This is a genomic window from Leptospira biflexa serovar Patoc strain 'Patoc 1 (Paris)' (genome assembly GCF_000017685.1).
GTDB lineage: Bacteria > Spirochaetota > Leptospiria > Leptospirales > Leptospiraceae > Leptospira_A > Leptospira_A biflexa.
Map to the genome: position 1 here is coordinate 1 of NC_010844.1, position 57,671 is coordinate 57,671.

Here is a 57,671-nt window from a genome sequence, read left to right on the forward strand (position 1 = left end):
AGAAAGTTTACATCACCCAGTGAAAGGGTTGTGATAACCATAAATTTCATCCAAAATAGTACAAGAATTTTTCTAAGCCAATCTTAGTTTTTTCTCTTTCTTTGGGCGCATCGAATCCTTCCAATTCGTTGGCTGAATTTTAAAACCGACCAGGCTCTCCGCTCCCAATCGAAACCTTTTCGGTTTCGATTTCCGCTTCGATCCTTTGCGCGGAATTCCCTTACTTACAAAACATCTCAAATTCATATCTATCCCCAAGGTACGCTGGCGTACTTTTTAAAAATTAGATCTGAAAATTTAATTTTCATTGCAACCGGAAGCAGGAACAAAAAAAATAAATCTGCAATGAAAATCATTACGGTTGCCAACATTAAAGGTGGAACTTCCAAATCCACCACAGCAATTCACCTCGCACTTGCTCTATCCAAAAAAGGTTCCACTCTCGCAATCGATATGGACCCACAAGCAGACCTTTCCGACTTCTTTTTCCCGGAAGAACCAGTTGAGTTTTTTGACTCAGGGAACACATTATCCGTTTTAAATGCCGAAACCACTCTCGCCGAATCGATCAAAAACTCAAATAATGTAGATGTGCTCCCCTCGATCATTGAACTCTCAGATTTGAGTTACCTTGCCTCCAAAGATTTTTCCATCATCCCAAGACTAAAAAACGTACTCTTAAAAACAAAATATGACTACGTTGTCATCGACACACCTGGATCGGGTTCCTCTGAAAATATCACTTCTTACCTACCTGCATCCGTAATTCTTGTGCCAGTCACTCCATCCAAGTGGGCTGTGCGAACAGTTGCCCAAGTCCTAAAGAAAGTGAGCGAAGCAGAAAGATTCGACGAACAAAGCAAAAAAAAGTCTGTTATGATCCTACCCTCTCAGTGGGGGACATCCCAAAAACAAATGGACCTTTTGGACAAATTAAGGAATATCAAATCGCTTAAAATTCTAGAACCAATTCCAAAAAACGACAGTATTCGGGACCGTACAGAGACTGGCAAACCTCTTCAAGAAGGAAGTGCTCCTTGGAAAGCTTTCGAAAACTTAGCGGAGATACTCAAATAAGGTACGCCGGCGTACCTTTAAAAAAATCATGAAAAACAAAACAAATTTCAATCCTGCAGACATTTTATCAAAAGCCTCAAACAGAACATCCTCCCTAAATCCATTCCTAAGTTCTGAAAACGCGGCACAACACCAGACAATTGATATCCCAATTGATTTAATCATCACAGAAAACAATCCGAGAAAAACTTTTAATGAGACAAGCATACGAGAACTTGCCGACTCGATATCTCAATATGGATTGTTACAACCTATTGTTGTCAGGAAAAAAGCAGGCAAATATGAACTCATCAACGGAGAAAGAAGATACCGTGCCCACAAACTATTAAAATCCAAAACAATTCCTGCGGTGGTCAAAAACGTAGAACAAATTGACATCACAAAATTACCCGAGATCAAACTAGTTGAAAATCTCCAAAGGGAAGACTTATCTGAATCGGACCTTGCCCTCTCACTCCAAGAATTAAAAAACCGTCATAAAGAAACCAACGAACAATTGGCAAAAAGAATTAGTAAATCAGCACAATGGGTAAAAACAAAAATCGCACACGCTGAGATCTTAAAGGAAACTAGCCTTAACTCAAATGTAGATAAATCCCATCCAATTTACCAAATCCCAACAAGCCTATTTACAGAAATTGCACCACTTGATGTTTCAAATCGCAAAAAAGCCATCGATTACCTCATCAAAGGACTCGAGAAAAAAGGTGACTTCCCTTCCAGAAATGACCTTCGCGAATATGTAAGACCTTTAAAACCAACCAAACAAACAAAAGCAAAACCGAAACTAAGCCAATTGGAACTAAAAGACTTAAAATCAAAACTGGCGAAAATCAAAGAAAAAATATCTGTTTTACAAAATGAAAAAGCGATCCTAGAAGAAACAATTCGAAAGTATAAGAAGTAAAGATTGTTCTAACAATGGATTTACCTAAGTGATTTTTTTCGAGTTTTGAATCAAAAAAAACTTGTACTGAATTCCAAGCCAAGTTAGATTGTACTCAATCCTTAACTGGGTTGAACAAAAACCCTGGGAAGTGTGGTAGCAACCCAGGGACTTTTCTCTCCCATCAAATCCCCCATCCAAACTTTCCCGATGTTTCCAAAACCATTCTAGATTCCCACGATGGCTCTAATGAGACCTTCATCGAATTATGTCTCATTTTTTCCATTGACAAAAAGGAGAGATCTGTACATGTAGGGAACGTTCGGGGCACACAACCGGACACGGCACTACCACTTATGCCGTCTTTAGTTCAACCCGGAATTTTACCAAAAGTTCCGATGGACGTTCGTAAGAACTTCCAAAACGTTTCTTCTTTCTATGACCGAAGGTTTGTTTTCAAAAACAAAAAACTTTGGTTAAAGAGAGTAGGGGACAATGCATCGTTTCGATGTATCGGCTAAATACAACCAAACACTCGTAGCCGGAGTTGTGTGGGTTTGGAAAAGGAACCTAAAATGAAAACTAACCGAAAAGGAATATGGATCCCCGTTTGGATTGAAAACCTAAACTTATCCCATAGCCAAACAAAACTCTTTGCCGAAATCGTTTCGCTCTATGAAAACGGTGGTTGTTTTGCATCCAATCGTTATTTCAGTGAAATCCTAGGCCTGAAAGCTGACACCATTTCAAGACTCATCACGTCTCTGAAACAACTAGGTATCCTGGAACAAACTGGATTTGATGGAAGGAGACGTTTTCTAAAACCAATCCTTCAGTTCCAACCAGAAGCCCTGGAAAAAAATCCAAGTCTAACCAATGTGACAATTAGCAACAAAATCCAAACCACCACCGCAAACAATTCCAAACCAGCATTGGATTCTAGTTACGTCCCTAGTATTACAGTACAATTAAAGAATACAGTACATACAAAAACTTCCTTTGAAGAATTTAAAGTTTGGAGTGAAAGTACATTATCCCATTCAACGCATTCCAAAATTTTACATTTCACTTCTCCCGACTCTATGGAAGAAAGTTTACAAAGAATTTGGAACCAGTGGATGGAAAAAACAAAACCGAAATCCAATTCGTTTCAGGTGGGAATTGTATGAAAGTTTATCGCCACAAAAAAACAGGGAACTTGTATTTACAACTAGATGAAATGAAAAATTGTACCAATGCAAATGATGGACAGAAAATGTTTTTCTACACGGAATATGGAAAAGAAAATCCAATGAAGTTTGTCAGAGAAAAATCAGAATTTTTAGAGAAATTTGAGGAAGTGAAGTTCCTATAAATTGGTTTTCATCAATGTTACATTTCAAGTTGCAAAACGAAGCATTGTTTCTGCCAACTCGATTTGAGTTTGGTTCAATCGTTTGCCTTCGGAAATGGGAAAATTGGTTTCTAAACTTAAATTACTAAATCCATGGACAAGTGACCAAGACATGAGTGCAAAACTACGGTGGTTTTCTTTTCTTTTTTTAGCTTTAAGGAAAAAGCGACAACCATGGACGAGTACTGCATACGATTTCAATTTTGACCTTTTCAAATCTTTTGATTCTTTTTCTCGTTTTGTTTGGAACATCAGTTTATAATAATTCGGATTTTTCAAAGCAAATTGGATGTACACAAGTCCAAGTTTTACAAAATATTCGTCGGGATTTTTTTTGTCTTTTGCGACTTTTTTCTGTAAGGAAGCCAATCGATCAAATCCAATTGCAGATAAGATTTCTAACACTTCATCCTTGTGTTGGAAATGCCGGTAGACTGCCGCATGAGAAACTCCAGATAAATGGGCAACCTCCCTCAGTGAAAAATCGGTCATCCCTTTTTTTTGAAGTAGTTTGTGGCAGGATTTGATAATGGAATTTTTTAAATCTCCATGATGGTAGGTATTTTTTCTCACAGAGATATTTTGGAAAATAAGTTACCACTGGCAACATTTTTTCTTGCTTTTATACTGATAAATGTTACTGCTGGTAACATAAGAGGGGATTTATGCAAACACTGAGCACCCAGGAAACACAGGCCATTTTAAAAGAAATGACTGAAAATTTTAATCACGGTGGTAGAAAAATCACAGTTCCACCGCCCATTTTTGTGGCCATGAATGCTGAGATCATTTCCTATACAAAAGGGAAAAGTATCACTGTTTCGTTTCCTGTTACGGAAGAACAAACAAATCCTATGGGAATGATGCAAGGCGGCGTGATTGCGGCTGCATTTGATAATGCATTCGGGCCTCTCAGTTACTTGGTGGCAAAACGACCAACGACAACAATCGACATGAATATCCAATACATCCGGGGAGTGGCAGTTGGCCAAAAAGTAATTGTAAAAGCTGACATCGAAGCAAAAGGATTTTCAACGATTCATATGGTAGGGGAGATGAGAACGGAAAAAGATAAATTGTTAGCAACAGCGACTACCAATTTATTGATTTTAAAAATTCCCGGTGGGTTAGGGGAGTAATCTTTTTCTTATTTAGAATCGTACCGTTCGAGAAGCATTTCGATAATCGTCGGAGTGCACATGGTGGTATCATTAAAATGTTGGCTCATGATCACACCATGCAAAAAGGTTTTAATGAAAATCATTTCTTTATCGGGGTCTTTGATCCCATAAGCTCTAAAACGTTCCCGCATTGCTTCTTTGAAAGGAGCAAACCGCCTTTCCACATTTTCGATCATTTTTTTGGAAAGTGAAACTGCACTTGGTTGGAAAAGGCATACAGTAATCAAAACCATCGTTTTTCTTTCTTCTTTTGCGAACTGAATGGATCGAATGAAAAACTCCCTGACATACTCTTTTGCAGATAAGTTAGGTGGGATATTGTTATAAAATCTTTCCTGTTTTGCTAAATGGGAATCGATGATTTGTTCAAAGATTTGATTTTTACTTTTAAAATAATTATAAGCTAACCCTTTGGAAATTTTTGCATGGTTGGCGATCATTTCCATCGTCGTTTGGGCAAATCCGTGTTTTGAGAAAAGGACAATCGCAGAGGCTAATATTCTCTCGGTTGATCTCTCCCTAGCGAGTTGCTTTTTGTTATCGGATTTATTGGGAATCTTTTGTGGCACTGGCATCACCCTTCCTGTTAATCTGAATTTCGCAAACACTTTTTGGACCAGTTTCCCTGGGAATTGGTTGAGAAATCACTTGGAAGCCTTCCATTGCTTCGAAATCTTGACGGTATGAGTTCATTTACATCCGTAACAGTACTAAAATCTGCAAACATTTATTTCGATGGTAAGGTGACGAGTCGCACCGTTTTATTCCCCAATGGAGAGAAAAAAACCCTTGGGATCATGTTGCCTGGTGAGTATGAATTTGGAGCGGATCAGAAAGAAATTATGGAAATCCAATCTGGTAAATTATCGGTGTTATTACCAGGATCCGAAACATGGCTTCAAATTAACGGTCAAGCTACCTTTGAAGTCCCTGCTGGATCCAAGTTCAAATTGAAAATTGAAACAGTAACGGATTATTGCTGTTCTTACGTTTGATCGTCGATTCCTGCATCTGCGGCATTGGTTTTTACTGATTTGATGCCGTTCTCACATGCTTGTTTCGATGAGTATCCTTCACTAGATGCAATGATTTCACCATTGGCTGCTTTGAGTCGGAATCGGAATTCTCCTGCTTTGTCTTTGTAGATTTCAAATTTTGCTGACATGTACGTATCTCCTTGGAAAAGCAATGTTATCCGAACATGAAAAATTCTGGCAATGAAGTTTTATTTCTATTTTTTGATCGTTTCCAGTTAATTTATTTCATCCAATGAAAAAGGAAAGAGTAAGGGCCATCAAATGATCCAAAGGGATTTGTTATTCAATCTATGGCTACTCATTGTTTTTTTATCAATCACAAGTTGTACTTCCAAATTACCAGAAAGACCAATCATACAATATAGTTTTCAGAATTTAACTTTAGAACAAGTGCTAAGTGAAGATGTGGTTTGGTCCAAACCCGAGGAAATGAAATATAACTTTGGTTATTGGAAACGGTATGTTTGGGTAAAATTCGAACTCATTAATCATTCTGAATCTCCTTCTCAGTATATTTTGGATATTGAGTCACCTTGGGTGGATGAAGTCATTTTGGCCTGGAAGTCTCTTGCAACGGTGAACACGATTGAATACAGGGGTAGCGATTCTCATACACTCAAAGAAATTCCACATCGAAACCCGGTCTTTTCACTCGATTTGTCACCAAACGAAAAAAGGATCGTTTACTTAAAAATAACAAATGTCGGTATCCTATCGGCACCACTTAGGATATGGACTCGAAATTCATTCTTTGATCGAGTGGAAAGAGATTACATTGCCAATGGAATTTATTTCGGAATCATCTTCGCATTATTACTCTATAACCTACTGATATTTGTTAGTGTAAAAGAAAAAGCTTACCTTTTCTATTGCCTGTATCTAACAACTCTTCTCATCAATTATGCACTGCTCGGTGGTTTTTTTAAACAATTGCTAATTCCTGAATCCTATCTAAACATTAAGCCATACTTATATACTTCAGTGAATGCATCCCTCTTGTTTGTAGGACTTTTTTCACTTACCTTCTTAAATTTAAAAAGTTTAAATCCGAAATTGGATCGATTGATTTTGGGAAGTGCAGTGACGATCGGCGTGTTTTCCGTTTTTTCTTTTTTTATCCCTTATCATTGGATGGAAATATCCTTCATATATACTTTTCCTTATTTTCTTCTATTGCTAGTGTCATCTGGAATTTACTCTTATTGGAAGGGCGTCAAGTCTTCGCAATTTTTCGTTTTGGCTTGGGTAACTTTGTTTGTCGGAGTCATTGTGGATTCCTTGACAAAGGCCTCTATTCTACCAACCACAACATTTGGTAGATATGGTGTTCAAATTGGAACTGCATTTGAAGTCATTTTATTTTCTTTGGCTCTCGGGCGGAGACTGCGATTTTTATTAGAGGAAAATATATCTTCTCAAAACCAGCTAACAACGATTCGCAAAGATTTGGAAACTGCTCGTCGAATCCAAATGAGGATTTTGCCTGCAGAAGTTCCGAAATCTCATCAATTTTCGGCGATTGTTTCTTATCTGCCTCTTTATGATATTGGAGGTGATTTTTATGATTACTTCGACTCCAATGAAAACGAATTAGGAATTGTGATCGCAGATGTGACTGGGCATGGAGTGAGTGCAGCACTTGATTCATCTACAGTGAAGATTGCCTTTAGGAATGCAAAAGGTTTCATGCATTCTCCAAAACAATTGATGGCAGAGATGAATCGATTTTTGTGCACAAGTCTAAATGCACGGTTTGTCAGTGCTGCTTATTTCTATTTTGATTTTGATCAAATGAAATTAACATTTAGTTCCGCTGGGAATCCTCCTTTAATTCTCATTCGAGATAGGGAAGTCCAGTCAGTTGAATGCCCTGGATTGTTACTTGGTGTAAAACCTGATTTCTCCTATGAACAAAATGAAATTTTACTCAAAAAAGGAGACAGGTTATTAATTTTTACAGATGGTTTGTATGAAAATTTGAAGCCCAACGAAGATATGTATTCCATCTTATTTCCTGAGATTCGACCCATTGTTGGATTAGCACATCATGATTTTCACCAAAAATTATTAGAACGATTGTCTTCTGTTAGAACAATTCTAAAGGATGACATTACTTTTATTTCACTCGATATAGTATGATTCCCTAGCATTCTAGTTTTCTTTTTTGAAACCTATTTTTTAAAACTTGAATTTACGCTGACATTCTGTTAGTATACTCACCTAAAACATGCGAATTCAAAGCTCTTTCGTCGATTTGAAACAAATCCAGTTTTTTGGGATGATACTGCTTTTCTGTATCATTCCTATGGCATGTATCTTGTTTTTTCCTGAAGTTTTCTACAAAGAATTTCCTATTGAGTCTTTTGTTGTATTTCATAATATCACAGAAATCTTTAGTATCATTGTTTCATTTTCCATTTTTGGATTAGGGTATTCTTCCTACTCCCAGAGTCGAAATACACAAACTTACTTTTTAAGTATTGGGTTTTTGGTGATAGGGCTCATTGATTTTATGCATACATTGGGTTATAAGGGTATGCCTGATTTTGTTACACCCAACTCGGGCAATAAATCCACTCAGTTTTGGCTCATAGCAAGGTTCATAACGGCTCTAGTTTTCATTGTAGCAGTCTATGTAAAACCTAATAGGCGATATAGTGCCTTTAGGGGAAATTTATATATCTTTGTTGCGTTTTTGTTCGTTGGTTTTGTTTATTCGTTGGTGATTTTTAATTCGCATCTCATTCCAGATACATATATCCATGGTGTTGGTCTAACTCAGTTCAAAAAGAATTCTGAGTTAGTGATCATGTTGATGTTGGTTGTGGCGATCGTATTGTATTCCTTTTCAAAATCTTTACACTCTGATAAACAAAGGCAATATTTTTTAAGTGCATTTATCATTTGTTTCTTTAGTGAGTTAGTATTTGCAGTCTATACAAGTGTTTTTGATGTCTTTAATGTACTCGGTCATGTTTTTAAAGTAGTTGCCTTTCAGTTTATATATAAGGCAGTTTTTGTGTCTGCGATTAACGAACCATATGAAAAGTTAATCCATTCGAATGTAGTACTTTCCAAGGAAATTCAAGAAAACGAAGAGTATGCAAAGGTAATTCAAAAGTCATTAAAAGAAAAAGAAAATTTGATCGGCGAGATATTCCACCGTACAAAAAACTCGATGGAGCTGGTTCGGTCTTTACTGATGATTCAATCCTCAGATTTTCCAGATGATCAAAACATACGTAAAATCGTAGATAATACATCTCTCAAAATTCAAACGATGTCGCTTGTGCATGATCATTTGTATCAAAATAAAGACTTAAGTGAAATCCAAGTATCGGATTATCTTTTATCGCTTACTGAAATGGTGAAGGCAATGTTTCCAAACAAAGGGAAAGGAGTCGAAATCCAGCTAGAAGCGAATCAAGGAGTACTGTTACTCGATACTGCCGTTCCGTTAGGATTAATTTTTACAGAGCTTCTTTCTAATAGTTTAAAATATGCATTCAAAGATTTCGCAAATGGTAAGATTTCGATCAAGTTTATGATTGAGGGAGATAGATCTCATTTTGAATACAAAGATAATGGGATTGGGTTGCCAGTCTCATTTGATATCAATGATCAAAAAAAATTGGGATTGAGTCTATTAAAGATCATCGCTGAGAAACAAATGGGAGGAACCTTGAGTATTGATGGTACTCAAGGATTTTCGTTACAATTTGATTTTCCGAATAATTTATATAAAAGAAGAGTTTAAAATATTTTCCCTTCCAATGGAATCATGGACTAGTTCAAACCAAGTTTTTGATTGAGGAATCCCTGGTTTTCTTTTACCAAACATTTGTAATATGAGATTACCTTCTTTGTCAAATAATTCTATAGAAGTAACCATTCCATCTCTTGTTGGTTTGTTTACAACATAAGAAGTTTGAATTTGATCGGTTCTTAAGTGCAAATTAAAAATTGGATCTAAAACATTGAACCAGGGCCCCATGATTTGTAAATTTTTGATTTTGCCGGTATGGATTTGAATGATACTTGGATTACCAACAAAAATCATAATTTCGAGATCCATTTTACTTACTTTGTTTAATAATTCGATGAATTCATTGACCGATATTCGATAGGAAAATTTCCCTTCTGCGGATTGTAAAGAAAACTCACGAGAATAATCGTATTTTCTAAGTAAGGTGAAAAAATCGTGAGTGTCTTCTAGTCGACTCCATTCTTCTAAAAATTTCGGTATCAGATTTTTATCATTCGTTTCAATCTTTCGCTCTCTACCAACTAAATCATTTGTAAATGGAATGCTTTCATCTACAAAAGTATCCTTCAGTACTTCCCATCCTTCATCAGATGATTTTTCGGTTTTGTAGATTTTGTGTACGGCTTCGCCTGATGGATCAAAAAATTGAAAACTTTTCGTAATCGAATCTCTTTTTAAGTCTTCCACATAAAATCCAAATTTCCAATCTTTCAAAAAGATTCTTAGATCAATGTCTTCTCCAACAGCTAAGGCAGTTTGTCCATTGACTGATAAATTGGAGTAAGTCCCTTTCCTTTCGTGGACACACGATTCGTTGCGAGTTAAAGCCATTACATACCCAAGTTTTGGCGTTTCCAAAAGGAATTCCGCGAAATTAGGTTTTAGCTGTTTGACTCCCTGGCCAATGCATGTTGTAAGGAGTTCTACTTCACTTACGTTTAAATGTTTGGCTGCGTCTCGAATTCGTAGGTTTGGGATTTCGGTTTTGAGTGTTTCCCATTTTTGTTTTAATGTATCGTTCATATTGGACCTCCTATGATCTCAGGTATGATAAAATTGATTTCATTAGTTTTCAGAATCTTTGTTTTGATTCCGAATGCGATTTCTAAATTCTTTGTGGTTAATACTTCTTCTGCAGTACCTGATTGAATGAGTTTTCCTTTGTCGATCAATGTAACTCTATCAGCATACTGAGATGCTAAATTTAAATCATGTAAGATCATGAATACCGCGTAACCTTTGTTTGCCATATGTCGGCAGATATTTAAAGTTTGGTATTGGTTGGGAATGTCTTGGGCAGAAACTGGTTCATCCAGAAATAAATACCTTGGGGGTGTTTCCCAAACCTGTGCTAAGATCCTGCCGAAATTGATCTTTTGTTTTTCACCTCCTGATAAAGTTGGATAGTGTTGGTGTTTTAGTATCGTCGAACTTGTAATGTCTAAGCAAGCCTCCACGATCTCTTTATTTTTGAGTTTATCTGTAATATGTGGGTATCGTCCAAGCGCAATGATCTGTTCTGAGGGAATCGGAAAGTTGATTTGTGTATCTTGCGAAAAGACTGCTCTGAGTTTTGCAAGTTCAGTCTTTGGAATGGATTCGATTTCTTCTTCGTTACAATGTACTTTTCCTGATTGGAGTTTCGTGTCCCCGCATAAAATATGGAATAAAGTAGATTTCCCTGCTCCATTACGACCGATGAGAACATGTAATTCTCCCGGTTTGATTTCGATACTAATATCTTCAAGAATCAGTCTGTTGCCAATCTGATAGGAAATGTTTTTACCGATGAGGCTCATAAGGATTGTTTCCTCTTTAGGATTAAATTAAGAAAGAAAGGTGCACCGAGGAGGGCAGACACGATACCAACTGGAATTTCGGATGGAGCGATGATCACCCTACAAATTCCATCAGCAAAACACAATAGTCCTCCACCCAAAAAATAAGAAGCATACAATAGGTGACGATAATCTTGTCCAATTGCAAGTCTGACAATATGAGGAACGGCAAGTCCAATGAATCCAATATTCCCAACAAGAGAAATACAAGAACCCACACTGATGCCAATCAAAACGATCATCAGTGTTTTTAGGATTTCGACAGAGACTCCCAAGTGACCTGCTTCTCGTTCTCCTAAGATGAGAACATTCAATGGTTTGACAAGGAAGGGGCTTACAAAGATTGGAAGAAGGTAAAAAATAGAAAATGATTGGAGTAGGTTCCAAGATGCCCCTCCCAAACTTCCCATATTCCAAAGTGATAAATTTCTTAATTGTGATTCACTTGCTAAATAACTTAAAATTCCAATAAAAGAAAAACAAAGTGAATTGACTGCAATTCCTGATAACAAGATTGATTCAATGTCTGTTTTTCCTTTTGTATTTGCAAAAATGAATATGATGAAACAGGAGATCATCCCACCAACAAAAGAAAAAATAACCACACTCCAAATTGTATGAAGGAATGGGATGAATCCACCAAGTACAATCGCGATTGATGCAAAGAGAGAACAACCAGCTGTGATCCCAATGAGTCCTGGGTCTACAATGGGATTTCGAAATAAACCTTGTGCGAGAGCTCCCGACCATGCAAGGGAACCACCAACAAGAATTCCGAGTAAGATGCGTGGAATTCTTAACTCGAAAAAAACTTTTGATCCAATTGAATCGGCAAACAAAAGTTCGGTCCAAGTAATCTCCATCGCTCCGAGTTGAGATGAGATGATGGCTGCCAAAATAGCGAATAGAACGCTGAATAAAATAAAATACTTTTCTTTCATTATTCGAATTGTTTCCATTTTTCGTTTAATGTTTTGAGCGCTTGAGGTAGTCGGGGTCCAAAACCTAAAAGCAATAGGTCATCCACTAAGATGATATTTTTTTCTTTTCCCGCGCGAGTGAGTTCGATTCCATTGATGGACCAAATCGCTTTTGTTCCACCAAATCCTTCTGCTGATGATTCTGGCATAAGAATGATATCTGGATTTGCTTTTACTAACGCTTCGCTTGTGAGTGGTTTGTATTCTGAAAACTCAGTGATGGCATTTTTTGCTCCTGATAAAGTAATCATGGCATGAGCAGCAGTACCTGAGCCGGAAATAAAAACAGAACTTGGGTTTCTAGAGTATAGGAACATCACTTTCACATTTGTTTTTTTTAACTGGAGAGCTTGGGTTTGTGTTCGAATTTGATTCACGAGGCTCTCAGCTTCTTTTTTCTTTCCTAATAGGTTTCCAACAGCTAACACGCGATCGATGGGAGTTTCCAGTTTGAATTCATCGGGAAAGAGTGTGACTTGAACCCCAGTCTCTCTAAGATTCTGAAGGGTTTGTATGGGTCCTGCTGTTTCTAAACCAATCACAATGTTTGGTTTAAAACTTAATATGCCTTCGGTAGTTAAGGTTCGTTGGTAACCAACTACTGGTAATGCTGTCGATTCTTTCGGATAACGAGAAGTGGAGTCAATGGCAACAAGAGAAGGATTGGCTTTGAGAGCATACACGATCTCTGTGATGGTTCCGTGAAGGGAAACAATTCGTTCCTTTGTTTCGGGCATGAGAGGCGTGACGAGCCATACAAACAAAAAAGGAATGAGGTAGAGTCGGGATTTGGAAATCTTTGTACGTTGGTTTTGGCTTTGGATCATGGGCCAAGACTGAGAGTGGGTGGATTCTTTGTCAAGATTAATGAGAATGAGACTCAAAATATATATTGACGCAATCGGGCAGGTTTCTTTATTGAGACTAAGAATCAATTAATCAAGGAGTGCATTCATGAACCTACCCAACCGAATCTTCAAAATAGGACTGCTCGTCAGCTTCAGTTTCTTATCCATCCAATGTGATGATGGTGATTCCCAAACGGAGACAACAGTCTTTTTAGGATTGTTAGCTGCCGATGCCAACAAACGTTGCGAAACTAAAATCGATGCTTCGTATACATCAGGAACGTATGCTACATTGTGTACGCCACAAGCGGGTCCTGGTCGTTTCTTTCGTTTTGAAGGAATGAAAGCCTTAGGGGAGAATGGATACTTTTACCTATTCCTAGGATACTCGCAAACACCCACTTCGTCCACTCCCAATGCGTCAGGACAATATTCTTTTGTAGCTGGTAAGTCCGTATCGAGCCCGAATCCTTATGTTTGGTTTCGTAACTTAGAATTTGGGAACTACCAAGGTGGACAAACTGCCAGTGGAGCCAATTCAAACGCCTTTAGTTTATCCACAGAGCAAGAGTTATGTGTATCCTTTTCAGGTAATACTAGTGCTCCTACTACTTATTTATGGGTAACGGGTGTAGGTGGTGCAAATTGTAAGAATACAGCCACTCTTCAAAAAGAAAATGCCATCATCAATTATGTCGGTTGGCCAAATGCAGAGAATGTATTGTCTACAAGTGGTCAGTCATTCTTTCGGTTTAGTAATGTTAGTCTCTTAACCGCATCAAAGATCGTCGTCTCATCGGACAGTGTACTCTAAATCAAACTCTGTCAGATCGGATGATTCGATCTGGCAAAGAAATCTTATGAAGAGAAAAGATATGCCTAGAAAAAAATTCATTTTAAAAACATGTTTCAAATACTCAATTTTACTCATCGTTAGTTCCTTCCAGATTCATTGTTCTATGAAACCAAAATCGGAAGATAACTCACAAGCCTTACTATTCTTATTATCGGATGAAAATAGTACGAGTTTGAATTGTACTAGTGTTCCATCAAATGCTGTTGTCACTTCAGGTTCCTTTACGACTTCAGCAAACGCATCTTCCAATTGTAATTGGGTCTATGTCAGTTTGAAAGGGAATGGGGTATTGGCAGATGTCAATAGCCAATGGGATATTGCGTTCAAACGATTCAATGTCGCAACCAATAGTGGGACGAGCGGACCTGGCACCGGTGGAGCTTGTGATTCTGGTCAGACAAACTTTTCCAATGCATTCAATGGATCAGAATGTACGGCTGTGATTGATGTCAAACTCACAAGTTCAGGTGGAGGGCCTGTTTCTGCTTCCCAAGAAAGTATCAATCCGACTATGGCTGCTCCTTTGGATCTTTCGCCAATGCCATCGGGTTATGGAACTTGGTATTCCTATTCCAATGGAATCTTAACAGCTAAAACAAAAGTATTCATTGTGACTGGAAGCGACGGCGCAAAATATGCTGTCCAGTTTCTGGACTATTATAATGCAGCTGGCACATCAGGTTTTCCGAAGTTTCAATGGAAAAAACTCTGATGAAACAATCGGAATTTTCCAACTTAATGAGAGTTTTATCTTTCATTGTATTTTGGAGTCTAGTTACTTTATTTTCTTTTCAAGGCATTTATCCGGAATCCAAAACTGATTCAATCGAAGATAAGACAAATATCATCACAGTAACTGGTACAAGGCGAAAGAATTTATTAAAAGATTCTACAATCACAACAGAGGTCATCACAAGAAAAGATATCGATGCGATGGGCGCTAGAGATTTATCGCAAACCTTAGGCAATGTGCCGGGGATTGAGGTAAAACCTGCTCAATCAGGTGAAAGGGGGCAGACAGTCCGGTTACAGGGTCTCTCTGCTCAAAATGTTTTGATATTAGTGGATGGCCAAAGGACAACAGGGCGTTTTAGCGGCTCGATTGATTTGACTCGGTTTAAAGCAGAAGATATTGAACGGATCGAAATTGTGAAAGGTGCATCATCTGCCATTTATGGTTCTGATGCCATTGCAGGAGTCATTAATATCATCACAAAAGAAGCACAGGATCCTCTTTTTGCAGAATTTCGTTCGTTAGGTGGTGCTGGTAGTGAACGGTACTTTGGTCCTTACATGGAATACCGAAACTATGCTTCCGTTGGTGCCAAGTCTGATAACGTATCTACTTTATTCACCGTTGGTTGGCATAAAGGGGAAGGATATGATTTGACTCCAGATGCTACGATTGGTCCAAGAAACGGGCGTTATGCATCACTTGCTCCAGGGTATAATCCATATACGTTTGAAACACCACTCGCGAACCAATACATTTTAGCGACACGGTTTCCGATGTACACTCCACCTCTTGAGTCCACATCGGGAAGTGCCTTTAATGATATGAATTTATCAAATAAAACAGTGTATAGGCCAACTGATAATTTGATTTTCACAGGACAATTTTACTACAGGCATTTAGATCAATCAGCAGTTGATGCATCTCCACCCAGAACTATTTTTGATCGAAGGAACAAAACACATGATTTTATGGGGGCATTTAACGTAGATTGGATTGCATCACAAAAAATAAATTTAAATCTAAATGCAAACTATTCCAGATTCCAAGATTTATATGTGACGGACCAACGAAAGGCAGATGATTTAGACTCACAACAAAGAACTGACAATGCAGTCACCGAATTTAGAACAAGGGTAGATTATAAAATTTCAGAAAATCATGTCACATCGGTGGGAGCTGAAAATTTACAAGATCAAATTTCATCGGCAAGGATTGCTCCCGATTGTCGACGAACCTATCCTAATCTCTGTTACGAAGATTTTAATCCATTGTTAACGAAAGGTCAGTCCATCAATGGGAATGCCTATCGATTTAGGAATGCGTTTTATTTGCAAGATGAGTGGAGGGTGTCAGATAAACCTAGAATACAAATTGTACCTGGCATTCGGTATGACCACGATTCGATTTATGGAGGGGAGTGGCTTCCCAAACTTGCCATTCGATATGATGTGACGGATCAATTTAGGATCCGTGTGGCGAATGGACTTGGATACCGAGCACCAAGTTTCCAAGATTTGTATTTTAATTTTTTGAATCCAGGTGTTGGTTATCGTGTAGTAGGGAATTCTGATTTGAAACCAGAATTATCACGAAGTTATAATTTCGGTTGGGAGTGGGACATCACCAAAAGAATTTGGTATAGCTCGAATTTATTTCATAACAATGTAGATAATTTAATTGGATATCGAACAAATCCTGTAAGAGATGCATCAGGACTTATGGTATACCAAACGTCAAATTACCAAAAGGCAATGACCCAAGGGATTGAGTCTTCCATCAATATTCGTTTGACAGACATTGTGACAACGGGCGTTGGGTATACTTATACAGATAGTAAAGATGAATTAACCAATTTGCCATTGGAAGGTAGAGGGCGTCATCGTTGGAATTTGAATCTCAGGGTAGAAGAAAAATCAAGTGGGATCTCTTTATCTGTCTTTGCAGTTGTTTTTGGAAAACAACCATATTATTGTATTAAAAATTCGTTTTGGTGTAATCCAGATTTACCATCAAACTTTGATTCATTAGAAACGATCTTAAACCAAGAATCGCAAAGCTCAATTCAAAACCTATTTGGTACACTGCCTACAGTTCTTTCTGATTACTGCGCTGAAAAGAACATTTCCTATTGCACCACAAGTCCCACATATGGATACCGTATGGTGAATCCCTACTCAAATTTAAACTTAAGACTTTCTCAGAGATTTTTAGGTCATTTCCAATGGTTTGTTGGAGTGGACAATGCATTAGATGCTTGGGATCTGCAATACAATCCGCAACGCCCTAAATTCTATTATTTTGGTTTGGATGGGAAATTTGCTTTTAGTGATGTGAAACTAAAGAATGGTGATTCTTAAGTCTAAGAATTCTTTTCGCTATGGAATGTGAATTCCTGTATACCGCTTGCGAAACGATTGTAATCCAAATTCCCAAGTTTGAAAGTCACCAAGTAAGATCACGCGTTCTTTGGCGCGAGTGATTGCTGTGTACAAAATCCTTCGGTTGAGTATGGAAAGATTGTTCTCTGAATCTACGTCCAAAACATTCATCGGAGGAAGATAGAGTAGGATCGATTTGTATTCGGAACCTTGGCTTTTGTGAATGGTGAGAAAAAAAGCGGGTTCGTGATCAGGGAGTGTGTCTAAGGCAAAGGAATACAATCGATCTTCAATGGGGAAAACTGCTCTTAACTCTGAATGGATCGAAACAACTAAACCAATGTCACCATTAAACAATTTTCTCATTGGGTCATTCGATTGGATGATAATGGGCATCCCTTCAAAGTAAAAAGACTTGGATAACTGTCGGTATTTGAGATGGAATTCGTTTTTTGGATTGGTTAATTGTTTTTTCGCATAACGTAAGATTTGGCCTTGGATGGCTTCGATTCCAAAGTATCCATTTCTTAGAATCGTCAAACATCGATACTCATTCACGATCGACTCAAAAATGAATTTGTTTTTTGGATCTTTCAGTGCATTTGGTTCCCAATGGAATTTTGAGGTCTTATTGGCAGTGTGCAAATAGAATGTTTCCCATAAAAAGGGAACCATACTTTCTATGTTCCAATCGTGTATCTCAGGATGGTTTCCATTGGTTGACTTTGTTTTTTTGTCACCTTGGATCCAAACAAAATCATGTTTCAAATTCAAATCCGATTTTGTGATCATCTTTGGTAGTGGAAATGGTTTTGTATTGCTATTCGTATCAAAGGATTGTTTTACGATCTCAGCAAAAACACTGAATTCAGAATCATTCGAAAAACGATGGTTACTGTTAAGTTCCGATAAAAATTCTTTTTTATTTTTTAACGTGGTGATGAGATCCGTTAATACTTCACCTTGCCCAACGGAAGGAAGTTGGTTTGGGTCACCGAGGAGAATGATATGAGTATCGAAATGGATCGCCGAAAAAAATAAATTCATTAATTTTAAATCAACCATCGAGGTTTCATCCATGATGATGAAATCATAGGGTAGATAACGTTTTTCTCCAAATTTGGCTTGGTTGGTTGTTGGGTTGATTTTTAATAAATTGTGAATGGTTTGTCCACGGAAATTGGAAGTCAGAGAAGGATCCGCTTGAAACTTTTCCAAATTCCTTTGGATGGATTCTGTTAATCTTTGCGAAGCTCTTCCTGTTGGCGCGACGAGGGCAATCCTTTCCATCGAAGGTAGTAACTTCAATCGATCGAATGCCATTAAGATAAAGGATACAACCGTAGTTTTTCCTGTCCCTGGGCCACCAGAGATCACACGGAAATTGGATGTGATCACATCTTGAATCGTTTCCCTTTGTTCTTCTGCCAGTTTGATTTTTGATTCTGTTTCTAAACCACTTATAATCGTTTTGATTTGATCTGCGGTGATCGTTGTATTCTTTGTTTGGTTTGTTTTGTGGTTTAAGAATGTGAAGAGTAGAGATTCGAAATTCCTTTTTTCGGAATGACTTTTTTGCAGATACAATCGGTTTTCTTTTCCTGTTCTTTCAATCACAAACGGGAAATAATCTTTCATTTTATCGATTGTTGTGTCATCTGTTATGGGAAGATACAAATCTCCGCTTTGTGATTGGACAAGTAAACTGGCAATCGTATCTTTTAGCGACGTATCCCAATCTGGGAAAAGTTTGTATAACGAATTTAGAAACGATTGGATTTTTTCATCGATCACTTTCATGAATATACCTTTTCCAATTGGTCAGAGGCACTCCGGATATAGGCCATCACTTCTTTTTTGATTCCTTCAAACTGTTCGATCGTCCATACGGAATCAGAATGTTTTAAATCAGAGTAGATGCCTGTTTGGTTGTCACCTAACATTCCTCTTAAGAATAAATAATACACTCCACCAAACTTCTCTAAGGCTATATCGGGTCCAAAAAGAGACTTTAGGTATTCAAATAAAATAAACGAATACACAGACTTTTGGAAGAGATAACCTTTGTCTCGGACTGCATTTGCGACTGCTTCACTACTATAATCGTTGTTTGGTAACAAATTGGATTTATAATCGACAATATAGAATTTTTGATCTTTTACAAAAACCAAATCGATGGCGCCTTTTAAGTAGTGTTCGAACCCATCTGTTAAGGAGGCACCACTTTCTTTCAGTAAGTTCTGTAAGAACAAATGGAATTTCAATTCTGCGGATTTTTCTTCTTCCTTTAATTCACTGAGAGAGAAGGAGTTGCCTGTCGCAAGCTTGATCTTTGCTGTCATTGCATGTTTCAATAAAGTAGCCACTGTATGCTCTATTTTTGCATCCTTACCTTCGATTTCCAATGGATATCGTAAGAAAGATTTTTGGTACGCCCACTTCCAGGAAGGACTCTCGAGGATGGCATCCACTTCCAATTGGAAGGTAGAAAAATCACATAATTCAAGAATTTTATGTAAAAAGTTTCCGACCTTCGCACTCGAGGGCAATTCGAACGTTGTGCTTACTTCTACATCAGGAGTTTCTTCTAATTCTTTTTTCTTTTCCTCTTGGGAAACATTTAAGTTTTTTTCATTGGCTTGCAAACTTGTATAACTATGTTGCAAGAGCACTCGACCAATTTTGATTTCGGAAGGGTAGAGAATCGGGAAAGATGGTTTTTTCGTTTGGGTGACACTTGATGTTTGAAGGTTTATTGTTTGTGATTCTGAAAATTCATTGGGATTTCGGAATACAAAAGACGACTCAAGAAAAGGATTTTGATTTTGAAGGGTTTGAATTCGAATTAATTCTTGGTAGAGGATTTGGCTATAACCAGAATTCGGAAGCGAATCTTCTTTTTTGGACCTCCCCCAATTGAGTTTGGGAAGGTATAACCTAAGATTGGGCCTTGTCAGGGCAACATATAACAGACGTTTTTGTTCATTCAGGAAATGGTTTTCTTCGTCTTCTTTTTCTGGATTCAAATCCCATAAGTCAAGAATCCATTTTCTTTTTTTACCTTCTGGCGTTTCTATTTCAATTGGGTATTCTGTATTGGTGAGATTGGTCCCTCGATTGCCAAAATAAAATAAGAATACGACAGGCCATTCCAATCCTTTCGATGCATGGATGGTTAAAATTTGCACCGAATCTTCTTCTGTTTCACGATCAAATAACGGCTCTTCTTCGGGAGATTGTTTTTTTTGTTTGAGCTCACGCAAACTCGCGAGTAACTCTAACAAGCCACAATTTGATTTCAGTTGTACTTCTAATAATTTTTGAAAGATTTGTCGGAAGTTTGTACGTTTTCGTTCCCATTCCAGTGTATGATTCCCTTCCAACCAAAAGAGTTTGGTTTCGTCCATCACAGAACGAAAGAAACTTGCGTATCGATTTTCTTTGATAAGTCTCTGCCATTTGTCGATGAGAGATTTTTCATAGGAGTCAATGGAGTGTTCATCAAACTTTTGGATTTCATGAGGGTGGATGCAGAATATATCAGAGAATAGGATTTTTTTATAACTTTGTGAGGAGTTGGAACTTTGTAAACATTCCAATAGATTTTCAATTTGATCTGCTTCTCTGGATTGGTAAATCCCTCTTTGTTTGTAAATGGAACAGGGGATTCCCGCTTTTGTTAGATAAAATTCAACAAGTTCTGTTTCTTTTTTATTCCCACAAAGGATGGCAATGTCCTTTAACTTGATCTCTTGGATTTCGCGTTCGCCTTTTTTATTGTATAGAAGACTTGTTTCCTTGTTTTGGATTCGTTTGATTTCATTTCGAATTGTTTCAGCCCAAATATTTCTGGATTTGTTTACATTCGGAAACCGTTCTTCGAAATCAAAAATATGAATCGCTGATTCCTCAGGATTCACATACTTGTACTTGATGGTATCGATGTCAGGTGATGATACTTTCTTATATAAATAGTTTTCTTTACTAGAGCCTGGTTCTTCGATGGGAAAAAAATGAGTTTCACCCCATTCTTTTGTTTCATCGTGGAAAATGGTATTGAGTCCATGGATTAATTCTTTTGTGGACCTATAGTTGGTTTCTAAGGTGGATTTTGATCCTTCGAAGTCACGAGATGCTTCCAGATAAATTCCAATATCAGCTCCGCGAAATCCATAGATACTTTGTTTTGGATCTCCAATACAAAAGAGCATTCTGGACTTTGTATCTTTGTCTAAAAATAAAGTTTTAAAGATTTGGTATTGGTTTTTGTCCGTGTCTTGGAATTCATCCAGGATACAAACTTGGAATCGTTCTCGTAACGATTGAATTAATATTTGGTTGGGATTACGAACAATGACATCATATACCTTTAAGATCATTTGATCATAAGTCAGGTATTCGCCATTTTCGATGATGGATTTTGTTTTCGAAGTGAGTTCGTGCACTGTATTTTGCAAAAAGATGGATCCATCATAATCCAATTGGCCAAGAGGGAAGATTTCTTTTAGCGATAAAACAACAGATTTTATTTTTCCTTGTAACACAACGGATGCTGCATCTAAATTTTTTGCAATGGTAGTACTCCCTTCCAAAAGGAAATAATCGAATCCACTGGCTTTGCCTTCTTTTCCAAGGGAACGGCTTAATTTCGAAATTCGTTTCAATTCTTTTGCTATATATTTTGTATCTTCGTTTCGGATCGCTTTTGCAAATGACTCGAGTGATGACCAATTTTCCATCCATTTCGGGATACTACCTTTAGCTCCTTGAGCGGCAATCGCTTCACCGGTTGGTCCTTTGAAAGCTTCGCAGATGGTTATGAGTTCTCCTAAGAGATTACTTTTGTTTGCGTTGTGAATGCATTCCTCTAAGGATACAAACTCCGGAAATACATAGTCCTTTGTATCAGCAAGGAGTTTCGAAGTGGAACTTATAACGAGGTCTTCCTTTTTCTTTAAATTGGAGATAAGAATATCGTTTGCAAGTGATTCCTTGTCTCTCCCTTCCCATTGGCTTCTTTTCAGATCATAAAAGGTCTTTCGAATCAATTCTTCATTCGATGTTAATTTTACATTGGGATTGTTTTGGGTTTCGACTGGGTATTCCGTTAACACCATATTACAAAAACCGTGGATGGTCGAGATGGTGACTTGGTCTAAATCGCGGAGGTAATGGTAGTATTCGGGGTGTTTTCCGTTCTCATATAATTCTAAGATTTTTAATTTTAACCGGGCTTTTAATTCGCCTGCGGCTTTTTCTGTAAAGGTAAGCACTAAAAATTGAAGCAGTCGATTCTCTTTGGTATGATTTGTTACATCATGGGTCATCACATCACCTAACATTTGCATGATTAGATGTGTTTTCCCGGTTCCAGCGGAAGCTTCGATAAAATTGGGATGGTTGACTAAAGGATGGTCCATTTTCAAAATCCTTTTTTCAGAAGTGGCAAAAGTAGGGGATAGACCTTCTGAAATGAAAATTGATGTAGTAAATCCTTCACATATGGAGATAATTTCATATGTTTCGATTCGAATTCTATCATTTGATCTGACTCTTCTTCCAAATATTCCTTCCAGGCAGATTCTAATTTGTGACCATCATCTAGAGAGTGCTCCATTCCCATTTCGGCAAAAAATAGATTGAGACCAGGATTTGGTACATACATAGGTGGTGATTCATTGACAAGAGTGACAACGTTTCGAATGTATTCTGCCGATTCTTTTTCTGTTAAACTGTCGAAGTGAAGGATTTCATTCCCTTCCTTCTGTTTCGATAAGATAGGTATGATGACTAATTTTTTTCCAATCGTTTGGAATAGACATGCACTTAAGAAAAGATAGATCATCTTACCAAAATAATCTTTTAAATATTCATTTGCTTTTTCTGGTTTTCCATGGAAACTTTTTGGATAAAACCAGTAGTATGTATCACCAATCGCAATCAAATTCTCCCACTCACCAGTGATGAATTGGGTTTCATCCAAAACAAATGTTGGCAATTGAAAACCAGTTCGTAGTCCCGTATCCCCCACTGAGAGGGAACTCAAATATTGTATTCCATTGGAATTCGAGAAGAGCTCTCCCTTTAATGTTTTGTACACTTCTGCAATTTCAGTGAGTTCTTCTAATAAGGTTTCTGTTGTGACCAAATGGAAAGCCCCATAAGGAAATTCTGCCTTGTTCTCTGCGATGGCACTGAACTCGTTTATCTTTTGTTTGATTGTATCTTTGTCCCAAGGCCAAGTTTCCTCTTTTGCCAATGATTCCGTAAACAATGGTAGAAATTTTGATTTGAATAAGAAGGTTTCCAGTGCATTGAAATAAAATGGTTCTTCCAAAGAAGTTTCTTCTTCATCTTCCATAAACCCTAAGTTTTCTTTGATGTAAGGGAGAATGGGATTTTTAAACGCAGAAGCAATGGATGCAATGGAGATTTGTTTTTTGAATTTCCATTCTGAATGGGGCAAAGGTAAATCTTCTAAGGAAGTAAAATCTGGTTTTGGCAAATCAGTATTTAAACTTCTGTATTGTTTTAAATTCCTAGAATAATCATAAGAATGTAAAATTTCCCGATCATAAAAGCGACTATAGGGTGTTAGGGGGATTTCAGTCGCTCTTTCGATCCCAAGAGAATGCATCACCTCAAACAAACTAGAACAAGGCTCAAATTCCTTATCTTCTAATGTGTTTTTCCCAACATAGGAAAATGTGATACTATCCTCAGCCGATAAAATGGTTTCCCATAATAAGGATTCTTGGATTTCAATTCGATTCAAATCCCAAGGTTTAGAATCATTTTTTCTTAAGTTAAACCTAGATACATCTTTGGAACCTGGAAATTTTCCTTCACCCAATCCAACGATATAGATATGCGAAAAGGGAATGGGTCGCATGGGTTGCAATAGAGAAATCGTAATCCCTTCCGTGAGGTAATTTCCTTTTTGTGTGGGAATGTTCGAAAAGATTTCCTCCGTTTGTAATTGAAGGAATTGTAAAAAGTCAGTAACATGGTTCCACTCAGTGTCACACCATTTCGCAATGTTTCCTAACCACTCTGTGAGATAGATCCTTTCGTTTTCTGTTTCTTCACTAAACTTTAAGAATTGGTTCCATTTGGTTTGAAAAGCTTTGAATCTTTCATTGATTGGTAACTGTAAAAATTCCGATTCAAAAAATGATTGTAACGATTTGATTTCTTCCCAAATCAAATTCAAGTAAAGAACCGAATCTTCTTTTGCCAATGGATCTGTGATCACTCCCATGTGACTCCAAGTGGTAGCTTCATCACTCATGACAGATAGGACTGCGCGTTTCACTCCAAAGGAAATTGTATACGGGTTCTCTTCTTTGTTTTCATCATAGAGGGAACCGAGTGAATCGAGTAACTGAATGACAGAATGGGTTTGGTCAATGGAGTCAATTTTGTTTTTGCCAGTGATGAGGGGATTTTGTAACAGATGGATCAATTCATCTTTTTGAATTCGCTTGTTCAAAAACGATTGGAAAAGAATTTCAAATACTTTGTATAACAAAGAAGTTTCTTTTGCTACTAAATCAGATAGAGAATAATTCAACCTTTGGAGAGTAGGGGTCTCATCAATCCTTTGTGTGGTATAAATCCCTCCATGGAATACCCATTCAATCGCTGCTTTGTAGTCATTTGTATTCGGAACAAGGATCGCAAAGTCCAATAAACTTAAGTTCCCTTTGCTTGTGCTAATTTTATGAAGGATGTCATGGGCGATGGATTCCATCTCGCGGTATTCGGAAGGTGCATTCCATACTCTCACAGTTTGATCGTTTAAGTAATTTTCTTCTTTTACTTGTTCTTCTAACAGAATGGATTTTAGTTTTGCTAACATGCCACCACTTGCATATTTGGAAGTTTCTTTTTGTTTGGTAAGATTCGAAAATTCTTTGGCTAGATAGGATTGTGGTTTTGCAAATTTGGATAAATAGTTCTTGGTTTTCTCTGGATTTTGTCCAATGACTTTGCCATTATGAAATTGGTAGATATAGATGTTTAAATTTGCATTTGGATTCTTAGAAACAGTTTTCAAAAAATTTATATAAGTCCCAGACAAATTGGACAAACAAAAAAAATGTAAATTGCCTTGGAGGGATAAGTCTTTCCCTTTGTTTAAGTAGTAGTATAAGTTTTTTTTGCCACCATCATTTGTTCCGAGGTAAATTTCTTTTTCTAAATCCCAGTATGGATCACTTGTGAGTTGGTTTGGAATGTTACTCTTTTCATTCCCGAGCCATTGGTGGATCCATTCAGACCGATTCAATTCATAATCTTTGAAATACTTTGTCAAAAGGTCGGATAAATAGTATAACTTTGGTAATTCGGATATGTATGTTTTGATTTCTGGATGATTTTGGAATAAGGACGTTTGGTTTTCATAGAGGTAACGAAAACAATCCTTCTTGAAGGAATTGTAATCATAAAATTCCACACTTTCCGCCCATGCAGGGATTTGTAAGGAAGTAAAAATCATTTTTAAAATCGCTTTTTCTAAAAATGTAAATTCAATGTTGATGGAAAGTTGTGAGTCATTGTACTTCGGTATGTTGAGTTTGAGCCATGGAATTAAATTGGTATTCGGCACAACCACGAGTGGCATGCGAAGTGATTCTCAATTTGTTCCTTTTTGATTTGTTTTGTTAATTCCGAAGTGATTTCGTGCAGATGAAGCCCTGCAAAATAATGTATTGGCAAAAAAAATCCCTTGATTCAAAAAATCAAACATAGTTTCACCTCGTAGAAGTGGGAAGGCAATCATTATCTGTTGTTTCGTTTTGAAAAAGAAAAAATTAGGGCGCCATTTCCGGCTATACGCTCCAATCTTTGCCTAAGGCAAAGGATTTCCGCTGCTATCCGGGGCGCTCGTGTATCGAAATCAATTCGAAAAATGGGAGAGAAGGTCTCTCCCAAATGTTCACCTAGCAAATACTAAGTGATATGTTGTTCACTCACTTTCAAATTTAAGTGTGGATGCATTCGATGTGCTGTGTTTAAACGTAGTCGTGTAGAGTGAAACTGGTTTTGGTACCGCATACATTGGGTCAATGTTATCGATGGCCAAACCAATGCGAGATCCAGCAGGGAAGTCATGTGCGACTGCTTGGAGGTCTACATTTAAATCTACGTCTTTTCCTTTCACGTTGAAGAGTGTTGCAGTTCCATGGCTAATCAATTTTCCTGTTCCCCAAAAGTCTACTTCATAGAGATATACCATAACATGTGGCGCGTAATCAGAACTATTGATACGACCTTTGTAAAAGGTTCTCCCTCGAAGTTTGAGTGGTGATGAGAGACTGTCAGAAAGATAGACCATTGCGTTGGTTCGATCGATTAAATTCACATTTGTTTTGACAGGAACGGATACGGCGCCGTCCAGAATCTCCGATAAAAGGGGAACGCCTGTTGTGGCACTGGTTCCTCCCGAGAGAATCGTATCGTTCCCATTACTTGTGTTCGCTGTTGTTGTGATTTTGCCTGGGCTAAAGAATCCCATTGGTCGCAAGTGGTAGGTCTTTTCGATCTTCGATGGATTTGGCCAAGCGGAATAACTGACACGATCACTCGAAAAACGTTTTTGAAACGTGACTTTTGGTTTTGTCATAATTCCATTTTGGATTCCTTTTAACCAATAATCAAACCAGTCATAAGCATTCGTCCAAACATAGTTGTTGATTCCTAAAATCCCTCCAATCTCTGCGGTTGCATGGATTCCATTATTGAGATCCAATTTTTTAGGAACAGTGAGTTGTTCGAAGTAAGGAAGGATTTGGTTTGGTTGGAATAAATTATCTTGTGAGTTATTGGAAATATAAACTGGTTTGCCAGATGCATTTAATTCCGCCACAAAATTGTTAGGTGATCTTTCTTTTGCCCATGATAGAACAGTGGATACATCTCTTGTATCCAATAGTTTTTGAAAATTCTCAGCAATGATGGGATCCATCCTTCCTGTGATATACCCTGCTGTCACAAGGAGAAGTCCCCAAACAAGTCTTGGTGATTGGTTGCCATAAAGGGAATCAGGTAAACTCCCCCAACCACTCATGGCCACAGCGGTTTTGATTCGTGGCTCTTTGCTGAGTCCGAGTAAAGAAATCCCAGCTCCATACGAAATCCCCGCAATACCGATGTTTGACGGATTGACAGGGGCATTCGCTAAAAGAAAATCGATTCCTTTGGAAAGGTCTTCCATATCTTTTGGACCAGCCACATTGATGAGTCCACCCGATGTTCCAAACCCTCGTGTGTTGTAACTAAAAACAACATATCCTTTTTTTGCGAGTTTGGCTGCAGGAACAATGTATTCGTATTCATTGAGTGCCCAGCTATTGACAAAAATAATCGCAGGGTATGGACCTGTGCCTGATTTTGGTATGAACAAGTTCCCCGTGATTTTGACTCCGTCATTACTTAAAAACGATATGTTGTCGTTAAAAGTAAAACTTCCATCGTTTTCATTTTGGAATGCCGTTTGGATGTCTCTTGTGGTTGCGGCATTACTCTGTTTTAACATTTCAGGTGTCACTTCTGTGTTTTGCGCCTGGCCATTTAACACCGACAAGATGGCACTCGTTTTGTTTCCGTTTTGATTTCCATTCCCCCCACACGATACCAGTAGGAAGTTCCCTACGATGAGGAGGAGAGAGAGGTAGTTTTTTTGCTTTTTCATAATTCGCCTCTGAATTGCCTTAAAAATAACATAAAGAGGGATGTTTAGCGTCTAAAATGGCAATCCTAGACGAAAAATGAGGTCTAAAATCATGATTTTGTACGTTTGATTCGTACACTAGCCAATCCAAACAGTTGACGAAACCGTGCATATTGTCCGACTTTTGTCGTATGTCTGAATTTTTGGGGTCTTGGCTTCAATTTGGTGCTTGGTATCATTTTGTTTTAGGAATCGGAATCCTCGTGAAAGAGAAAGGGTCCAAAGGATTTCCCTTTGCCATGATCGCCGCTTTTTCTGGTGGGACACTCATCATTTATGCTTACCGATTGTTCGCAGGGTTTGAATTCGAATTCTCCCTCTTGAACCATGGTTATGTGCCCATCATCTATTTGATCCCAGGCAGTATGCAGTATACCATTGAACAGTTTTTGAGTACAGAGCCCGTTTCGATTGGTAGACTCCAACGATTGTATCCAACCTTCCTAGTGATGATTCTCCTGATTGGATTACAAATCTTCTATCCTCAAGTCTTAGAACAATCCATGAATGAAAGTTTTACGGGGCTTCCGTTCTCCATTCCGGAATATTTAGCCTTACTTGGTTGTTTGTATTGGGTGATTAGTTTTGTTTGGATGATTTACCAATATCGAAATATTTTGTATCGAAATCCAAATGAGGAAGCCAAACTAGGTGTTCGAGTATTGGGAATGATCTTAAAAGGCAATATCACATTTGCTAGTTTCATTCTCGTAAGCACAGTCTTTCGTTGGAACTCAGGGATTTATTTTACGGCTGGACTTGCCACACTCATGGCTGTCATTGCATTTATTGGAACAGAAATCAATCATCAGTTGTTTAAAGATATTTTACCAGGCCTTCGGCAATCCTATCGTACATCCCGAATCCTAAATCTCAATTTGGAAAAATTACAACAAGACCTTGATCATTTGCTAAAACAAGAATTCGTTTACCGAGAAGAAACAATCAATTTATCGAATCTTTCCGAACGATTGGGGATCAAAGATTACCAACTCAGTGAATACATCAATGCGTATTTGGGAATGAACTTCAATCGCTTGGTGAATGAATACCGAATTGCTGAAGTTTGTAAGCTCATCGAAGAAAACCCAAAAGTCAATTTGTTATCTCTTGCCTACCAAGTTGGATTCAATTCAAAAGCAAACTTCAATGTTGCTTTTAAGTCATTGAAGAAGATGTCACCGAGTGAGTATGCGAAATCGATTGCAAAGAGTAAGTGATCGTAACCATCCCATTGTTATGGCAACATCAAACTGCCAATGAAACGGTAAATGGTTACAATGCATCCCAATCAAATCGCTATTTTTTCCCTTTCGGTTTTTTCTTGGATATTGTATAACCTAGAATATGTGCCATTTCCCAAACCGTTTTCAAATTTGTTTCTGTCGCTGGCATACTTGATTCCGTTTTCGAATCAGGCAGGACAGATTGCAAGTGAAACTCATTGGTTCCAAATCGTATGGTTTCTTTTGCCAAGTGGATCCATGTGTGCCAACCGTATTCCCTTTGTTCGGGATAAAATGTGAGTAAAATCCCCGGTTCTTTGATCGCAATCATTTCGGGGATTTGATCCTCTAATTTTCGTCTAGCAGCCATTTCTAATAATGCATAAGTTTCAGATCCTTTTTTTGCTTTTTTCCAGTGAGATTCGATAGAATCATCTCCTTTTTTGCCAAACCTTCTCCAGAGTAAGGGTAATCTAAGCCCAAGTGACTCTTCATAAATACTAGAATAGTAGGAATCGTGATTTGTGATTTCAAGACGTCTGCTGATCACTTGTGAGATCGTGTCAAAAGAGGATTCACAATCTAACAAGTACAATCTTGCCGCGAGTAAATCAGTCCAAACATACCAATTGGGAGTAGGTTGTTCTAGTAGTTGTTTGATTTCGCTTCCTTCCATTGTGAGAACCTTCTTCCATTTTAAAGATTCAGGTTCCATCACTCGCATAAATTGTAATAGATGGGCTTTCCATGAAGGTGCAGCATAAGGGAATTGCAAAATTTCCAGAAAGTAGGGGTAAACTCCAGGACCTTGGAAAAACAAAGCTTTGATAGCTTCCCATCTATCATAAGATCCTGAGTATTTATATTCGTCCAAAGAATACCGTAAGGATTCTACAAGCCATGGTCCTCCGTATCGGATTACATCTTCATGTTTGTATTTGGTTTCTCGAATTCTTTGGAATACATGTTGGATGCTATACTTTTCTGGATGAAGGATTGCTTCTGGTAACAGAGAATTATTTTTTGAAAGTGAGTTTGCATACTTATCAGACGTATTAAATTCTGGAGCATCTTCCCCAGTGAGTACAATCCAAGCACGTCTAGCTTCCACTTCGATGTAACTCCAAGAATAATCAACCATCGGGTCTGGGTCAGCATAAATATGATACCAAAGATGATCCTTGAATCTTTGTACTTTTTGTTTTCTGATCCATCGAATGATTCCATAAACTCTGACTTGGTCACCCTTATTTCCAAGGATACGTTCTGCAAAAGACAGATAATCATTGTTATCTGGTTCCAAAAGTAATAATCCTGCTACATAACAGGCTCTTAGATCTATGGCTATACCGGGATAATGAGAGTCTTCCAGTTTTACAAAAAATTCGTTTAACTCTTGTTTTGCCTTCTCTGGTTCCATTTTGGCCCATGCTAAGGTAGCTTCCGAAATGTTGATAATTTGCCTCAATTCAAGATAAGAGTTCCTGTCTCCACCTTTGATTTGGAAACTATTTCTAACAACTCTGGCAATCAATTCAATATGTTCTTTTAGATCTAAATGGGCACATACCGAAAATGCATTTCCAGCACTGATTCCAAAATAACCAAGATGGTCTTTATAAGTGAAGAGTTTTTGGATCAGCTGGATTGACACTTCATCCATTATTAAAATTCGTTCTTGTAAAGCTTCGTTTAAGTGGGTATAGACTGTGAACATATTGTTCAAGGTCGGACCTTCTTTTTGCACTTTTTCTCGAATTTCTTTTACATTGTCTAATGTCTCAAATGTTCGCCAAGCAGCCTCCGCTAATATGGAATTAGCTTCCCCTTGTTCACTGTTGATTAATGCTTCTACGACATATTCTAATCTTGGATCATCTTGTTTGAGTTGACGAACTGCTTCTCTAAAAGAAACCATTGCCAGGTCGTCGTCTAACATCCCGACTGTTTTTGTAATCCCACAAAATGCTTTTTTATTCTCAGCGTCGTATTTCAAACCTTGTCGAAAGGCAGCGTTGATCGCAATCGATAGTCGTTTGTCTAACTTTTCCGGATTGTATGGCCAAGTATTATAAGCACTACCTATTCGTTCTCGAAAGTAGTCTTCGATCAGTTTTTTTAGATTCGGATCTTTTTTCGAAATTTCTTTTAGAAGAATGTCATGCGCATTCACATCATCCGGGTATTCTTCGATGATTTTGAAAAGATTTTCCTCAGTTTTTATCCTCGCTTCCAGGTCTTTCTTGGAGATAGTGTTAAGATTGGAGAGACCTAAACTATCATTGTATAGTTTGATATTTTTTGGTTCAATTTGTTTTGGGTCAGCATTGCTAAAGGTAAGGGATCGTATTTTTTCTAGCTTATCGGAAGGTAGATTGAATAATGATTTGGATTTTCCATCCAAATAGGCAATTACGTGTTCGGAAATTTTGGGAATTATTTTTCCTTTTGATTTGTTTGCAAGTTTGATGGTTTCTCTGCAAGCATCATCATTTTTTAAATAAAAGTGGTGAAGGATCCAATACGCAGCTAAATTTGGGTACTTTTTGATGTCCTCTTTTTCCTCTTCCCACAGCGCATAAGAAGGAGCATTGGCAAGTTTTTCTGTAAATGCATAGGTTGGATCTCCATAACTATGGCCAAGTAACCAAGCCGATCTTTCAAACATATCCAGTGAATTGTGATAGATCGGTTTCTTTTCGTATAATTTTGTAGCTTCTTTTTCAAAAGCCTTAATTGTACTGTCTTTGATTTGCGAAGGTAGAATGGCTTCTTTTAATTTTGGAACTGCATCTTCTTCTTCAAATTCTTCTTCCTCCTCATCATCGTCATAACTTTCATTTGATTCATGATTCCAGTTTTCCACTATGAAATGCGAGATGGAAAAATAGGGAAGGTTTTCTAATTCGCCAATTTCATGGTTATAATAATTTACCTCTATCGATTCATTTTCATTCGGTAAAAGATTGATCCAACAAGTGTCTCCACCTCCATCCGAAGCAAAAGCATAGGAACCGTTGAATAAAAACATAAGTCCGCTGTAAGTTCCAACTAACCAAGAGAGTATTTCTTCCGGATCCTTAATTTTTGTTAGTCTTGCTACCGAAGAAATAGCATATTCAAAACCACCATCTTCATCCTCCTCCATTTCCTCTTCCTCAGCAGAGTGATGGTCAATCATATTCCAAACATCGGCTACTTCATACATGATTGATTTGTAGGCATTTTTTACATTTTCCCATTCCAGAATTTCTTTTCCGGGTCGGAAACCATACATGGATTCAAATTCTTTCAAAAACTTTTGGTCTAGTTTGTTTTTGATTTTATCAAATGCCATCTGAAATTTATCTCTAAGCGATTGGAAGACTAACATCCGATCTATGATAATTTCCTTTAAATTTCCTGAGTAAAGATCAGACTTTTGTAAATTGAGTTGAGTAGGCTGTTTCATTTGGTAAGTTCCGCGTTCAATGTGATAAAAGATTCTGAGTAATGGTTCCCAAAAATTTTGAACCAATACTCTCCCGAAGGATCAATCTCAAACTGAAGTAAATTTAAATCTGGAGTCAATTTCTCAGATAAAGCATGTGGAGTGAGAGTGAACGTATCCAAGTTAAAGTTTAACAGATGCTTTTTTGCTGGTTTTTTGTTTCTTTCTTTTAATAACAAAACTAGATTTGATTCGTTTTGAATGAAGACATCGATAAATTCCAAGTATGAGCCAAAATAGGATTTCATTGTCTCATCGTACAAATCAAGGAGACTCTCTAGTTTTCCATCGCTATTTCTCACCTCCAACTTTGAATCAGAGAACAAAAATATTTTTTTCGAATTCACTTTGACTTTCATTGGTGCACCACTCGGTGCAAATTCAGAAATCAACTTTCCGTCTTGATCTAAGATGTACGCAATTTCTGAATTCCCTTCCGTCACTAATATTTTATCATTACCGATTTGTTTTAGATTTTGGAGATTTTGAAATTCTAAATCACAATTCAAGATTTCCCAATTTGTGCCATTCCATCTATGGATTTGTTTTCTCCCGCTTGTATTGGCAAAAATAACGTAAATATAGTTGCCAAGATTCAAAATCTGGTATGGCGAAGGGTTCGCTAACTTCGGAGAAGGAAGACTCAAGAATGTATTGTCTTTGAAGAATAAAACCGAATTCGAAGATCCAAACAATACATTGTTTGGATTAGAATCAAATGGATTGTCGCTTGCTAAGTAAGTACCAATGGGAAATTCGAATCTTGTGATTTGAGTCTCATTGATTTTATAAAGAATTGGACTCTGATTCCAAGAACCAATCCATAGGTTCCCATCATGATCTCTTTCAAATAATATCCTTTCGAAACCTGTTTTGATCGAATCTCTTTTGACGTTGTGAGTTATATTTGTTTTTACTTCTAACATTTTACTAAAAATATAAATGCAAAATGAAAACTATGTTTGATTGTGCAATTTATTTTTTTATTTAAGTGTTTTTGAATATAGAAAGCATGAATATCGCTACAAGATAAAGGATTCGTCTAAAATTTTATAATAAAGTATATGAACATAAAGAAATGAAAGCGTCTCATAGAATTCCTTGAGACAAAATGAAAAAAATTATAACCAATTTAAGAGAAATAGATATCTGTCAATTGTTATAGAGATGGTTTATGATTTGTTTTGTTTGTGTTTGGAAGGGAAAACTGTAATGGAATGTAAGAATTGCTGAGATCAATCTTCTGAGAATCGCCGGTAAAAGCATAACTAATGGAAATGAAAATGGGTAGTGTAACCATCTACCGCAGGTTAGGGGTCTTTGGAGGGATTACGCCTTGCGTCACAATTATGGTATTACGATTCTAATATTTTTTTGGAGGATTAGACTCTCATCTACAATTTCTTTTTCGCTTGAATCTAATCGCTGAATTAGTTTGAAACGGATCCCACTTTCCTATTCGGGACTAATTCTTCCGAATCCCTTCCATCGATTTGGTACATTCATAGCTCCCATTTGTCCTAGGTAGTCTTTATGGTTTACTTTTCCTGAAACGACACAATTAGCAGAACATTTTTCGAGAATTGTGACACTCTTGGGGTCTAGGTTACATCCATAGTTATGAAAGAGAAAGATGCAAAAAAAATCATAAAAAAGATTACATACGATGTGATGGAGGCCTTAAAGTCCGGTAGTCTTGGACAGTGGGTCAAACCATGGCAAAGTTTTGGGTTTCCATGGAATGCAAAAACATATAAAACCTATGGATTGCTGAATTCCCTTTGGCTTACAGACAGCTTGGAGAAATTTGGGTATCTCTATCCGGTTTGGGCCATAGAGAAACAATGGAAAGGACTTGGTTATACCATAAAAGGGGGAGAATCTCCAAGGACAGAGGTTTTGTATCCATGCCGAGTTCGGATTCCGATCTTTTCTAAAAAGAAGAGTGTCATTTCGGATAGCGAGGAAGAGCAAGAAGAAACAGAAATCGAGTATAAATCCTATTCAGTTCATAAAGCGTATCCAGTTCTGAACATTTCTCAAGTGAATGTTCCTAAAAGTGACTATGATTTGTTTGTGAGGATGACAATTCCGAATGCGCCAGGTAACGTTGAACAGTTTGTGCAATCGATCAAACACAATTGGATAGAATCAGTTGGGGACCAAGCATCTTACTTGATCCCTTTGGATACGATTCGTATGCCTAAAAAAAAGTATTTCCGAAGTGAAATCGACTATTGGTCTACCTACTTACATGAGTTAGGACATTGGACTGGAGCCTTTCATAGATTGAATCGAGATTTCTCTAGAGGCAATCGTAGTTATGCATTCGAAGAATTGGTTGCTGAACTATGCTCGGCTATCTTTGCCGGTGAATTTGGGTTTAGTGGAGAATTGCAACATCGAGAGTATATTGGGTCTTGGGTGAGTATCCTGGAAAATAATCCACGTGCGATCATCAAAGCGGGATATCTTGCAATGGAAGCGGTGGAGTATTTGAAGAAGGAAGCGAAGAGGGGGGCGAGGGCAGCTTAAGAGCCCTCTTCATTACCTTTCCCCAGATTGCCAAAATAATTGATTTAATCGAAGATCAAGCTAACCATTGTAAACTCCCATATTGGAAAAAATGTAAGAAAAATCCCTGTTCCTATAAAATTGAATTTGTTTTAAAAATTGTATGTTTGGTGGCAAATTGATCGGATTTTCTACAAATAAATTAGCGAGTATTTAATCGCTGTTAACAATTTAATTTTTTTTACGAAATTTTGAAATAATTTCTGGTCAGATTGAAATCTATTAATTTGGGCCAATCAAAATTTAAGAATCTTCGTCCTCCTTCCCTTATTCATCTTTTTATATAAGATTTACTGTATATTTTAAATTACAGTTGATGCATTTTGAATTTAATTGAACAACTGTTTTGTTTTGATAATGGGACTGAGGGGGCGAAGCTATGTCTACTGCCCCATCTTTACTAATTTTAGAATTCGAAGGGTCGTAAATTGTTGATCTACTGGAGCAGTTTTATAGAATTGACGGGTAAAAGTGTAGCTTTTTTGAGCGATCTCAGATATTACCAACTCCCATTTCATTAAAAGTACAGTCAAAGCGATAACACCTGTTAAGCGACATAATCTATATTATCGGAAGAAGCTCACTGCATCACGTAATAATCTACTCGAAACACTAGTCGTTGCATCATCTTAAAATCTACTCCAAATTAGATAAGGAAACGATTCACTCATGTGCAGGTGATGTCCATGAAACAATCGAAGATGGTGCGTTCTATGTTGGTTCAAGTCTTCAAAGAGAAGTACTTTTGGGCTTCGAAAAAAGAAAAAAGTCTCATACTCGACCAGTTCGTCGAAGCTACTGGATTCAATCGATCCTATGCCAGAACCGTTCTTAGAAAGAAAAAAGACAATCTCATCAAACTGAGACCGAGAAAGAAGCGTCTATCTAACTATGATGATGACGTCAGATTCTATTTAGAGAAGATCTGGGAGATCCTGGATAGAATTTGTGGGAAAAGACTCGTGATGGCATTGCCAGACGTTTTATCCAAACTTGAACAGTTCAAAGTATTTAAAATTGATAAAACAACCAAAGAAAAACTTCTCTCAATCAGCTCTGCCACTGTAGATCGGTTATTGAAACTTGCCAGGAAAAAACTTGGTCGCAAAGGCACTTCTACAACGAAGCAACCTAAATACCTAATTGATCGGATCCCAATCAAAACGTTCGGTGAATGGAAAAGTTCTCTACCTGGCTTTGTTCAAATCGATCTAGTAGCCCATAATGGTGGAAATGTATTTGGAGGATTTTATTCAACGCTTGCAGCAACAGATGTTTGTACGGGATGGACAGTTTGTATACTGGTGAAAGATAAAACTCAATTCCAGATGCTAAAAGCATTAATAAAACTGAAAAAAATATTACCCTTCCCACTTTTGGGAATCCTTTCCGATAACGGTGCAGAATTTATTAATCAAACAATCTTAACGTATGCAGAAAGAAACGACATCCAATTCACTCGTGGAAGACCATATAAAAAGAATGATAACCCACATATTGAACAGAAGAATTACAGTGTTGTGAGAAGGAATACTGGATATTTGCGTATTGAAAATCAAAGCCAAGCAGATATTATCAGATCTCTTTACCAAGATTTAAATACTTACAATAATTACTTTTTACCAGTAATGATTCTAAAGGAGAAACATAGGATTGGTTCTAAAGCAATACGAAGGTATGACGAAGCAAAATCACCATACCGAAGGATACTGGCTAGAAAAGATATTTCGAAAACGATAAAAGCTTCTATGAAAAAGATTTACGAGAAGTTGAATATTTTCGAATTAAAGAATCAGGTCAATCATTGGCAAAATGAAATTGTGAAGATTGCTGCCCCTATTCGTAATCCAATAGACAAAGTGAAAGTTAGAAGGAAGAAAGGAATCGTTCATACAATTCCGAAATGGAGACGAGAAGTAAATTCAGATACAAAAAATCCATTCCTTGAAAGACAACGTGTTGAAGAAATGAGGCGAGCTGCAGAACAAGTTTGGGCAAAAAGAAAATAGCTTGGAATCTTTTTGCTCTCTGTTATATTTGGAGTAGATTTTTATTTGATTCACCACTTAACATTTCGAGTAGATAAAACAAGATTCAATACGAGAAGCATGTTGCGTCAAAATAGATGGTATTTGAAAATTTAACTTAAATTGATTTTATTCAGCGAATAATCGAAAATCTAATACATTCAGTTATGCGACATGGTTACCAATTATTTCAATTCCATAAACTAAGAATTAAGAATAACTAATTAATTTAATTTTTTAAAAACCATTTACTCAATGAATATATTTAGGACTACACTATGATTGAATCGAATGATAAAAAATCATTTATTACAAAATTCCTTAATCACATACAATTAGGAACAGAGGACGAATTAGTTTTATTCAATTCAAGGATATCATTTATTAATATTACTTTTTGGATCTTTATATTTGCATTTCTTACTGCTCTTATTATTAAACCCGACTATTTTTCTTTTTATAATATATTTACTAAAAGCAATATTTTAAAATTTCTAAATATAAATAAAGAAGATCTAAAAATTCTTCTATTTTTAGCAAATTTTTCAGTTTTCGTTTACATTGCCTACATTACACGAAGTAGAAAAGAAAAAATCGAAAGCCTTTTTGGATTAAGAATTTTATTAGATTATATGAGAGTTGATGAAAGTGAATTTTTAAAAGAATTGAAGAATATTTTCCCCACACTTAATGAGTTTGAACTAATCGAATTTACAAATGCAGTTTTTACAAAAAGGTTGCTTAAAAAATAACCACGTCGCATAACAGCAACTTACCGCTACGCTTCGGGACAAGCCCTCGCTCGGGCTACGCCAAATTGTCCTCCTGGCATTCGCCTTGCTTACGCAAGCTACATGCCAGTCCCTAACGTCCCCTCCAGGGACTCAGGGTCGGACAACTTCGGTAAGTCTAGTTCGTTATACGCAATTTTAATAAAACTTATGAAAAAAAGAAAAATATTAACTCTAATTATATTAGCAATCTCAAGCCTCAGTATTAATGCGGAAGAAGTTGAAAATAATATCAAAGAAAGAAAAGCAAACCACGTTTACATCAGAAGAAATAACGGATATGCTGCACCGAATGAATTCAATATGTATAACAGCTTTTTTCCGATATCATTTGCATATGAAATACCTTCTATCCAATATAACACGTTCGGATTTGTTAGATTTATAGCTGATTCTAAGTTTAGTATTGAAGGAAACTTTTTTGAGTATAAAAAGACCAATTCCTCTTTTGATAGAATAAATCCTTATACAGATCAAATTAGCAAAGGAAATCTTGGTACGTATTATAGATCAGAACAGAACTTATTGTTGAATTATCATCTAATTGAAAATAGAATCATTTTTAACCTTGGAATACAGAGACTACAAAGTGATTTAAGCGACGGTAGATTTGCATTTTACAACTACAATTTTTCCCAAAATTTTAATGGATTAACGGCAGGAGTGTTACTTGAATCTACAAGATTCTATGGCTTCTATATTTCAGCAGGTTACAGATATTCTATTCTAAATGGATTTACCGATATTAACCACTCAATTGTTACTTCAGCTAGAAATTTTGAATTTGCCCAAATTAAAGACAATCCATTCACTAAATACTATGCTACGGAAACAAAACTTATAATTGGTTACGAATTCACTGACTCCATCCTATTATCTTTAGGTTTTACCGATCAATCTGCAAAAGTTGTTCAAAATAGAAGTCAAATCATTACTAGTGATTCTTTTTCTACGATTTTAATTAGATCAAATATTGAATATACTGCTAAGAATGAATATTTCGGTTCTACTTTCGCATCTATTACTTATAAATATTAAAACTGCGTATAACAGCGTGGAAACGCTGCGCTTCGGCTGCGCCACATTTCCCTTCTGTCACTCGTTTGCATCCGCAAACTCCGTGCCAGTCCCTAACGTCCCGTTGGGACTCAGGGTCGGGAAACGTCGTCTCCACTAATTCGTTATCTGCGATGCTTCCTTACCAAAATCTTAAAATGAAACTAAACGACAAAATCATATATTTCATAATTTTAGAAAGAAATAGTTACCTTATTTCTCCTATCGATGTACGCAAAACGGGTCTAATTGAAATTCCGAAATTGCCAAAAAATATAAATCAATTTTTAAATGCAGAACTATTCACCAAAGTTACAAATGATGATATGATTAATCCGATTATTATCAATTTTTTATATGATGATTATCAAATAGACCCTGAAATTATAAACAATTTCGAGCATTCGTTAAAAGTGTTTATAATTGGAAGCCAAAACGAAATCAAACTTGATTTTAGCAAAATTGTTGAGCCTTATATCGTTGGAAGTCTTTCAAATAACTTTCCAGCTTATTTAAAAGATAGAATAGACAATAAACTCATATTTAACAATTACGAAGAATTTACCTCTCTATTAAAAGCAATTATAGAAATTCTTAAATCTAAGAATTTCGACTTCAAATTTCTCCCTCCGAATAAAGAAATTGATATAGAGTTCTCAGTCCATGAATTTTCTGTATCAATTTTGAACTTTCTTATTGAGAATCAAATCTACGGTAATTTTTGGGATGGAAATCCAACCAAAACTTTAGAATTAAAGTATACCGATAGACAAGAAAATATTCTAAATCATCTTACCAGAAATATAATTTTACAGCTAGAAAGCCAAACTAGCGAAAGAAAGAACATCCCTCCTTTAATTTTTTGCTTACCTTATAATGACTTTAAAGGATTAAAATCGAATCATACTAGCTATAAAGAAATATTTACAAAAGTAAGGAAGTTGAACTCATCATCGCAGCGGAGTGATTATCTTTTTGAATCTGATTTTGCTGGTGATATAAATGACAAACAAACTCAAAGAATAATTTCTCTTTCAGCAAATTTAACAAAATTAAAATTAGATTTTCTGGATTTTGCGTCTTACTTACACGCTTCATTTCGGAATTCGCCTATATATAGAGCGCCAATTATCGGAAACGAAATTAATAAAATTCTTTCATATTTAGATCCTAAAAATCAAACACCAAATTTTCAGAAGATTTTCTATAAATTACTTACGATATTTAATAAGAAAATCAGTAAAATCATCGATTTAAGTAAATTGCAGAAAATAGTTGAAACCTTTGAAATTCAATTCATTGCAATAAGTGATTTGCCGGTAGAATGGTTAACAGTTAATGAAGTACCGATTGCATTTCAATCTGACATAACAAGAATTCCAGAAAAAACCCACCCAAGTATTTTAGCTAATTATGTTCACAATTTACATCAGCGTGTTACCATTTCAGAAGATATTATAAAAGATACACTGATAGTTTTCGGATCGTTAGATGACGAACTTCGGATCGGCTATGAACATTTCATTAAGAATCCAATCAGTAGTGAGATAAAAATATCAATCTGTAACTCTAAAGCAGATTTATTTTTCGCAATAAATAAATACAAACCAAAAATTATAATATTTGATTCACATGGTTCACCTAATACCGAAGAGTATACTTCTAACATCAAATTAGGAGCTGATTTACTTACAGGAAACGATGTTGTAGCTTTCGGGAAATTCGCACCAATTATAATATTATCGTGTTGTTCAACTTTCCCAACAATGAATTATTACAACGCTTTGCCTATGGCATTTCTAGAAACAGGTACTATTTCAATAACATCAACTTTTCTTCCAATTGGAATTGGATCTGCCTATATGCTATATTATCGAATACTCAATAATTTAATCGAAGCCTCAAATAGTCCAGTTCATAAAAACTGGCTAAGCTTCATAAGCCATAACATAAGAACCTCAGCCATAACATTAAGCATAGAGCATATAATATTAAAATTTGCTAAGAAAGGAAGAACGATAAAATATGATATCTATCGTCATTTAGACTTATTGGTTAGGCTAATGAAAACTGATCAGAGAAGCTCTATTTATAAAAACTGGGCATTCGAAATAGCAAATCTCTTCGATAAAAAATATCATAAAGAAATCATTAGTTTAATGAATGAAAAAAATATGAAATATGAAAATCTATATTACACAAACATCGGTAGATCAGACCTAATTTATTTTGATTCTTGGCTTAAACGCTAAAACCAGAAGCACTGCAGATAACAGCGACTTACCGCTACGCTTCGGGACACGCCCTCGCTCGGCCTACGGCAAATTCCCTTTCTGTCACTCGTTTGCATCCGCAAACTACGTGCCAGTCCCTAACGTCCCGCTGGGACTCAGGGTCAGCCTACGTCGGTTCGCCTAGTTCGTTATACGCAATGACTAAAATGTATGCCTCAGGACATGGGTAACACTTTTGTAGCAAGACATAGGTAACACTTTCTGGTTTCTAGCCCCTTTAGATCACCTTTAATGGAGGGCTTTGGGGATGCCTTGGAAGGAGTTTAATATCGTGGATTTAAGATATCAGTGATGTTCCTTAGCAAAAGCTAATCCTTGATAACTAGCCTAAACCAATACTTTCTTAGCTTCTTTCAACAAATCCAAAATTCCAGTTCGATTTGGTGGAATGACAATTTCAAATTTGGGCATCGCATTGAAAGTCTGCCCTTTTAAAACACGACCTGTTAGGTGTTTGCGGACTCCACCCCATTGTTTAAAAAAGAAGGGTACATTTTCACTCTTGCACTGTTTTTGTATTGATTCCACCCAGCTGCTTTCCATAAGTCTTGCTTTTGGTCCACTCTCACCGCCAACAATAACCCAATCCATTTTTTCTAAATTGACTTTTCCTAAGTCTTCCAGAAGAGGTTCAATGGATAAAAATCTCACCGAAACATTTGCTTTCCTTAAGATTTCAATTCTTGGTTTACCATGCTTTTCATTTTCCACGCTTGTTCCTATCCAAATATGTTTTAGCTTTGAAAACTCTTTTAATTTGGAATCGAATAGAAGTTTCATTCTTTCTGGTCGCTTGGTTAATACTTGATAGATATGCCAGTCCGCAATTTTCATAATTGAGAAAACTTTATAAATAAAATCATCGGGAATATCTTTATGAAATAGGTCACTCATCGAATTGACAAAAATTTTTTTAGAAGTTTGCCATTTGATTGGTTCGTATAACTTCTCTGGAACGAGTCGTAAATCAAACCCAAATTCGAAAGGGTGCCCTTGAACACCACGGAAACGTTCCGAAAATGTTTCTGCGTAACAATGTTTGCAACCTGCGCTGATTTTTGTGCAACCCCGTGTTGGATTCCAAGTGGCGTCAGTCCATTCGATTTTACTTTGTGAGCTCATTTTATTGTCCCTTATATATAATGTCAGGAAATTTAGAAATCTTGACTTTAAATGATTCTCCAATTTTTAATATTTTTATCTCTCCAGGCTTTATAGCTAACAGCAGGTGCATTCCCGTCATAAATAATTTTTCCTTTATATTTCAGATTTATTAAAACTTCCCTGGAATGTTTAGGTAAATGTCCTGATCTAAGTGTCTCAACATAAAGAATTAAATTATCTTTAATTTCACCAGATAAAATTCGATCTGAAATTAAATTCTGAAAAGCTTGAACTTTGGTTTGTTTGTGCAAATATTGAAAAAGTGGAATTTCGGAATTTTCTCTGCTTTTCTGTTCATCCTGTTCTATATCAAAGTTTGCTGTTCCATTTATGGGATTTGATCCCCATGCTACGGATAAAAATTTATCAGCAGCAAGAATATTTCTGGAGCCAAATATTAGCCCATAGACATTTCCTCCTTTTTTTATTGAGAATGGATAAAGCCAGTAATCATCCAAAGAATCAGGAATCATATTCTGGAAAAAATCAACGATTTCTAAATGAATTTCATGAAATGGTCTTTTTCTTAATTCTTCTTGCGATATATTAATATATTTTGAGAACTCTGGTTTATTTCCGAATCTTCGTAGATAGCTAGAGGAGATATAGAACAGGAAATCTGTTTTTTCTAAATTGACAAGATATCTGAAAACATCCTGTGTTATAAATTTAATTCCGTTTTGATCCAGAAACAAAAAGTTCGGTATTTTTTGATTGAGAAATGATTTTATAGATTCAAAAAAACTTTTGAAATCTTTCGATTCGATTCTAACCGAAACATTCTTTCTCAATCCTTCATGAGTATCCAATAAGATATTTATTTCATTTTTTAACTTTTCATATTTTCTTTTTTTGAATTCATTCAGAAAAATATTGATTCGTTTATCAGATAAATTGGGAAGGTATAGCTTTATAACATCCATTATGATTAACGGACTTCCTTTGTTACCTAATAAATCAAACCCTGGACCTGAAAATGCATCAATTATGTTCAGTTCTTTAATATGACTAGTTTTCAGGAAAACTGGAAGCCACTCGATTAAATGGGACTTGAATATATTTAATTTAGTATATGTTCCTTCATCAAATGTTTTTTTGTGTAAATCCTTACCCACCCTCCCTACACCTCCAACTCCGGCAGTCCCTTCACAATCTTCATCGTTTCCAAACTCACCGTAATCACTCTCTGAAACAATTCCAACGGATACTTGGGATTGTTTTCCTTTTCGATCCCCCATAGATTCGCATCATTCACGATCCCACTGTCCTTATCTGTCTTCACACAATACCGTTCGATAATCCATTCGAGTGCTGGTTTGCCGTTCACAACGTACTCATAGGCTTCGATAGGAATGTCTGTGATGGTGATAAACTCATTGTAGATCACAATGGATAGGTCTTTTTCCTTTCCGTTTTTTGCGACCTTCATTTGGGTCACATGATAGTGTTCGGGTAACAATTTGGTTTTGGTGGTGACAAGTTTAACAGGATGGGGTGTTACCTTCTCATACCCAATGTGCAGTTCGGCAAGAGAACGCCCCGCTTTGCTAAACGCCCAGAAGTCCTTGGGGTCTTTCACACGCGGAATCCTTGGCAGTTCCTTACTCAAGTTATCCGCATACTTTTCGCGATAAGTCGGTGAATGGAGAAGGCCATATACATAGTAAAAGATATCTTCTTTGGTGATGGTTTCTTTCGGATAGGCTTCTTGGAAATGATTCAGACCCGCATCGGTAATGGCATGTCGACGCTTGGGTTCTTTATTGTCCATAGTAGATTTGGATTTGGCAAAAAGACCATCTTCGTTTGGTTCTTCGATAGAATTGGATTCGTCTGTATCGTAAATATAGAGGGGGAAACACTGGGATTTGGAAATCAGTTCTAAATCGGGAATTGTATTCGATACCAAAGAAGAGAATTCTTTTGTAGAGCCAATTCCAGTGACACAAATAACAATGTTTTCACTTTTACTGTCAGGAAAAATTTTTGGAATTTGTAACACCCTTTCTATTAAAGATCGATTAAAATAAATATATTCTTTCGTAAATGGTCGATACAATCCTGTTCTTAGAGATGTAGATTCAAATTTTAATTGTTTTCCTTTTGAAATTTCGTTTTTAAGATTTACTGTCCAACTAATTTTCGTTGAATCTAAATTCACAAAATTTGAAATATCTTGTTGCCTATTATCAGATCCAGACAGATTTAGCTTTTGATACCTGTCCAATTCTAAATTATAAAAATTTATATTCTTCTTAATATTATTTGTTAGATTATCTTTTGAAAAATTGTAAACCCATGCATCTCTGTTTGTCGAAATTCCCAAAGAGTAATTCTCAAACAATACCTCTCTCATTTTGTCTTTCTTATCACCTAACGAGATAAATTCCCCAAAATTATCATCCCTTTGCCCGATCCAATCATCATGTTTGTCAGGAATAATTTCTGTCCAACCCACTTGGAAGCTGATTCCCTGGATACTGCCAAATACATTTAATTTCTCTAACTTTTGTTCGCGAGTAAGGTAATCTCCAATATCATGGAGGAAGATTTTGCCAGATTCCTTTGCTTTTGGATTTTTGACAAAGATGGTGATGGCGATGGGTGCTCGACTCCCTGAACCAAAGAGTTTCCCTCCTTCTTTCCGAGAGAGTTCTCCGGATGTCCTTTGGTTGCCACGTAAATGAAAGATGTACAAAGTGCTAAACTCTTCCTGCAGACATTTGCGTAGTCCATCCATCGCATTAGCTTCAATAAAACTTGCGTTCGTGATAAATCCCATCACCCCACTGTCTCCAATTCGATCACTCGCCCAACGAATCGCGCGGATATAGGAATCATATAAATTCTTTTGAAGAGAAGCTTTGGAATGTTTCGCATAGGTTGCTTCAATACGGGAATCCAAACCAGGATATTTTACGTTTTGGTTGTTGTCATTGGCACTGGTCTGCCCTGCCGAATAAGGTGGGTTACAAACAATCACTTGGACGTTTTGGGATTTTTGTTTCATCCGCCTTTCGCTATTGTCGGGGAGGAAATGACTAATCATATCATCCTTTTCAAAAAGCTGGAAAGTGTCGGTAAGAAGCATTCCTCCGAACGGAGTGTATGGCTCTCCCGTAACCGTGTGATAGGTAGACTCGATATTGATGGACGCAATATAGTAGGCAAGTAGGACAATCTCATTGGCATGGAGTCCGTTTTTGTATTTGCGGATAAGTTCTTCTTTAGTCAAAAGCCCCGATTGCATCAGGCGCGTGAGAAAGGTTCCCGTGCCTGTAAAGGGGTCAAGCACCTGCACACTATCATCCCCAAATTGTAAACCAAACTCGGATTGTAGAACATCGGCCACAGAATGGAGAATAAAATCTACGGCCTCCACAGGAGTATAGACAATGCCAAGGCGCTCGGATAACTTCGGGAAGGCGTTACTAAAAAATTTATCATAAAGTTCTAAGATGATTTTTTGGCGACCTTCGGCATTAGTAATGCCTGAGGCACGCATTTTGACTGATTCATAAAATCGTTGTAAGGTGTCCCTTTCCTTTTCTAAATGGTGTTCTTGCAAAATCCCAAGGATATTGTCCATTGCCTTGGAGACGGCATTTTGTTTGGTAAACTCTTCATTTTGGAACAGGGCATCAAAGACTGGTTTTGTGATCAGGTGTTGGGCTAACATCTCCACAACTTCCTCATCGGTGATGCTATCGTTTAGATCGTCCCGCAGTTCTTCCGCAAAGTCATGGAAGGCTTCGATTTCTTTTTTGTTTTTAGGTTCCCCAATGATGGCCTTAATTCGAGAGATATGGGTACCTGCAATTTTGGCAATGTCGTTGGCCCAATCTTCCCAGTGTTGGCGGTTCCCACATTTTTGCACCACCTTGGCATAGATGGCCATCTCAATGGTTCCAATTTCAAATTGTAATCCACGTTGATCAGCCTCTTTTGAATTCGGATATTTGGTGTTTGGTGTCTTTCCTAAGGAATCACCTCCGCGTGCCAATTTTTCCCGACCATCATTCTTTTCCTTTTTCTTTCCAATTTTATCGGTGATGGCAATGACTTCCATTTTATGGATATCAGGACCATTAATTTCGAGTTTGTTGACCATAGCATCAAACCGGTCGTCATGAGAACGAAGGGCCTGTAATACCTGCCAAACCACTTTATAGGTTTTATTGTCGTTTAGGGCTTCATGTGGTTCAATGCCAGCAGGAATCACCACGGGTAAAATTACATAACCTCGTTTTTTGCCAGGTGCATTTCGCATCACACGGCCCACAGACTGCACAACATCCACTTGGGAATTGCGCGGTGTTAAAAATAAAACAGCATCAAGTGCTGGAACATCCACTCCTTCCGACAAACACCTAACATTACTTAAAATTCGACAGACATTCTCTTCTGTTTCTGATTTGAGCCATTGCAGTTTAGCTTCCTTTTCTCCTGCATTCATTCCTCCATCCACATGTTCGGCTTCACAAAGGAGTGGGTGTGGATTTTCTTCTTTTTCTTGGTAGGCGCGCACTACTTCGGCAAACATATTGGCAATTACCTTTGAACTAACCTTATGGGTTTTGGCACCTGCTTGGTAGTTGATCACCTGACAAAACGCAACGGCCCGTTTCATAGAATCTTCCTCACGTAGAGAATTTTCCTTGGAGCCTTGTTTGCTGAGAGCCTTCCAACATCCAATGATTTTGGCTGCATCATCAACTTTAATTTGTTTGTCTTCATCGGCCAAAAGTTTTTGTAACCTGGCATTCACATGGTCTTCGTCTACCGCAAGGACAATCACTTTGTAATCCACTAAGAGTTCACGACTCACAGCCGTGGAAAAGTTGATCACATAGAGTTCCTTTCCAAACAGTGTTTCATCATCCATCGAACAAAGAGTGACATTGTCTTTTTCCGCACTGGCTTTCGCTATATCTCCAAAAATGCGAGGAGTAGCAGTCATATACAATCGTTTGGTCGCCTTAAGAAACTTATCATCATGTACTTTTACAAAATGACTTTCTTCTTGGCTTTCGAATGTGGCACCGGTCGTCCGATGCGCCTCATCACAGATCACTAAATCAAATTCACCGAGTTTGTATTTTTTCTGAGCTTCACTTAAAACATCAATTGAGTGGTAGGTGGAGAACACCACACTCATGTGTGAATCATCATGTATCTTTTGAAATTCTTCGCTGAGGCGTTTTGCATCCGTTGTGGCGGGATACTGTAATTCATGTTCAATTGTTTCAACTACATCTTCATTTTTGTCCTTCTTTTTGCCAACTTCCGAATCCGAACAGACGGCAAATGAGTGGAGTGGAATCTCACTTTCTTGAGTCCATTCGGTAAGTGATTGGGATAACAAAGAAAGACTCGGAACAAGGAATAACACCCGTTTGCCTCTGCCAGCAACTGATTCCGCAATTTTTAAACTGGTAAAAGTTTTTCCAGTCCCGCAGGCCATGATGAGTTTGCCACGATCAGCGGTTTTTAAACCACCCACAACAGAAACGAGAGCTTCCTTTTGGTGGTCCCTAAGTTTTTTAGATTCTTTAAAACATACCTTTTCTTTTGCTTGGTACTTCGACCAATCGATGGCACTGTTCTCTAAATGGTAGAGATCAATTTTGGTGACAGGTGGAGTTTGGTTTAGAAGTGCATTCTCTGCATGTTCTGACCAATGGTTGGTAGTGGATACTATGATTCGTTTGACAAAAGGTTTTTGACCAGAAGCTGTAAAAAAGCTATCGATATCCGATTTTTGGATTTTATAATCTGGATCGTAGAACTTACATTGAATAGCATGAATCTCTCCTGTGCTTCGAGTTTTTGCGACAATGTCGATCCCAACATCTCTTGCATCCTTTCCTTCTAACTTAGCCCAATCGGAATACATCCAAACATCGGAATAATAATCTTTATAATATGGTTCATTTCTAAAATAGGTTTGAATCAGTTCTTCAAAATAAGTTCCCTTTTCTCGTTCGGTCTTGGAAGCATTACGAAATTGAAATAAAATGGATAATAACGGAGAGTGAATGTCTTTTTTAAGTGATTCTTTCATTTAGATAGATTACCTTTCAGGTAGGACAAAACAAAGTCTAACGAGGATTCGATTAGCGAAAAGAAGAAAATTTTTCGAGCTCCATTAATAATCAATTTGAATTGTACCGCAACCCACTACTAGAAACTGCGTTTGGTTTAAACAAAACTAAACATATCTTTTCAACTCTAAGGTATCAATATTTCGAATTCTTGCTCTCGAATTTTTCATCATTTCTCGTGAGAGGTGAATCCATCACAATCCCTTTCTGTAGCTCATGGGGCGGAGCTATACCCTCATAGTTTTTCATCTTCCAATCCTCACTCCCCTTCCCACCAAAACTACCCTCTACTACTCGTGAATGTCGCAGTCGATTCTTGGTTCAAAGAAAATCGAGTTCGATCCCAATTTTTTTCTTCGTAATATTTTCCTAAAAATATTTTTTTTAAGCTAAAAGTTAAATGGATTCCCTTGTCATTGGAATCCATATCTCCATTGATCCTAAACGGGAACGCAATAGCGGAACTCCAAGCCATTCATCTCCGTTTCGAATACAAACGGAATCAATCATATATGGATAAAAATTTCTCCAAATATCGATAATCTGATGAATCAGCTTTTTACATCCTGAAATGATAGAATTTTATTAAAATATACCCGATTTGTTCCAATTTTTGGTATAAAATAGCCTATTTTCACCCAAACGGAACGATTTCCTAAAAAAACTAAAAAAATATCCCCTTTCCCCAATTTTTTTTTAGGAAATATCGATAAATCGCAAAAGGAGTTCTCCGATATCCGAAAACTTTGTAAAATCTAGGTAATTCAAATAAGGAGAATAGATATGATAAATCTATTAGAATCAAAAGAAGAGAATATTCTGACCCAAGAGCAAATTCAAAGTGCTGTGATGATTATCCAGGCATTGCATAAAAGAAAAGATAGTTTCCAGATCCTTTTCCCTGAACTATCAGCCGAAAAACAGAATGCTCTGCACTTTATTAGTGAAGGGAAAAGCTATCGCGAGGCTGCATTGATCATAAAAAGGAATCATACGATCATTACGCAATGGTCGAAAAATGATCCAAAATTCAAACAAGCTCTTGATGAAGTTAAAATGGAGATCCAAAAATCCATTCGCCTGAAAGAGATGCTAAGTCAGGCAGTAAATGAAATGAAAACCTCCACTTCACAAAATAATGAAGATTTGAGGACCCAAGCCATTCAATAGACTCTCTCTTTTTAGATTCCCTGATTTCTTTTCAGGTGAACTCTAATAGTTGCAGCAATTGCAGCACATAATTCGCGTTTGTGTAAGTGGGGGTTTCTCCGAGTATATACTCGGAAGAACCCCGGAAATAAAAAAATCCAACCTATTAATTCCAATACTAAATGCATCAAATGCAGCAGTATGAAATCAAATTACATAAGTTTATTATAATAATATCAATTACCAGATTTTTAAGACCTCGTTTTATGAAGTTAATAATTTGAGTTTATAAAATTTTTTTTCGTACAGTAAAAATGAAAAAAATTCCAAAAATATGCGATATCGGTTCTCCGATATTCGATTTTTTTATAGAATTTAGTCAAGGCGATCACTTGGCGACCTAAAAGACCTCCTTTTGAAAACCCCAGAAAGTGCGATGACCCAAAGTCTTCGTGATCTGTTGTCGGACTTTCGAAATTTTTTAAAGCGGGAGGACCGTATATGGTCGAGCTATGTCTACAGAAATTAGCGGAAGAAAGGTTTAAGAGGAACAGGATAGTCAATATCTGTGAAGGAAGATGGGATAAACTTCAAAGAGAGTACGGAAAAGAATCGATGAACATAAGAGATGTTAAACGAGTCACTAACCGTATAACTTGGAATCGCCTTAAGAAGTACAATCAGAAAAACCATGAAGTATATAGTAAGATCGGATACATGGGATATGCATTTACAATCACCAGAGGAGACAAAGTAGCTGATATGAAGGAATTAAAAGTAGCTCTTGAGAATACATTAAAAAAGCTCAATTTCGAAATATATAAGAATAATATAAATGGATTAGAATTACCAAGCATGACCTTTGAAGGCAATTCAATTGATAGAAAATACAATCCGCACCTCCATGGTTATGTTTTAATCCCGAAAGGAGAAGTGAGAAACTTTAAGAGGAAACTAAGAGAAGAATTAACAAAACCATTGTTCAATCTCCCAAAAGAAAATGGTCCTAGAAGGAAACCAAATAAGCTATGGATGCAGAAAATAAAAGGAGATGGTGTCGCATACTTTGGATACTGCGGACGAGAAGAATCACCTGAACATGGCCAAGAACTGGATAAACTTGATTGGGATTTGTCTTCCTTTGGATTTGTATCAGAACCTAACCACAAAAGGAGCAAACGCCTCATGAAGAGAATTTATCGCAGATTCCCTGAGACAGAACTCAATTCTGAATTATTCCATCGTGTCATTTGCATGTTGCACTGGATCCATAAACGAAACTCTATGCCTTATTATTTAAGAACGTTTATTCCTCCTTTTGAAACATTCAGTTTCCCTAAGGAACAAAAGAAAAGTTCTAACCCGCACCAAACCAAAGAACCGATTCTCACTAGCATTCCAGTTTCAGACACGAATTCCCATGATGAAATCGTTTGGAACCAATGCAGCACCCATAGAAATTCAATCCCTGTGAACTGAATCCCTCTGCTGTATTTGGTGTAAAAATTCGACAATTTCGACAAATTCGACAGATAACGAGTCGGTTTTGTCGAATTTTAGAGATGGATTTTCTTTCCTAATCGAGATTAGGTGCTGAAAATGCTGTACGCAGTCAAATTCAATTATGATTCAGTTGGTTAAATTTATGTTTATCCAATTGATTATGTTTGGAATTTCGATTGAACTTTTGTTTATTTTTTACAATTAGTCCTAACTCTTTATCAGATTCAAATTGTTTCATAAATTTACTTTGCCTGTTTGTATCAATTTTTGAAAACTTTGAATAGGTTCGGATCGCAAGTTTTCGAAGATGCGTATTTTCGTGAGTGTCCTCGATTGTTTTTTCAAGAGCACTCCCACTTGTAGGGCTTTGGTACAATTCCAATAATTGTATCGCTCTGGCTCTGATGAATACAAAGCTATCTTTGGATTGGACAATTTTTATCAAATATGGTAAGGGAGCGTCTGTCACCTTTCGAATTCTTTCTTGGTAGATTTCTACTTCTTCTTGGTGGTGAGGATTCGAAATCATTTCTTTGATCGTTTGGTATTTTTGGTAATCCAAATCATTTGCTTCCATCGGGATAAAAAAGAAGGTAGTGACACTTACAATGATGAATTGAAATAGAGAATTTTTCATTTAATACACCAAAGGATTCAATCTGAGAATCCATCCCTGTTCCGCGGTGATATCTCCCTGCGTGAAACCAACTGCTCCAGACCAAAACATCATATTTTTCCCACCTGAGTCGGATCCACCTCCCCCCAAACATTCATTCAAATCCATAACCCCATTGAAATTGAAATCATTCGATATATGACAGGTAGGTGTGTCTCTGAGTGGATCTTTATTTGCGATAGATCCATTATCTCCTATAGCTTCAGTGACATGCCACAATCCTAAAAAGTGTCCAGCTTCATGAGATAATGTTTCACCAAGTAACATTTGCTCATCGAATGCCAGTAGATCTCCAGAATTTGTAAACAACCTGTGAGCATCCACAAATACAGCAATCCCTGATTGTTTCGTTCCGAGGAGAGTCGCAGGTCCAGGGATTCCACCTGACACACCTAAGACGCCACCATACTGGAGTTCACTTTTGACAATGAAAACATTTAGCGCATTCGGTTTGCCGATGAAACTTGTTGTTTGAAACAAACCCCCGAGACTTCCTGGATATCCATTTTCAGTGCTAAGATCAAAAAGCATATCATAACCATCTAATTCTGCAGAAATAACAGAAACATTGAGATTGATTCTGACTGAGGATTTTGAAAAATTTTCTCGCCATCGATTCATTGCTACATCGATTGCTTGTTCCGTTTGGATAGGGTATGCTTGGCCTAAACTTCCATTCACAAATATAAGATTCACATCTAAAGTTTTTTCTGATGACCAAAAATGGTTTAGCCCACTCATAAAACTAAATGCTTCTGATGTTTGAAAATTGGATTCATCAATGTCCAATTTCCGACAGGAATTGATGAAGGTTGCCTTCGCACCGGAAGGATTTTCGAAATTAAAATCAACTCCTAAGGGTTGCGAAAATTCTCCAGTGTTTACAATGGTAACTGCTGGATCAGTTGCATACGAAGTATCCTTTGCATAAGGTAACATCGAAGTATGAGTATTATATCCAATATAAGTTGCTGTGTCCTTATTTAAAAATCCAGTGTTATATTGATTTCGATCCAAATACCAGAAAGGAAATAATCCTCCCAAGGCATGGTCAGAATTCTCTAAAATCACTTGGACCATAGGACTTCCTTGATTCAATGTGACTGGATAAATCGAAGAATATTGGAATACATTCCCATTGGGAGACCACGAACCAATGCTACTCGCTTGTATCGATTCAACTGTCGCACATGGGCCTGAATTGGAATTGAGTATCGAGTTGACGAGAAGGAGTGTTAAAATATTGTCTGGGACTCCCGATTCGGCTTTCGTTTTGACACAATCAGTTAGGAAGAGAAGGATAGAAAAAAGAATTAGGATTTGGTACTTTCGCATACTAGTTTCAACAATCCAAAACTATTCCATTTTCAAAACGAAGGATTTTTCTTGTACATTCAATTCTTTTTATCTAGAAACAGATTTTTTGCCAATTATCGGCTGTTCTACGAATTCGGACAAAGATGAAAATTGTCATCAAAGTGAAATCAAACCAAAAGATCCAAAGTTTGGAATTTAAATCCGAGACGGAATGCATTGCAAAATTAAAATCATTGCCGGTGAAAGGCAAAGCCAATCAGGAATTAGTTGGTCTTCTATCAAAGCATTACGGCGTCACAAAAAAGGAGATCCAAATCATTTCTGGTCATTTTTCAAATATAAAAACAGTGGAAATCCTCAATCTGAATTGATAAGTATCAATCTCCCTCTCCTCTCGCCATTCGTTTTTTCTGTTCACAGGATTGTTACAAAATCGTAATCTGTACCAATTGACAATCTCTAAGAACGTCCGGAAAATTACCATGACACACCCTTCACCGCTTCTCCAAACCAAGAACCTCGGAAAAACGTACCAAGTTGGTGAAGTACCCCTCGTTGCTCTCCATTCCGTCAATTTAGATTTTTTTGAAGGGGAACTGGTTGTTATGTTAGGGGCCTCAGGTTCTGGCAAATCTACCCTTCTCAATATCTTAGGTGGTTTGGATACTGCCACAACTGGGGAAGTGTTCTTCCATAGAAACACGTTAGCTCTCGAGTCAGATGAAGGTCTCACACTTTACAGAAGGAACCATGTGGGTTTTGTGTTTCAGTTCTATAATTTAATCCCAAGTTTGACTGCAGAAGAAAACGTAAGACTCGTGACGGATCTATCCAAAAATTCCATGTCACCATTGGATGCTCTCACTCTTGTTAAATTGGCAGATAGAAAAGACCACTTCCCAGCACAACTTTCAGGTGGGGAACAACAACGTGTCGCCATCGCACGTGCCATTGCCAAAAGACCTGAACTCTTGTTATGTGATGAACCAACGGGAGCATTGGATTTTAAAACAGGAAGGATTGTATTAGAAGCAATCACTGGGATCAACCAAGGATTAGGAACCACCACCGTTGTGATCACGCACAATGAATCAATCGCACAAATTGCAGACCGAATCATTCTTGTCAAAGACGGAACGATTGTTTCTGACACAAAGAACAAACATAAAAAATCAGTTTCAGAGGTGAGTTGGTGATCGGCTCCACTCTCAATTTAAAACTGTTACGAGATCTAAAATCGATCTCCTTACAAGGATTAACTGTTGGGCTTGTCATTGCAGCAGGTCTTAGTTATTTCTCAGCTTCATGGTCATCTTACTTTTCTTTATTACAAGCAAAGGAACAATTTTACAGCAAACAAAGTTTATGTGATGGGTTTGTTTATTTGAATCGTGCTCCCAATTTTTTGGAAAGGAAAATTGTTGGCTTACCTGGAATTACCAGTTTCGAAACAAGGATTTCCAAAGAGATAGTCCTTGATTTTCCGACGGAAGTATATCCATCAGCAGCTCAACTTTTGTCCTTAACCGATCACATCAATACAATTTATTTAACCAAAGGATCTCTCCCAAAACAAAACCAAGAAGTGGTGATTAGCGAAAGTTTTGCCAAAGCAAATGATTTAGAACCGGGGGCAGAATTATCCACGATCATTGGAGGAAAACGTGTCCTTCTCACTGTCACAGGGATTGGATTATCACCAGAATATGTGTATGTCTTTCGCCCTGGGAACCCTCTCCCAGATGACAAACACTATGGAATCTTCTGGATGAAACGAGAAGCAATTGAAGCCAATTTTAATTTTGAATCTTCTTTTAATCAGGTCATTTTCCAACTCACAAAAGATCCGTTAGCAAGAAAAAAAACATTACACGACTTAGATTTACTCCTCGATGAATACGGTGGCCTTGGTGCAAAGGAACGTAAGTTTTTACCTTCAGAATCATTTCTAAACGATGAATTTAGACAACTGAGGACAACGGCAGTTTTCCTTCCTGGAATCTTTCTTGCCATCGCCGCTTTTTTATTACACATTATCTCCAATCGTCTCATCACAAAAGAAAGAGAACAAATCGCAACCTTACGAGCATTAGGATACACTGCCATTCAAATTGTTTTCCATTATCTCAAACTCATTACCTTTATCACATCCATTAGCAGTTTGTTTGGAATTTTCATTGGTTATCTTCTTGGTAACGCGATGACAAATTTATATGGAGAATTTTATAAATTCCCCCATTTGATCCCAGTATTTCCACCTCTCCTGATATTATTTACTTTATTCTTTGGAATCTTCATTGGAGGGATAGGGACTCTTTTTTCCTTATATGGGATTATCAAATTAGACCCGGCACAAGCAATGCGCCCTGCCCCACCTGGGAAATACTCCATCGCATTTTGGGAATCATGGATCACAGATTTACAAACCATCCAAAGGATGGTACTTCGCAACTTATTCAAAAGACCCATGCGGACACTACTAACGATTCTTGGATTATCAACCTCCATCATGATCATGATCATTGGAAACTTCATCCAAGATACCGTTGGATCTCTATTGGATTTGCAGTTTAATATCATCCAACGGGAGTCGCTCACATTAACATTTCGTAATCCCATCCCTGAGTCTGTTTTATTCGAACTGAAAGAGATGGATGGAGTCTTCATTGCAGAAGGACAAAGATCCATTCCGATTAAGATGACAAAAGATAGAAAGAGTAAAGACATCCTACTCACTGGACTGCCCGATCCTTCAGAATTAAGAAAAATTCTCGGGAAAGATTTAAAACCCATTCAAATTCCGATTTCTGGAATCATGGTAAACCAAGATTTAGCAAAACGTATGGACATCCAGATTGGTGAAACGATCCAAATCGAAACCCTCGATGGTGAAAAAAAGAAACTTTCTCTCCAAGTAACTTCTTTGGCAAATGAAATCTTAGGACAAGGTGTATTCATAAATAAAGAGAATCTGAATCAAATCTTAGAGGAAGGAAAACTCATCAACACAGCATTACTCAAAACGGATCCAAACAAAGACATAGATTTAATCAAAGAATTTAAAGATGATCCATTAGTGATTGGTCTTTTTTCAAAAACAGCGATTCTAAAAGGATTTCAGGAAGTGATGCAGAGATCCTTACAATCTACCTCTGTCTTTATTTTAATTTTTACTGTCATCATTTCCATTGGTGTGATTTACAATACGGCAATGATCACTCTTTCCGAAAGGATTTATGAATTAGGGAGTCTCAGAATTTTAGGATTCACTTTAAAAGAGGTTTTTGCCATCATTGCTTGGGAATTGTCATGGCAAATTTTATGTGCCATTCCCATTGGATGTATCTTTGGATACCAAGTAGCAAATTTAATTTTAAATAGTAATGAGACAGAAGGATTCAAAATTCCTGCAACGATTTACCCTTCCACTTATTATTATTCCATTCTACTTGCATTATGCACAGCAGCCATTAGCTATTTGATTGTATTTCGGAAATTAAAAACCATGGACTTATTGAGTGTTTTAAAGGTAAGGGAATAAAATGTTGAAATTGGACTTCATAGAAATTTTAAAATCTAAGAATGCAAAAATTGGGATCGGAGTTTTACTCCTCATCGGTTTCTCTTTCCTTATCTTACGCAAAAACCCCAAACCTGTTGAGATTGCCCTTGTCACAAAAGGAACGTACCAACAAATCCTTTCCGTCCAAGGGAAATCAAAAATCAAAGAATTATATACAGTGTATTCGCCAGTGAACGGCGTGATGCGAAGAGTGGAACTCCATGCGGGTGACCAGGTGAAAAAAGGTATGACCCTCATCACAGTAGATTGGGACATTGTGAAAACAGTCAAAGCCAATACGAATGGCCAAATCTTAAAAGTATACCGAGGAAGTGCAGGTCCCGTTGCCATGGGAGAAAGGATTATCGATTACGGTGATCTTTCACAACTGGAAATCATAGCTTATATCTTAACAGAAGACATGCCGGATCTTACACTGGAAGACCCTGTGAACATTTCTGGATTTGGTGAACAAATCTTAAAAGGAAAAATAGAGAATATTGAACCTGCTGCCATTACCAAGGTATCTTCCCTTGGCGTGGAAGAACAACGAGTACCCATTTCGATCGCATTTGATCCGCCAACGGGAATGGGTGACGGATACGAATTAGAATGTAAAATCATTCTCTTCGAAAAACCAAACTCGATTCTCATACCAAGTTCAGCACTCTTCAGACAAGATGAGAAATGGGCAGTGTATACAGTTGAGAAGAAAAAAGCAACATTACGATTTGTAAACGTTGAGCACCAAAGCGAAGGGATGAGTCTCATCAAAGATGGTTTGCAAGAAGGAGAATCCATCATTCTGTATCCAGGGGATGGGATCACAAGTGGCACAAAAGTAATCGCTGAATAAAACTTATTTGCCTTTGGGAAGAGTGAAGTAAAATTTAGATCCCTTCCCTACTTCACTCTGAACAAAAATTTTCCCATGATTTTTTTCTATAAATTCCTTACAAAGGATCAAACCAAGGGTTGTGCCTCTTTCACCTAATGTTCCTGGCCTACTCTTTTGTTTGGCATCAAT

42 protein-coding genes (1 of these 42 running past the window's edge) are annotated in these 57,671 nt (G+C 37.1%); 23 read left to right on the forward strand and 19 right to left on the reverse strand.

What is annotated here, in order from left to right; genetic code table 11:
* Nucleotides 1-345 precede the first annotated feature (345 nt).
* The 4 genes from LEPBI_RS18430 to LEPBI_RS18450 all read left to right on the forward strand — a co-directional run bounded on the left by LEPBI_RS18430 (nucleotide 346) and on the right by LEPBI_RS18450 (nucleotide 3,317).
* Nucleotides 346-1,077, forward strand: a complete 732-nt coding sequence (locus LEPBI_RS18430) for a ParA family protein (RefSeq protein WP_012476752.1) — start codon at nucleotides 346-348, stop codon at nucleotides 1,075-1,077.
* Nucleotides 1,078-1,105: 28 nt separating this feature from the next.
* Complete coding sequence (locus tag LEPBI_RS18435; protein ID WP_012476753.1) at nucleotides 1,106-1,984, forward strand: ParB/RepB/Spo0J family partition protein; 879 nt, start codon at nucleotides 1,106-1,108, stop codon at nucleotides 1,982-1,984.
* A 554-nt stretch (nucleotides 1,985-2,538) separates the two neighbouring features.
* On the forward strand, nucleotides 2,539-3,132 hold the full coding sequence (locus LEPBI_RS18445) for a helix-turn-helix domain-containing protein (RefSeq protein WP_041770281.1): 594 nt from the start codon (nucleotides 2,539-2,541) through the stop codon (nucleotides 3,130-3,132).
* Nucleotides 3,129-3,317, forward strand: coding sequence for a hypothetical protein (locus LEPBI_RS18450; protein ID WP_012476755.1), 189 nt, complete (start codon nucleotides 3,129-3,131; stop codon nucleotides 3,315-3,317). The genes LEPBI_RS18445 and LEPBI_RS18450 overlap by 4 nt, the downstream gene beginning before the upstream one ends.
* 24 nt (nucleotides 3,318-3,341) lie before the next feature.
* Here the strand turns inward: LEPBI_RS18450 and LEPBI_RS18455 are convergent, their stop codons facing one another.
* On the reverse strand, nucleotides 3,342-3,929 hold the full coding sequence (locus LEPBI_RS18455; RefSeq protein ID WP_012476756.1) for a TetR/AcrR family transcriptional regulator: 588 nt from the start codon (nucleotides 3,927-3,929) through the stop codon (nucleotides 3,342-3,344).
* Nucleotides 3,930-4,021: 92 nt separating this feature from the next.
* Between LEPBI_RS18455 and LEPBI_RS18460 the strand changes: the two genes are divergently transcribed.
* Nucleotides 4,022-4,495, forward strand: a complete 474-nt coding sequence (locus LEPBI_RS18460) for a PaaI family thioesterase (protein WP_012476757.1) — start codon at nucleotides 4,022-4,024, stop codon at nucleotides 4,493-4,495.
* Between the two features lie 8 nt (nucleotides 4,496-4,503).
* On the opposite strand, the gene LEPBI_RS18465 is transcribed toward LEPBI_RS18460, so the two are convergent.
* The gene (locus LEPBI_RS18465; protein WP_012476863.1) at nucleotides 4,504-5,112 is read right to left on the reverse strand and encodes a TetR/AcrR family transcriptional regulator; all 609 of its coding nucleotides are present in this window, start codon (nucleotides 5,110-5,112) and stop codon (nucleotides 4,504-4,506) included.
* 108 nt (nucleotides 5,113-5,220) lie between these two features.
* Between LEPBI_RS18465 and ppnP the strand changes: the two genes are divergently transcribed.
* Nucleotides 5,221-5,532, forward strand: coding sequence for a pyrimidine/purine nucleoside phosphorylase (ppnP, locus tag LEPBI_RS18470; protein WP_012476864.1), 312 nt, complete (start codon nucleotides 5,221-5,223; stop codon nucleotides 5,530-5,532).
* Here the strand turns inward: ppnP and LEPBI_RS18475 are convergent.
* Nucleotides 5,523-5,702, reverse strand: coding sequence for a YegP family protein (locus LEPBI_RS18475; protein WP_012476865.1), 180 nt, complete (start codon nucleotides 5,700-5,702; stop codon nucleotides 5,523-5,525). The two genes, ppnP and LEPBI_RS18475, sit on opposite strands and share 10 nt — an antisense overlap.
* Before the next feature lie 133 nt (nucleotides 5,703-5,835).
* On the opposite strand from LEPBI_RS18475, the gene LEPBI_RS18480 reads away from it, so the two are divergent.
* A complete protein-coding gene (locus LEPBI_RS18480) occupies nucleotides 5,836-7,713 on the forward strand; it encodes a 7TM diverse intracellular signaling domain-containing protein (RefSeq protein ID WP_012476761.1) in 1,878 nt (625 codons plus the stop codon).
* A gap of 115 nt (nucleotides 7,714-7,828) precedes the next feature.
* The gene (locus tag LEPBI_RS18485; RefSeq protein WP_226992977.1) at nucleotides 7,829-9,331 is read left to right on the forward strand and encodes an MASE3 domain-containing protein; all 1,503 of its coding nucleotides are present in this window, start codon (nucleotides 7,829-7,831) and stop codon (nucleotides 9,329-9,331) included.
* Here LEPBI_RS18485 and LEPBI_RS18490 read toward each other — a convergent pair.
* The 4 genes from LEPBI_RS18490 to LEPBI_RS18505 are packed head-to-tail and all read right to left on the reverse strand — an operon-like array spanning nucleotide 9,311 to nucleotide 13,093.
* On the reverse strand, nucleotides 9,311-10,363 hold the full coding sequence (locus tag LEPBI_RS18490; RefSeq protein WP_012476763.1) for a hemin-degrading factor: 1,053 nt from the start codon (nucleotides 10,361-10,363) through the stop codon (nucleotides 9,311-9,313). The genes LEPBI_RS18485 and LEPBI_RS18490 overlap by 21 nt on opposite strands.
* Nucleotides 10,360-11,139, reverse strand: a complete 780-nt coding sequence (locus LEPBI_RS18495) for a heme ABC transporter ATP-binding protein (RefSeq protein WP_012476764.1) — start codon at nucleotides 11,137-11,139, stop codon at nucleotides 10,360-10,362. Before LEPBI_RS18495 ends, LEPBI_RS18490 begins: the two co-directional genes overlap by 4 nt.
* Nucleotides 11,136-12,119, reverse strand: a complete 984-nt coding sequence (locus tag LEPBI_RS18500; RefSeq protein ID WP_012476765.1) for a FecCD family ABC transporter permease — start codon at nucleotides 12,117-12,119, stop codon at nucleotides 11,136-11,138. The genes LEPBI_RS18495 and LEPBI_RS18500 overlap by 4 nt, the downstream gene beginning before the upstream one ends.
* Nucleotides 12,119-13,093 carry a heme/hemin ABC transporter substrate-binding protein gene (locus tag LEPBI_RS18505; RefSeq protein WP_012476766.1) on the reverse strand — a complete coding sequence of 325 codons (975 nt, stop codon included), beginning with the start codon at nucleotides 13,091-13,093 and terminating at the stop codon, nucleotides 12,119-12,121. The genes LEPBI_RS18500 and LEPBI_RS18505 overlap by 1 nt, the downstream gene beginning before the upstream one ends.
* Nucleotides 13,094-13,112: 19 nt before the next feature.
* Between LEPBI_RS18505 and LEPBI_RS18510 the strand changes: the two genes are divergently transcribed.
* The 3 genes from LEPBI_RS18510 (at nucleotide 13,113) to LEPBI_RS18520 (ending at nucleotide 16,955) form a co-directional block, all read left to right on the forward strand.
* The gene (locus LEPBI_RS18510; RefSeq protein WP_012476767.1) at nucleotides 13,113-13,820 is read left to right on the forward strand and encodes a hypothetical protein; all 708 of its coding nucleotides are present in this window, start codon (nucleotides 13,113-13,115) and stop codon (nucleotides 13,818-13,820) included.
* 61 nt (nucleotides 13,821-13,881) lie between these two features.
* Entirely contained in the window at nucleotides 13,882-14,574 is a 693-nt protein-coding gene (locus LEPBI_RS18515) for an HmuY family protein (protein WP_226992978.1), read from the forward strand.
* Nucleotides 14,574-16,955 carry a TonB-dependent receptor plug domain-containing protein gene (locus tag LEPBI_RS18520; protein WP_226992980.1) on the forward strand — a complete coding sequence of 794 codons (2,382 nt, stop codon included), beginning with the start codon at nucleotides 14,574-14,576 and terminating at the stop codon, nucleotides 16,953-16,955. Before LEPBI_RS18515 ends, LEPBI_RS18520 begins: the two co-directional genes overlap by 1 nt.
* An 18-nt stretch (nucleotides 16,956-16,973) precedes the next feature.
* Here the strand turns inward: LEPBI_RS18520 and recD are convergent, their stop codons facing one another.
* From recD to LEPBI_RS18540, 4 genes are all read right to left on the reverse strand, one after another.
* A complete protein-coding gene (gene recD, locus LEPBI_RS18525; protein ID WP_012476770.1) occupies nucleotides 16,974-18,776 on the reverse strand; it encodes an exodeoxyribonuclease V subunit alpha in 1,803 nt (600 codons plus the stop codon).
* Nucleotides 18,773-22,396: a UvrD-helicase domain-containing protein gene (locus tag LEPBI_RS18530; protein ID WP_041770286.1), complete on the reverse strand. Its 3,624-nt coding sequence runs from the start codon at nucleotides 22,394-22,396 to the stop codon at nucleotides 18,773-18,775. The genes recD and LEPBI_RS18530 overlap by 4 nt, the downstream gene beginning before the upstream one ends.
* A gap of 2 nt (nucleotides 22,397-22,398) precedes the next feature.
* Entirely contained in the window at nucleotides 22,399-25,602 is a 3,204-nt protein-coding gene (locus tag LEPBI_RS18535; RefSeq protein WP_012476772.1) for an exodeoxyribonuclease V subunit gamma, read from the reverse strand.
* Between the two features lie 345 nt (nucleotides 25,603-25,947).
* The gene (locus LEPBI_RS18540; protein WP_012476773.1) at nucleotides 25,948-27,672 is read right to left on the reverse strand and encodes an alpha/beta fold hydrolase; all 1,725 of its coding nucleotides are present in this window, start codon (nucleotides 27,670-27,672) and stop codon (nucleotides 25,948-25,950) included.
* Between the two features lie 170 nt (nucleotides 27,673-27,842).
* Here LEPBI_RS18540 and LEPBI_RS18545 point away from each other — a divergent pair, with 170 nt between their 5' ends.
* Nucleotides 27,843-28,931 (forward strand): helix-turn-helix domain-containing protein, encoded by a 1,089-nt coding sequence (locus tag LEPBI_RS18545; protein ID WP_041770288.1) that lies wholly within the window; start codon nucleotides 27,843-27,845, stop codon nucleotides 28,929-28,931.
* A 79-nt stretch (nucleotides 28,932-29,010) separates the two neighbouring features.
* On the opposite strand, the gene LEPBI_RS18550 is transcribed toward LEPBI_RS18545, so the two are convergent.
* Both LEPBI_RS18550 and LEPBI_RS18555 read right to left on the reverse strand, forming a co-directional pair.
* Nucleotides 29,011-32,388, reverse strand: coding sequence for a hypothetical protein (locus tag LEPBI_RS18550; protein WP_012476775.1), 3,378 nt, complete (start codon nucleotides 32,386-32,388; stop codon nucleotides 29,011-29,013).
* Nucleotides 32,385-33,353, reverse strand: a complete 969-nt coding sequence (locus tag LEPBI_RS18555; RefSeq protein WP_012476776.1) for a hypothetical protein — start codon at nucleotides 33,351-33,353, stop codon at nucleotides 32,385-32,387. The genes LEPBI_RS18550 and LEPBI_RS18555 overlap by 4 nt, the downstream gene beginning before the upstream one ends.
* A 694-nt stretch (nucleotides 33,354-34,047) precedes the next feature.
* Here LEPBI_RS18555 and LEPBI_RS18560 point away from each other — a divergent pair.
* The 5 genes from LEPBI_RS18560 (at nucleotide 34,048) to LEPBI_RS18580 (ending at nucleotide 41,127) form a co-directional block, all read left to right on the forward strand.
* Nucleotides 34,048-34,962, forward strand: a complete 915-nt coding sequence (locus tag LEPBI_RS18560; RefSeq protein WP_012476777.1) for an ArdC family protein — start codon at nucleotides 34,048-34,050, stop codon at nucleotides 34,960-34,962.
* Nucleotides 34,963-35,681: 719 nt separating this feature from the next.
* Nucleotides 35,682-37,010, forward strand: a complete 1,329-nt coding sequence (locus LEPBI_RS18565; RefSeq protein WP_012476869.1) for an ISNCY-like element ISLbi1 family transposase — start codon at nucleotides 35,682-35,684, stop codon at nucleotides 37,008-37,010.
* 296 nt (nucleotides 37,011-37,306) lie between these two features.
* On the forward strand, nucleotides 37,307-37,780 hold the full coding sequence (locus LEPBI_RS18570) for a hypothetical protein (RefSeq protein ID WP_012476779.1): 474 nt from the start codon (nucleotides 37,307-37,309) through the stop codon (nucleotides 37,778-37,780).
* A gap of 189 nt (nucleotides 37,781-37,969) precedes the next feature.
* The gene (locus LEPBI_RS18575; protein ID WP_012476870.1) at nucleotides 37,970-38,857 is read left to right on the forward strand and encodes an LA_2444/LA_4059 family outer membrane protein; all 888 of its coding nucleotides are present in this window, start codon (nucleotides 37,970-37,972) and stop codon (nucleotides 38,855-38,857) included.
* A gap of 176 nt (nucleotides 38,858-39,033) precedes the next feature.
* A complete protein-coding gene (locus tag LEPBI_RS18580) occupies nucleotides 39,034-41,127 on the forward strand; it encodes a hypothetical protein (RefSeq protein ID WP_143708659.1) in 2,094 nt (697 codons plus the stop codon).
* 369 nt (nucleotides 41,128-41,496) lie between these two features.
* On the opposite strand, the gene LEPBI_RS18585 is transcribed toward LEPBI_RS18580, so the two are convergent.
* Genes LEPBI_RS18585 through LEPBI_RS18595 form a run of 3 tightly spaced genes read right to left on the reverse strand, consistent with a single transcriptional unit; the run spans nucleotide 41,497 to nucleotide 48,397 of the window.
* The gene (locus tag LEPBI_RS18585) at nucleotides 41,497-42,291 is read right to left on the reverse strand and encodes a DUF5131 family protein (RefSeq protein ID WP_012476872.1); all 795 of its coding nucleotides are present in this window, start codon (nucleotides 42,289-42,291) and stop codon (nucleotides 41,497-41,499) included.
* A gap of 47 nt (nucleotides 42,292-42,338) precedes the next feature.
* On the reverse strand, nucleotides 42,339-43,571 hold the full coding sequence (gene tcmP / locus LEPBI_RS18590) for a three-Cys-motif partner protein TcmP (RefSeq protein ID WP_226992974.1): 1,233 nt from the start codon (nucleotides 43,569-43,571) through the stop codon (nucleotides 42,339-42,341).
* Nucleotides 43,454-48,397 (reverse strand): DEAD/DEAH box helicase, encoded by a 4,944-nt coding sequence (locus LEPBI_RS18595; RefSeq protein WP_012476784.1) that lies wholly within the window; start codon nucleotides 48,395-48,397, stop codon nucleotides 43,454-43,456. Before LEPBI_RS18595 ends, tcmP begins: the two co-directional genes overlap by 118 nt.
* Before the next feature lie 823 nt (nucleotides 48,398-49,220).
* On the opposite strand from LEPBI_RS18595, the gene LEPBI_RS18605 reads away from it, so the two are divergent.
* Together LEPBI_RS18605 and LEPBI_RS18610 are read left to right on the forward strand one after the other, a co-directional pair.
* Entirely contained in the window at nucleotides 49,221-49,607 is a 387-nt protein-coding gene (locus LEPBI_RS18605; RefSeq protein ID WP_012476787.1) for a hypothetical protein, read from the forward strand.
* 594 nt (nucleotides 49,608-50,201) lie between these two features.
* A complete protein-coding gene (locus LEPBI_RS18610; protein ID WP_226992975.1) occupies nucleotides 50,202-51,065 on the forward strand; it encodes a hypothetical protein in 864 nt (287 codons plus the stop codon).
* A 139-nt stretch (nucleotides 51,066-51,204) separates the two neighbouring features.
* On the opposite strand, the gene LEPBI_RS18615 is transcribed toward LEPBI_RS18610, so the two are convergent.
* Both LEPBI_RS18615 and LEPBI_RS18620 read right to left on the reverse strand, forming a co-directional pair.
* On the reverse strand, nucleotides 51,205-51,726 hold the full coding sequence (locus tag LEPBI_RS18615) for a HEAT repeat domain-containing protein (RefSeq protein WP_012476789.1): 522 nt from the start codon (nucleotides 51,724-51,726) through the stop codon (nucleotides 51,205-51,207).
* Complete coding sequence (locus tag LEPBI_RS18620) at nucleotides 51,727-53,100, reverse strand: M43 family zinc metalloprotease (RefSeq protein ID WP_012476790.1); 1,374 nt, start codon at nucleotides 53,098-53,100, stop codon at nucleotides 51,727-51,729.
* A gap of 125 nt (nucleotides 53,101-53,225) precedes the next feature.
* Here LEPBI_RS18620 and LEPBI_RS18625 point away from each other — a divergent pair, with 125 nt between their 5' ends.
* From LEPBI_RS18625 to LEPBI_RS18640, 4 genes are all read left to right on the forward strand, one after another.
* Nucleotides 53,226-53,453, forward strand: coding sequence for a DUF167 domain-containing protein (locus LEPBI_RS18625; RefSeq protein WP_012476791.1), 228 nt, complete (start codon nucleotides 53,226-53,228; stop codon nucleotides 53,451-53,453).
* A gap of 111 nt (nucleotides 53,454-53,564) precedes the next feature.
* The gene (locus tag LEPBI_RS18630; RefSeq protein WP_012476873.1) at nucleotides 53,565-54,278 is read left to right on the forward strand and encodes an ABC transporter ATP-binding protein; all 714 of its coding nucleotides are present in this window, start codon (nucleotides 53,565-53,567) and stop codon (nucleotides 54,276-54,278) included.
* Nucleotides 54,275-56,623 (forward strand): ABC transporter permease, encoded by a 2,349-nt coding sequence (locus tag LEPBI_RS18635; RefSeq protein ID WP_041770302.1) that lies wholly within the window; start codon nucleotides 54,275-54,277, stop codon nucleotides 56,621-56,623. The genes LEPBI_RS18630 and LEPBI_RS18635 overlap by 4 nt, the downstream gene beginning before the upstream one ends.
* Before the next feature lies 1 nt (nucleotide 56,624).
* On the forward strand, nucleotides 56,625-57,500 hold the full coding sequence (locus LEPBI_RS18640) for an efflux RND transporter periplasmic adaptor subunit (RefSeq protein ID WP_012476794.1): 876 nt from the start codon (nucleotides 56,625-56,627) through the stop codon (nucleotides 57,498-57,500).
* Nucleotides 57,501-57,503: 3 nt separating this feature from the next.
* Here the strand turns inward: LEPBI_RS18640 and LEPBI_RS18645 are convergent, their stop codons facing one another.
* Nucleotides 57,504-57,671: the 3' portion of a PAS domain-containing sensor histidine kinase gene (locus LEPBI_RS18645; protein ID WP_012476874.1), read on the reverse strand. It continues 1,611 nt past the right edge of the window; 168 of the gene's 1,779 nt are visible here — the last part of the coding sequence; the start codon falls outside the window, past its right edge; the stop codon is at nucleotides 57,504-57,506.

Bases quoted from the DNA above. Each gene is read 5' to 3' on its own strand.
- LEPBI_RS18465 (WP_012476863.1), bottom strand. From the start codon at position 5,112: ATGCCAGTGCCACAAAAGATTCCCAATAAATCCGATAACAAAAAGCAA.
- LEPBI_RS18575 (WP_012476870.1), top strand. From the start codon at position 37,970: ATGAAAAAAAGAAAAATATTAACTCTAATTATATTAGCAATCTCAAGC.
- LEPBI_RS18490 (WP_012476763.1), bottom strand. From the start codon at position 10,363: ATGAACGATACATTAAAACAAAAATGGGAAACACTCAAAACCGAAATC.
- LEPBI_RS18565 (WP_012476869.1), top strand. From the start codon at position 35,682: ATGTCCATGAAACAATCGAAGATGGTGCGTTCTATGTTGGTTCAAGTC.
- LEPBI_RS18435 (WP_012476753.1), top strand. From the start codon at position 1,106: ATGAAAAACAAAACAAATTTCAATCCTGCAGACATTTTATCAAAAGCC.
- LEPBI_RS18450 (WP_012476755.1), top strand. From the start codon at position 3,129: ATGAAAGTTTATCGCCACAAAAAAACAGGGAACTTGTATTTACAACTA.
- LEPBI_RS18640 (WP_012476794.1), top strand. From the start codon at position 56,625: ATGTTGAAATTGGACTTCATAGAAATTTTAAAATCTAAGAATGCAAAA.
- LEPBI_RS18550 (WP_012476775.1), bottom strand. From the start codon at position 32,388: ATGAAACAGCCTACTCAACTCAATTTACAAAAGTCTGATCTTTACTCA.
- LEPBI_RS18625 (WP_012476791.1), top strand. From the start codon at position 53,226: ATGAAAATTGTCATCAAAGTGAAATCAAACCAAAAGATCCAAAGTTTG.
- LEPBI_RS18430 (WP_012476752.1), top strand. From the start codon at position 346: ATGAAAATCATTACGGTTGCCAACATTAAAGGTGGAACTTCCAAATCC.
- LEPBI_RS18480 (WP_012476761.1), top strand. From the start codon at position 5,836: ATGATCCAAAGGGATTTGTTATTCAATCTATGGCTACTCATTGTTTTT.
- ppnP (WP_012476864.1), top strand. From the start codon at position 5,221: ATGAGTTCATTTACATCCGTAACAGTACTAAAATCTGCAAACATTTAT.
- tcmP (WP_226992974.1), bottom strand. From the start codon at position 43,571: ATGGGGGATCGAAAAGGAAAACAATCCCAAGTATCCGTTGGAATTGTT.
- LEPBI_RS18585 (WP_012476872.1), bottom strand. From the start codon at position 42,291: ATGAGCTCACAAAGTAAAATCGAATGGACTGACGCCACTTGGAATCCA.
- LEPBI_RS18620 (WP_012476790.1), bottom strand. From the start codon at position 53,100: ATGCGAAAGTACCAAATCCTAATTCTTTTTTCTATCCTTCTCTTCCTA.
- LEPBI_RS18445 (WP_041770281.1), top strand. From the start codon at position 2,539: ATGAAAACTAACCGAAAAGGAATATGGATCCCCGTTTGGATTGAAAAC.
- LEPBI_RS18460 (WP_012476757.1), top strand. From the start codon at position 4,022: ATGCAAACACTGAGCACCCAGGAAACACAGGCCATTTTAAAAGAAATG.
- LEPBI_RS18520 (WP_226992980.1), top strand. From the start codon at position 14,574: ATGAAACAATCGGAATTTTCCAACTTAATGAGAGTTTTATCTTTCATT.
- LEPBI_RS18555 (WP_012476776.1), bottom strand. From the start codon at position 33,353: ATGTTAGAAGTAAAAACAAATATAACTCACAACGTCAAAAGAGATTCG.
- LEPBI_RS18605 (WP_012476787.1), top strand. From the start codon at position 49,221: ATGATAAATCTATTAGAATCAAAAGAAGAGAATATTCTGACCCAAGAG.
- LEPBI_RS18540 (WP_012476773.1), bottom strand. From the start codon at position 27,672: ATGAAAAAGCAAAAAAACTACCTCTCTCTCCTCCTCATCGTAGGGAAC.
- LEPBI_RS18500 (WP_012476765.1), bottom strand. From the start codon at position 12,119: ATGAAAGAAAAGTATTTTATTTTATTCAGCGTTCTATTCGCTATTTTG.
- LEPBI_RS18545 (WP_041770288.1), top strand. From the start codon at position 27,843: ATGTCTGAATTTTTGGGGTCTTGGCTTCAATTTGGTGCTTGGTATCAT.
- recD (WP_012476770.1), bottom strand. From the start codon at position 18,776: ATGAAAGTGATCGATGAAAAAATCCAATCGTTTCTAAATTCGTTATAC.
- LEPBI_RS18615 (WP_012476789.1), bottom strand. From the start codon at position 51,726: ATGAAAAATTCTCTATTTCAATTCATCATTGTAAGTGTCACTACCTTC.
- LEPBI_RS18570 (WP_012476779.1), top strand. From the start codon at position 37,307: ATGATTGAATCGAATGATAAAAAATCATTTATTACAAAATTCCTTAAT.
- LEPBI_RS18510 (WP_012476767.1), top strand. From the start codon at position 13,113: ATGAACCTACCCAACCGAATCTTCAAAATAGGACTGCTCGTCAGCTTC.
- LEPBI_RS18630 (WP_012476873.1), top strand. From the start codon at position 53,565: ATGACACACCCTTCACCGCTTCTCCAAACCAAGAACCTCGGAAAAACG.
- LEPBI_RS18530 (WP_041770286.1), bottom strand. From the start codon at position 22,396: ATGGACCATCCTTTAGTCAACCATCCCAATTTTATCGAAGCTTCCGCT.
- LEPBI_RS18580 (WP_143708659.1), top strand. From the start codon at position 39,034: ATGAAACTAAACGACAAAATCATATATTTCATAATTTTAGAAAGAAAT.
- LEPBI_RS18515 (WP_226992978.1), top strand. From the start codon at position 13,882: ATGCCTAGAAAAAAATTCATTTTAAAAACATGTTTCAAATACTCAATT.
- LEPBI_RS18595 (WP_012476784.1), bottom strand. From the start codon at position 48,397: ATGAAAGAATCACTTAAAAAAGACATTCACTCTCCGTTATTATCCATT.
- LEPBI_RS18610 (WP_226992975.1), top strand. From the start codon at position 50,202: ATGAACATAAGAGATGTTAAACGAGTCACTAACCGTATAACTTGGAAT.
- LEPBI_RS18560 (WP_012476777.1), top strand. From the start codon at position 34,048: ATGAAAGAGAAAGATGCAAAAAAAATCATAAAAAAGATTACATACGAT.
- LEPBI_RS18475 (WP_012476865.1), bottom strand. From the start codon at position 5,702: ATGTCAGCAAAATTTGAAATCTACAAAGACAAAGCAGGAGAATTCCGA.
- LEPBI_RS18535 (WP_012476772.1), bottom strand. From the start codon at position 25,602: ATGCCACTCGTGGTTGTGCCGAATACCAATTTAATTCCATGGCTCAAA.
- LEPBI_RS18495 (WP_012476764.1), bottom strand. From the start codon at position 11,139: ATGAGCCTCATCGGTAAAAACATTTCCTATCAGATTGGCAACAGACTG.